The sequence below is a fragment of the Dyadobacter sp. CY323 genome, from assembly GCF_021390245.1.
In the GTDB taxonomy this organism is placed as follows: Bacteria; Bacteroidota; Bacteroidia; order Cytophagales; family Spirosomataceae; genus Dyadobacter.
In genome coordinates this window covers 1-57671 of record NZ_JAJUXH010000015.1, presented here as the reverse complement: position 1 = coordinate 57671, position 57671 = coordinate 1, and the positions used below count along the sequence as shown (strand labels likewise).

Genomic DNA, 57671 nt, shown 5'->3' with positions numbered 1-57671 from the left:
GACCCAGAATACACCGTGGTTATAGGTCAGGTGTGAAAATTTTTAAAACATTAACATTTAAACAAATGCTAAAATATATCAAATGGATCGCAGCAATGATGCTCACAGTCAGCATGCTGGTATCCTGCAAAGAAGATTTTCCCGTGGACGAGGACGGGCTGCTGATTACGACCCGCAGCCAGTGTTATGTAAGTAATTTCGAGCTCCTCGGACCTGATTTACAAACCGTGAGGGTAGAGAATGCAGTGATTGACACGACGGCGCAGACGATCAAGGTAAAGGTTTTTTACGGAACCGATCTGAAAAACCTGTATCCGCAATTCTCGCTCGTGACGGACGCGAAGCTGGACCCGAAGATCATCGGGAAAGAAGACTTTTCCGATCTTTCGAAACCTAAGCAGTACACCGTCGTGTCGGGAAACCGCAAAATCAGGAAAACTTATACGGTTAATCTAACGGTGCAAACACCGTAACCTTTAAACAGCAAGATCATGAAACATACCTATTTGTATTGCTTTCTTGTTTTGATTGGGATGGTTTTCCTTTCTTCCTGTGAAGAGGAGGAATATGCGATCCCGACGTTGAAGCAGGAACTTCAGAATGATGTAATTAAAAGAACACTCGGACCAAATCTGGTCGGAATGAATATTGAGTTTGCCTATGCAATGGCGCTGCCAAAGTCCATGGGAAAGCTGGTTTCTGCGGAAGTGGCGGCAACGATTGATGGCGCGGAGGCTACTTACCTTGAAAACCGGTCGTTTTACACGAATGGAAGTGGTGAAGATGTCGGCATCGAAGTAGGAAGCAAATCGGTGAATAGCGGTGGTAAAACGACCGTCACTTTTACCAAAGATACATCGGCGGCTACGCTGAGGTACTTTTACCGCATTCCGACTACGGCAAAAGGAAAAGAAGTTTCGTTCCAATTTACGGCCAAGGCAAGCAATGGACAATCGGTTTCCTATTCAATGGGACCTTATAAAATTGCTGAAATGGATATGGTACTGGATCTGGACGTAGTCGACAGTACCAAAGCATTCATTTCGATCGAAGATATGGCTGTTTACAGTGCAGCCAATGCTGCTGCGAATGCGTCAAAAATTGATCTCGTGTACTTGTACCGCTCTATTCCGAACATTACCTTTTCGCACGGACTTGTGTCGCCTTCTGCCAAAACTTACCTGCCGGGTGTTATCCTGCCGGCTGGTGCGACCCGCAGTAGCAAGGTTCAAAAAGTATGGAACCTGCGTGATTTCCACCTGGCAAGATTACAGTTTGGGGTATACATTGATGATCTGGATTTTCAGCAGCTCGACATTGCGGCAGCACCTGACTATGCGATCAATATGCGTGCGGAAGCGGGTGTCTGGGTAGAAACACAGGACGGAAAGTACCGTGCCTACGTGTATGTGAACTCCGTTAATAACAATACCAAAAGCGCCAAGATCAGTATCAAGCGCTACCTGATGAAATAGCATTGCTGAACCGTTTGCTGCATTTCCCGCAGGTTGTGTTCGCTGCAACCGGCGGGAAATGCATTTAATCCACTTCCTAATACCCTTACTGATGAAGAAAATTGCATTGGCCACCCAGATGGTGACCGGTTTGGCTTTGTGTTTTTCAATATTTGCATCAAATCCGATCATCGCAGGCTCTACCATTCAGCACTCGAAGAAAACCGATCTTTCAGCACCAGAAACGGAAACTATTCCAGCCGGTCCGGTTCAAACATTTCTGGTAAAAACGGAATTTCTGGAAACTTCAAAAAACAAAATCCGAAAAGGAGATAAGCAGCTCAAAAAGGCATTGCAGGAGTTGGTCGCTCTGGCCGACAAAGCATTGAAGTCAGGGCCTTACTCGGTTACTTACAAAAGCAAAGTGCCTCCGAGCGGCGATAAGCACGATTACATGAGCGTGGGTCCATACTGGTGGCCCGATTCAACCAAGCCGGACGGACTACCCTATATCCGGAAAGATGGTCAGGTAAATCCGGAACGGTTCAGCATCAAAGACGCGGACTACCACGGAAGCCTCTGCCGGGACGTTTTCCAACTTTCTCTTGCCTGGTATTTCACCGGGGAAATCAAATACTCAGATCACGCGGCGAAGCTTTTGAGAACCTGGTTTCTGGATGAACAAACCCGGATGAACCCCAATCTGAACTTCGGGCAGGCAATTCCCGGCCGCACTAATGGCCGCGGGATCGGTATCATCGACACCCGTGCACTGGCTGTGCTGATCGACGGGGTACAGCTGCTAAAAAATTCGAAAAGCCTTTCTGCCGCTGATTATCAGGGAATTCAGGATTGGTACAAAGCATTCCTGACCTGGATGAGAACAAGCCCGATCGGTTTGGACGAAGCCGACGAGTTCAATAACCACGGTACCTGGTATGATGTCCAAACGGTTTCAATGGCGCTTTTTACCGGTCAGCCCGGATTAGCGAAAGAGATTTTGGAACAACAAACCAAAAAGCGGATCAGCAGTCAGCTTGATACGAGTGGCGCCCAGCCGCATGAGCTGGCGCGCACGGTTTCCTGGAATTACTCCACGATGAACCTGCAAGGGTTTTTTCAGCTTGCGGCTTTGGGAGACAATGTCGGTGTAGATCTCTGGAATTACGTGACGCCCGATGGTAAAAGCATTAAGTCGGCATTTAAATGGATGCTGCCTTTTGCCCAAATGAAAAAAGAATGGACCCATCAGCAGATCAAATCTATTCATTACGACGGTTTTTACCGGACGGCCAGATCGGTTTCAAGCAAATATCCTGATCTCGATTTATCGGGAATAAAAGACCAGGACAATGAAGAAAATAGTCTGCTAGTGCTCACCAATGCAAATTTTTAATCATGAAAAAAATCGTCATATTACTTATAACACTGCTGACTTTTCAAGGATTTTCAGTGCAAAGTCAGTCCACACCCGATGTTCTAAAATCTTTAAAAACCCAGCATCCCAGGCTGCTTTTGCTGAAAGGAGAAGAGCAGGAAATTTTATCCCAGATCAAAAAACACCCCGAATGGAATGCGATCCACCAGCAGATCCTGGCTGAATGCGACAAGCTGATTGACACGCCACCCGTGGAGCGGATTAAAATCGGCAAAAGGCTCCTGGACAAATCGCGGGAATGTTTAAGACGGGTTTTTCAATTGTCATATGCCTATCGCACCACCAAAGATGAGAAGTATCTCAGGCGTGCGGAAAAGGAAATGCTGGCGGTGTCTGCTTTCGAAGACTGGAACCCGACGCACTTTCTGGATGTGGCCGAAATGACAATGGCGGTGGCAATTGGCTACGACTGGCTTTACGACGGACTTTCAACTCAGGCAAAAACCACGATCAGTGAAGCTATTCTTAAAAAAGGAATTGAACCTTCATTTGAAAAAAAGCATAGTTCTTTCTTAAATGCCGAGCATAACTGGAACCAGGTTTGCAACGCCGGAATCTCTTTTGGCGCATTGGCTATCGCGGAAAGCCAGCCTGAAATTGCGGCTAATGTAATTTCAAGAGCTGTTGCCACTATTCCAAAAGCCATGATTCCCTCATACGAACCCGACGGAGCCTATCCGGAAGGATTTAGCTACTGGGGTTATGGAACCAGTTTCAATGTGTTGTTTATCAGTGCGATTGAAAAAGCGCTGGGTACAGACTTCGGCCTTTCACAATCGCCCGGTTTTCTGAAAACCGCCGGATTTCTTCAAAACTTACTCGGGCCTACCGGCCTTGCGCACAATTGGGGCGACAGTGGACTGAAAGAGGGACTTAGCCCTGCGATGTTTTGGTATGCTGAAAAGACCGGTGACCCCTCGCTGCTGTGGACGCAGAAAACATTGCTTTCCGATAAGACCGGCAACAATGTGCGCAACCGCATTATACCCGCATTGCTGGTTTGGGGTATTAAAACGGATCTCGGCGCGATTAAGGCGCCGGTAAAAAAGCAATGGGTAGGGCAGGGGCCTTCGCCGGTTGCGCTCATGCGCACTTCCTGGACGGACCCGAATGCGATTTTTGTAGGTCTGAAAACAGGATCGCCTTCCGTAAACCACGCGCACATGGATATCGGCTCTTTCGTGATTGATGCGCAGGGAGAGCGTTGGGCGATGGATTTTGGTATGCAGGATTACAATTCTTTGGAAACAAAAGGAGTGGACCTGTGGAACCGCACGCAGAACTCGCAACGCTGGGAAGTATTTCGTCTGAATAATTTTGCGCACAATACATTGTCTTTTGACGGTCAGCTGATGAATGCGAAAGGTTATGCCAAAATCGACTCGTGGTCGGACAGTAAGTCGGAAATGGTAGCCGTTACTGACCTTTCCGATCTATATAAAGGCCAGATTACTGCTGCGAAACGCGGCATTGCGATCCGGGAGCAAAAGTGGGTTGTGGTCAGGGATGAAGTGAAAACGGGAGATAAGCCGACCAAAATGCGCTGGAACCTGCTCACCGGCGCGACTGTAAAAGTGGTCGACGGGAAAACGGTAGAGCTGTCGCAGAATGGAAAGAAAATGTTGATTGTGTTTGAAACGAAAGCAAACATTGAGATCAAAACCTGGCCTACCACCCCGACCCACGATTACGACGCGCCTAATCCGAACACGCAATTTGTAGGCTTTGAAGCGACCATCCCCGCGAATTCAGCTGAAAGCTTTAATGCGATTTTCTCACCATCTGCGCAACTTCCGAAAGTGAAGCCTATTTCGTCCTGGAAGTAGAACTTGATTGACATTATCCTGAACCTGATGAAAAAAGTCTTAATCCTATGCATTCTTCTGGCGCAGCTCACCTACGCTCAGCAATTGCGTAAACCTGGTGAGAACGTTGCTATACCTGTTGAAGCCGGCCAGGGTAAGCCTGACGCGGATCTTGAAAAAATCAGGAAACGCGTGGTGGAAGATCTGCTTAAACCGACAGTCGATGCAAAGCACATTGAAGAGTTGATTAGCACTCAAAAACAAGATGGTACCTGGCCCGGGATCAATTATACGGACGTTTCACGCACGGGATTTGAGCACAGCGAGCACCTCAACAATATGCTTGAACTGGCACGTGCATTGAAAAAACCAGGCTCCGCCTATTTTGGTAAACCGGAAGTAAAAAAAGTAGTTTCCAATGCGCTCGATTACTGGTTTGCACATGATTTTATTTGTGAAAACTGGTGGTGGAACGAAATGGGAACTCCTCACCTAATGGTCAACATTCTGCTCGTCATGGACGAGGAACTGACCGAGAACCAGAAGAAAGAAGGCGTAAGAATAGCAGGCCGGGCCAATATGGAAGCTTCCGGTGCCCGACCGGGCGGCGACCTGATACAGATTGCGGGAATGCGGGCCAAACAGGCGCTTTTTCAACGTAATCCCGAAGTGTTGACCAAAGTAATGGAGGTAATGGTTTCTGAAATCAAAGTCTCAACCGGCCGGGGCTTGAAGCCGGATCTCAGCTTTCACCACCGGACTGATAATGTGATCTCGACACTGGCTTACGGCACCGGATATGCGAATGCATTTGCGTATTGGGCCGTCAAAACCGAAGGCACGAAATTCAGGCTACCCGACGAGCCGATGAAGCTGCTGGTCGATTACTTCCTGGATGGGATCTCTCAATCGCACATTTACGGAAGATATCCCGATCCCGGGGCTGAAAACCGGGGCATTAGTAGGAAAGGTGCATTGAAACCTGCCGGCCCGGAACTGGCAGAAAACTTGCTGACGGCGACTTCCTACCGAAAAGCGGAGCTGGAAAATATCATCCGGATCAGAAAAGGGGAAGCAAAGGCGAACCTGACTCGCGATTACTATTTCTGGCATTCGCATTATTACACGCATCAGCGCCCGGACTATTATGTTTCGGTACGGATGCACAGCAAGCGGGCCGCCAACATGGAGCAGCCTCACAATGAGGAGGGAATTAAAAACCACCATTACGGCGACGGAAGCAACTTTATTTCGCGGACGGGCAAAGAATACGACGGGATTTTTCCGGCTTGGGACTGGCAAAAAATACCGGGAACAACTGTTTTGCAAAAGCCTGAGCTGCCGCATTGGAAAGAACTTGCCAAACCGGGTATCAACGATTTTACAGGCGGGGTAACCGATCAGCGCTACGGAGCGGCTGCATTCGATTTCGCCAGCGTGCACGATCCTTTGAAGGCAAAGAAAGCATGGTTCTTTTTCGACAAAGAATTTGTAGCACTCGGAGCAGGCATTACTGCGGATTCGGATTATAATGTGGTAACAACACTGAACCAAAGCCTGTTAACCGAGCAGGTGTCGGCCGGGGTGGAAGGCAAGATCCGTACGCTCGAAAAAGGCGGGCATAAGCTGGACAAAGCAAGCTGGGTGCACCATGACAGCACGGCTTATATTTTTACAAAACCGGTGAGTTTGCATGTAAGCAATCAGCAGCAAACAGGCAGCTGGCGGGAAATCAATCACCATTCCTGGGCTACCGACGAGAAGGTCAGCAAGGACGTTTTCAAGGCCTGGCTCGATCACGGTACAAGACCTTCCGATGCAGACTACCAGTACATTGTTGTAGCCGGAATAAAAGCTTCCGAAATCGAAGCCTATCGCCGAAACCTGCCTGTCCGGATCATCGCCAATTCACCCGAAATGCAGGCTGTGCATCACGTGGGTCTGGGTGTGGTTCAAATTGTGTTTTATAAGCCTGGTAAAATTCAGATCGCAAAGGGACTATCCGTTGCGGCAAAAGAAGCTTGTATGGTAATGCTACAAGTAAAAGGGGACAAAGTGACAAAGCTGACCGTTTCCGATCCTACCGGCAACCATTCACAGCTGCAATTGGAAGTAAGCTCCAAACTGAAACCGGTTTCCGATCAGGTTCAAAGTTCGGACGCCGGCGCGGGTCAAACGCTACTAACTTTCAGGATGCCCGTTGGCGGAATGGCGGGACAAAGCGTAAATGCTGTTTTCTAGGCATACAAACAAGGTGAATCTGGAAAGTTGTCGTGCCGGACCGAGTTGAGCTTAAGAGATTTTTAGTTATTTGACCTGCTATTCAATCCAGGGACATTAAAAACCTTTGCGCCGTATTCAGTAAATCCTTTTGTCTTTTTGCATCCATTTTATCAAAGTTTCCCAGTAGCATTCCAATCCTTGGATTTTGCTGGAAAAAGCTGCGGTGCACGTGCATGAAGCGCCAAAAGAGGGCATCCCAGATTTCCTGCCATGGGCCTTTTTCGTAATTACTCATTTTCAGAATGTAATTGCTGCTGGCTATGTACGGTTTGGTGGCCATCAGTCCGCCATCGGCAAACTGGCTCATGGCATATACATTCGGAACCATCACCCAGTCATACGCATCGATAAACAATTCCATAAACCATTGGTACACATCGTCCGGGTCGAACTCGCATAATAACATGAAATTTCCCAAAACCATCAGACGCTCAATGTGATGGCAATATCCACGCTCGAGAACCTTCTTGATAGTGCTGTCCACGGGCTCAATTCCAGTTGTCCCATTGTAAAAGGACTCGGGTATTTTTCTGGTGAAATTCCAGTAGTTTTTTGTCCTCGAAACTGAGCCTTTGGATTCGTAAAAACCCCGCATAAATTCCCGCCAGCCAATGATCTGTCGGATAAAACCCTCAGTAGAATTCAATGGAGTATCTTCTCGTTGAGCATATTCAAGTACCGCATCAAGAATAACCTGAGGGGTGATCAACCCTACGTTCAGCATCGGAGTGAGCATGCCGTGATGTAAAATGCTTTCTTCTTTCACGATCGCATCTTCATAGGGCCCGAATTCCTGAAAACGATTGACGAGGAAATCGTTGAGCCAGTTTTTTGCTGCGGTGTGATCCCCCGGATAAAAGGAATACCTAGTTAGATAGCCGAGATTGTCATTGAAATGCCGCTGAACGTACGCTTTCGCTTCCTCATAAAATTCGTTTGTTTCAGGATAAGCAATGTGCGGAGGCTGTTTTTTGCGGGGATATTTTTTGCGGTTATCGACATCGTAGCTCCATGAGCCACCAACCGGCTCATTTGTATCGTCTATGAGGATTTTGCGTTTTTTCCGCTCCTGAATGTAGAACTCAGTCTGGAAAAACTTCTTCTTTTTTTGCTGAAAAAATGCACCCAATTCTTCCTTACTATTCAAAAATAAAGGATTTTGGTATTCAATGAGTACTATGTTCGCTTTGGCAGCAGCTGAGGCCAGGCGTTGTCCCAGCCAGTTATCAGTGGGGTCAATGTAATGTATGATCTCAACATTTTTTGACTTCAAATCAGCAACCATCTTCCGCACGTCTGAGAGCGGGCTGGCCGATTCTATATAAAATACTTCCACATTTTTGGCTTCCAGAAAAGCGGCGTACCATTTCATTGTGGCCCGGTGAAAAGCGATTTTTTGCTTATGGAATGCAAACTGCTTGAAATACAATGTCTCTTCCAGCAAATAAACCGGAAAACCGTTTTCGGCAATCGGGTTTATTTCAAATAGTTGGTGTGGGAAAATGATGTTAACTGCTTTCATGGGATTTTTATTACTCCATTTGATACGTCCGGAAAATCGGCATTTTTGATGTGAAATTAATCCGGGAAGGTTTTGAATGAATGGGAGGGAAAGGTATAGGTACTATCCATGCAATTCTTAGACCATCCCAGGCGAGCCCCAGCACCCGGAGACTAACAAGCCCTGCGTTCCAGCTTTAATTAACGTGTTGCCCTGCGAATCAACGACCTTTGCCATAAACTTCACGAAATCATACGTACACCATGGCTTTTGCATTGATCACCCCAAAACACATGTTCACCATGAGTTAATAACCTATACTTGTATAATATTGACCGAAATTGTGGAGGGTCATATCAGTGCCAAGCAAAATAATTGATGACGTCAAACATTCATCAGTACCTCTGGCAATAAAATAACATAGTTAACCAAGCATGCGGATGAAGAAATTTTTTTTTGTATTGGCATTAACCATCGGATTGGGGGCCTGTAAAAGTGATTCAGAGCCAGAACCAGAGCAAATCGCGGACATCACCGGTGAGCTAGTTGGCTCGTATATCAATAGTCAGAAGGTAAATTATGATGGTTATCCGATCGAATTTCTTATCAGATGGACTATCTCAAAAATCGATAACAACCACATCCGGATTAACCAATATGCTGCAACTAATTTCGTCAAACCAGAGGGTTATCAAGGGCCATACGATCCGGACAATCCTGTTGAAAGCGTGATTGATCAAATTGAAATTACCGAGGTAGATAAGTTCTTGATTGACCGTAATATCGAATATCATTACAACGGAGTCACCCAGAAAGCCAACATTCTGATAGATGCAAAGCTGGTGGGCGCAAATCTTGATGTTTATTCGAAAGAAATAGCTGACGGAAACAAAAAAGAAGAACAGTTCCTCATGAAAAGGGAATGGAAAGGTATTGGTCGTTTGGAAAAATAGTATCCGATTTCCATTTACACAGATTTTGAGATAGTGACCTTCGTCGTACACTTGTCCAGATAATAAGTCTATTGAGCGTTTATGTCTTTTTCTAATTCACTATTAATTGCTCCGCTAAGGAGCTTTTTACCTTTGCTCGATAAATGAGCGTAATCTGCAAAAAGATCCTTGCAATTATCGTAATCGGTGCAAACCTTGTCAAAGTGGACGAAAATAACACTCTTCATTAAATTCTCGGATTTTAAGGTCTCCACTAGTGCCCTCCTGTATGCTTTTATGTTATCAAGTTTACCTGAATTTGTGAACGTAGCAAACACTTTGTTTCGCTCTCTCGCCAGGTAGTTCATTTGACCAGTGTGTTCAATAATTCCAAATTCGGGTAACTCTACAATAACCGGCTTGATTTTGTAATGTATTAGTGTTTTTATGATCAACGACATGTGATGTGTGTAATAATCGGCTCCTAGCTGGCCAATTGCATCGTTAACCCCGGCAAAGACTATGCAATATTTAGGGTTACGTTCGACAATGAACTTAGTAGAGAACCTATCATTGCTTTCGCTAAATAAGTTTTGATAGATCGCCTTGCTTTTGGCTCCTGACTGACCAGATGAGATTATTGTATTTTTTACCTCACGTGACGCAAGATCCTTTGACAAAAGCAATTTTAATTCATCTCCATCGGCCCAACTGTCCCCGATAATTCCAATTTGAAGTGTACTATTTTCTTTATTGCTGATTCGATAGAAAGATTTTTCTCTAGCATATGAAAATCGGTCTATCAAATAATAGGACATGCCAATAACAGTTATTGACGCCATTCCCAATATAAAAATTTTGTATTTACGTAAGTTCATATTCTTGGTAATTTTGATTGAGGAGAGTAATATTAAGTAAGTGAGGTAATATAGCTACAAGCTAAAGATTGTTAATCATTTTCTTTGATGAATCTGATATAGAAGTACCTTAAAATAGATCCTATTCCGTTTTCCCGAATAAGTCTAAACGCCCGTTGAGGTGAATGACTGTAAAAATGGTCAAAAGTATATCTGTCTGCTTGCCGGTTTACCTGCAAAGAATCCGGATGCACCATAGGAAGGTCCATCTCTTCTGCTTTTACATTGGTCTTGGTGGAATCCTTTAAAAAATAGTGCGTTCCCTGATCGAAAAAACCAAGATTAATAACAAGGTTCTTATTCGGAGTTATGCACAATCCATCCCGTTTCCAAATTGCGAAATAAAAATAGAAATCCCAGACGCTATTTCTTTCATTGCTGGCTTTAACCAACGAATTAATCCAATGTTTTTTTTCTTTAGTAGTGTTAAATATGTTATCAATCTGACCGCTCTCAATGACTTCTCTGCAATCACTGATATCTGGATTGAATGCTTGCCAGCTTCGCCGCCAGGAAGCCCATCCCCATGATGTCGGATACCTAGATAAGTAATAGCTTGCTTCACCACGTTTCTGGCCATTTTGAAAATTATTCCCTCCTATGAATTTTATCTGTTCAGCATCCTTGTACTTTTCTAGGAGTTCCTCGCAATATGGGAAAAATGTAGTATTGGGAAAACAATCATCCTCCAAAACAATTCCTGACTCAACCTGTTCAAAAAACCAGGAAATAGCGGTTGCTACTGCGGGGCCACAACCCATATTTTGTGTTCTGAATAAGGTCTGTACTTCACAATCCCAATCGACTTGATCTATGATCCGTCTCGTTTCTTCACATTTTATAATATCAGTATCTTTTTGCTTACGGGGCCCATCTGCCGCTACATATAAATACTTTGGTCTAACTTTTTTAATTTGGTCGAAGACTTTCTGGGTGACATCGACCCGGTTAAAAATCAGGAAAAGAATAGGAGTTGAAAACATAATGATAAAGAAAGCTTATTATTCAAAAATACTAGAGCGATTTCAAGAGTGTGCAATGTTTGAATCTATCTTCCGGATTACTAAATCGATCGCCTATTTTTCTGGCTGGATTTCCACCCACAATGGTGTACGGTTCAACATCTTTGGTTACAACCGCTCCCGCAGCGACAATAGCACCACTTCCAATAGCGACTCCACCCAAAACTATTGCGCCGTATCCTATCCAGACATCGTCTCCGATCCGGGTGATTATGCCTTTGCCTTTCCAGTTATAGCTGGGTTGTCGAATACTTGATGCCAGTCGGATGGGAGTACCTATCTGCTGATAATGATGATCGTAACGGCCTACAATTCCAACTTTATTGGCAACTATCACATTATCACCAATTATGCAATCTGTTTCAATCTGCGAGTCGCGACCTATATAAAAATTTTCCCCGATAATTAGCACATCCCTGGCCCAAATACGTACTCTTACCCCTGCGTGGAAACCCCTTGCGATTTGATATCGGCGTAGCACAATACATCTTAACGCTAAGTCGCGTAAATATTTTAATAAGTTTATCATAGGTTTTTAATCAACTGCTTTTCGGACTTCTTGCTATTTATAGCGGTAGCCCATGCTGTACTAGGCCGGATAAGAATTAGCAGTTATTTTGGAGATTTTTTGATCCCAGGTTTGATCCAAAGCAAAGGCATGAGCATCCGCGCTCATCTCTGTTAAAAGCCCCGGTTCTCGATATAATCTCAGTATAGCATGGGTCAATGCCTCGATCGCCTGCTCAGGGGTTTCACAAGCACATCTAAAGCCAGTTTTTTCATTGACGATAATTGCCTGGCCATGAAGGTTGAGCGTGACTACGGGCATACCATAGGCCATAGCTTCAACCAATTGCGCAGGACATGAATCTCGTAAGGAGGTAAAGAAAAATGCATCGAATTGCTGATAGAAATGTTTGACTTGGGAGAATGAAACTTTACCTTTTGAGAATACGGCATCTTGCAGACCTCTTTGCACAACAGATTCTTCAAAAAGCTCTCTCTGCTCCCCATCTCCAATCATTGTTAATGTAATTCCAGGATAGTCCCTGAGATTCTCCATTACATCAAGAAGCAACATATGCCCTTTTCTCGGCATAAACCTCCCAACCCATAATAATCTCAAGACATTGGCTTTTCCTAGCTTTGGCTCGAATTTTGGGGGATAAAAACTATGCGGTAACGCTGCGTCCATGGTGCTGAACACTTTTGTGCCATTAGCATTATGTACAAGTTGTGAAGTGTCAGGATTGGAAACCCAGATTGCTGCGGCCTTTCTAATCATTTCTTTACAGGCGGGATTGTACTTCAATAGAAACGCGGATACTTTCACCCGGGTTTCTTCTACTTTCCAACTGTTTCCGAAATATTTTTTGAATGCCACCGGTGAGAACTGTCCTCCACCGGAAGGGCCAAATATAAATGGGACAGGTATTTTATAAAGGAAAGAACCCATTTGAATGCTGCCCCAAGTAACATGGTGGATGACGTCGAAGCTGATTTTTTTATGAAGTGATTTTCCTTTTTTTAATGCAAGTTGCTGCCAAATCATATAATACAAGTACATGCTTGCCTGTGAAAACGAATACATCTTTTCTAGGCCCAAAGGCAGAGTTATGTAATGAAAATGCAGATTTGCCGGTTTCTCGAAGGCTTCAATGTTCTCTCTGCCTTCGCCACGTGTCATGCAGTGAACTTCATAACCTTTCCCCGCTAAGCCAGTTGCCCAGTTCCATCCATACCCTGGTTCCGAACCCTGGCTTGGATCACATGCAAAAGCGGATAATAAAACCTTTTTCATAAGAGAATTTTTATGGGTCTCGGCTAAAATGCCGTTACTTCCAAAGTTTTGGTATGAATAACCGTAGGTGAATGGAACAATAATGTTTTAAAGCAATTAGCAAACCGAAATGTCTTTTCTCATATATGAAGAATTCAACCGGATGACTATATCCAAGCGGTGAATACAGGTTCTTAATTCGATCTATAAAGTTCGTTTCGGGCATACACCATTTCGGAGGTGTTTCATTTTTAGCGCAAGAAGCGACAAAAACGCCTGTTGAATAAGATAGGATACCTTTCTTATGAGCCCTCAGTCCATAGTCATTATCTCCTATGGCGTGTATAAACCGCCAATCCAGGTTCCCAACGGCTAGAAAGACTTCGTAAGGTATCAACACGCAGTTTCCATTGATAATATTACAAGCCTCTATTTCTCCATTTGGATAATTTCCGACATAGCTATTATTTCTGGATGAACCACCACCGTAGGTAAGCTCTCCCTTGTTGGTTGGAGATTCAATACTTCCGCAAATGATAGACTTGTAATTCGTTAGTGATGCTGCCAACAACATTTGCTTGATTGCATCAGGATATAATTCTGTATCATCGTTGAGCCATAAGTACGAGTCGCATTTGTCTGCCGCTGCAACTTTCCATGCCGTATACATTCCTCGATTCCAATAGAGTTCCCCATTTCCGTTAATTACACGAACTTGTGGATAGTTCTTACATACAGCCTCGCCGGTTCCATCCGTTGAACCATCGTCAACGAGATATGTACGCAACGTGAATGAATGATGTAATCCTTGCTGAGAAAACAAATTTTGCAGACAGTGGAGGGTTTGCACTTTTCGATTGTGGCAGGTCATGAGAACTGCAATGTGTATCATTAATCAGCTTTTAAAATTTACGGGTAATATCACTTCTTAACTATCTAAATGTCTCTTTCAATGACTTGTAAATACGATTTTCTTATGGCTTCGCGTGAAAATTTCTTATGCATCACCTTATAGCCCTGGATTTTGAAGTCATCAATCAAAGACGGGTTGTTAAGGAGATCTTGAAGGCGGTCTATGCATTGCGTGGGCGTATCAGTAATATATCCGGTTTGTCCGTCCAAAACTACCTCGGTGGCTCCGAGAGCAAACTTAGTTGTAATTACGGCGAGGCCGGCAGCGGCAGCTTCCCCTACAACCTGGGGATATGAATCAATCCTGGTTGGTAATATCAAGATATCGTGATCTTCAAAAGCCTTTCGATGCTGCTCACTTCCGTATTTCACTCCTGGTAGGAAGTTTACTCCGTTTACGTCTGCCGCTGAATCATTTGTCATCATAGTGAGGGAACATTTATCAAACATTCCTTTTCTTAGTGCTTCTAAAATAATATCACCACCTTTCCTTTTCAAGTCACCACCGGCAAATAGAACGCGAGGCCTAGTGGGTGTGTGTCTTGGAGGGATGTCCAATTTTTCTACTTGGAATGGAGCAAGTACTTTAAAAGTTGAGGATCTATTTACTCCATATACGTTGATAAGATTTTCCCTTACTGCATCAGTTTGGCATAGAATGCGGGGGCATGCAGATAGCAGTTTTCGATGTATAGTAAATATAATATCTTTCTTAAACGGTTCCCTAAGTGTTGAAGGATATAAACCCCTGGTCCAATCGACAATGATTGATGTATTAGAAGGCTTCCAAATGCCATAGGAAAATAAAGCAGGACTTATTCCATGGAATACAATGTTTTTCCCCTGTTTAGTGTAATCAGAAACAATTTTCCTAAGACCTAGCGCAGACTTAAAGCGGTATCCAATACTTTTGGTCAAAGTCGTCATACCTGAATTCGCATCCGTCGCATGCTCCTTTGCAAACCGATAGTTATCCATATCTTCAATGAAAATGGCCTGAAAATTGGATTCTAATGTTCTATTTCCCAAATCAACAGGAAAGGTAATTAATAGTGTATTCTTGTAATTCATATCATTCGATTGTTAGCTTATTTTCGGGAATTGTATCTATCGATGGACTTTGGATCGCATAGATCTCCCGGTATCGTCTATCAAAAATTCCCCAAATCCAATATTTAAAATCTAAATCATCCATGGCCCTGAAGGACTTGGAGAAACACATACCAATCATCACCCACAAAAAAAGATATGAAAGATCAAATTCACTGAAATCCTCGATCCACGCATAAAGCCATCTGAAGGAAACCGAGAGGCCGACTATTTTCATTATCGCACTATTTGATCTATAGATCGCCCAATAAGATGCGCTGAAAAATAACAGAAAATAGAGGCAAACACCTACGACTCCTGTCCAGGTAAAAATATTTAAAATCGATACCTCATTGCTGTATCTTTCCATTTTGCCGGTCTTTAATACATCCAAGGCATAGTCGCCAAACATTTTCGATTCATTTCCCCTGGCCGGTGTTCGCCCAAACCAGACGTAATGATGGTTTATAGCTGAAAAGATAACTTCTTGGTAAATATCTGTACGAGTATCAGCAGCCAAATTTTCGTCAACATAGGCCCCCTGATCGCTTACTCGGGCAGTTATCTCGCCACCCGTGTATTCGGATATCTTGAAGATATTAAAAGACCCACTGACAGCTAGCGAGAAAAAGCAAATAGGAACTACAAAAAAAAGTATTCTGGCTGATTTCCATACTACCATGGGAATGTATCGGTGGAAATAATAGACAAGTCCCAGAATACCTGAAATCCCAAACTTAATAACATTGCTGCGGGCGTTGAGTGCAGAAAAAATCACAAAGACCGTAGCTACACACATTACAATCTTCCATTTTAAGGGAAGGAGCGCAAAAAATAGAAGCATAAAACTTACCGGGACAAGGTATCTTCCAATGGCATCACCTGCAATGAAAAAAGGTAGCATTAAAAAAAAGGCCGGTAACGCATACTTCATCCAAGCTGACACAATATTTTGGACCAGGGAAGGGTTGGCGCTGATATAAATAGAGAAAGGTAGCAACAACACCATACCAACACCCACCAGGTTTTTCCATTCCCAGTAATTTTCTGCAACCCACAAACCACGCGCAATGCAAATGATATTCCACACGAGAAACGCGAGCAAAAAGCGAATGCTTTTTTCATTTGAACTGTCATAATAATTCTTTTTAGCGGCTATGAAAAGGGAAATTATGATTGCGTAAATGCTCCACCAGATTACAGTATTTCCGATGGGAAATTTCATCCACTGGTTTACTGAGGAAATGGTAATAAGCAAAAATGTGTATGGAATCAGTCTTCCAATATCTAGTTTCATTTGACTTGAAAAAGCGGTGTGAATTTAGCAGTTACCTGATCTGTGAGGTTAATTTTTCTGACGAATTTCGCCGGATTTCCAGCCCAGATTTCGTTATCAGGTATGCTTTTGGTTACCATAGACCCTGAGCCAATTACGGAGTTTTTGCCAATTGTAACACCTTTCAGGATGGTAGAATGTGCTCCGATGAATGCATTGTCTTTGATGATAATGGGCTTTTTGATTTTTTGCTTAAAATCCAACGCCGGATTTCTTCGTAGTTCGGGATCCAGTGAGTGAAAATCCGTGTCATAAATGCAAACACCGCCTCCTATTTTGACATAATCACCAATAGTAATACCAATGTGACATATAAGTGCTGTCTGGCTGATTCCTACATGGTCACCGATAATCAAACTCGCTCCTCTATCTACAAAAAAGATACATGGTTGGGCGCAACCTATCGGATTAGACCTGAGAGAATTATTCATGTTAAAACTGGAGCCGATACGAAACTCACCGTCCGACGCCACAGAAATGAAGGGGAGGCCACTCGTTCGGAAGCTTTCGTAGTGAATCCCATTTAAATAAAATAGCACCTGACACACGATCCGACTGCATAGGTCGGATAAAAGCATAGCAACCCTCCGTGTGCCCTTGAAAAAGATTGTGAAGACTCTTTGCATTACCAATTATGATTATTTATGATATCTCAGTTCCGCAGATGGAGTTGAGCTCCGTTTGCATTGCATGAATTTCTTCTGGATTTTTTCTCCACCAAGCTTTTTCGAGCAGCATCTGTACCTTCTCCGGTGAAAATCTGTATTTGATAATTTTTGCCGGAATGCCGGCTACTACTGCGTAAGGCGGAACGTCTCTTGTTACCACTGCGCCTGCCGCAATTACTGAACCATGGCCTACCTCCACACCATCCATTACAATCACATTTGCACCGACCCATACATCACTTCCTATGATGATAGGTTTATACTCCTCAAACAGCAGGTCTTCTTCGATGAGTTGAATTTTAAGCGTATTGTTCTTCCTGTAAAATATCGGTGATGTAGAGAACAAATGCAGTGGGTGGCTTCCTAATCCGATACGCACGTCGGTAGAAATCGAACAGTAGTTACCAATAATAGCGTTTTGGATCATGGCATTAAAACCAACATAAGAATAGGCTCCTATTTGGCTGTGGTTGATAAAAGATCCCCGCAAAACTTGCGCGTTTTTACCAATAATAGTATCTTCAGTAAAACAACACCCGTTGTCAATGAGGGACTGAGGGTATTTTCTTTTATTACTGATGTCCCGCGAACCATCGCAGGCAATCTTCCAAATGCCCCGAATCAAGCCAAAAGGTAACCCGAAAGTTCGCGTAAGTAAATTTGCTAATTTCATAGTTACCAGTAACATGCGTCCTCGACTACAACCGCATTCTTAGGTCTTTCTTTTTGACCAGGACGCACCCAATACTCATTGAAGAGATTGATATACGGCCAAACAATGAATTTTTCCCATCTCTTCCCTTTAATTCCAAACAACAATTGTGTAGCACCGCCGAGATGAATTGCCTTTTTCTGACGTCGTTTTACGTGAGCTGCCAAGGGAAATCCGTAGGCTCCGCAACCGATAATACAGATATCATAGTCCACCGAATCGATTTGTGATTTCATCCATTCCAATGCCTCAAACCAGCTGGAGAATTCGCTTCTCTCGCCCGCGACTGTCTGAACCGCCTTGATGGTTTTTAGATCAAAAAGAGGAAGGAGATCATCATCAAAAAGAACTTCCCGGTTTCTGTATTGTTGCTCAATAGTGTCAGCAAATGGGTGTACAACAAGCACTTTTTTGCCTCTCAAAGCTCTTGTCCACGGATTAGTACAAAAGAAAGGTTCCAGATCTTCCAAGACTACACGTTTTGTATTCCCCATCGATTCGCTGAAATGATCTTCCTCTTTTAGCCAAGAGCCTAAAATGTCCACCTGCGGAATATCTTCGATCATCAGTTCGCAGAATTCCTCAATGCTTTTTGGATCCTTCGGGAAAAAACCTGAAAACTGTTCCATTTGATTTATTGTTGCTGGCTCCCACCACCAAGGTAGTGATGCACCTTTTACATATTGAAGCCAACTTTTTTGGTTCTCCTTAACGCCAAGGAAGTTAATTAAGCACTGCATCTCTGTTGACCCGAAACGGGCAATCATGCAAGGTTCATCTTTTTGCAGCGTGTTGTAAATCAGCTCGTTTGCATATTGTTTATTGGAAAACATATTCCAATTCCTGCCGGAATTCAACTCCCTCTCCGTAACACGGAGATATAATTTTCGAAGGAACTTCAAATGGTAATTTTTCATAAGACATTTGGTAACCAGTGCCGATGGCGAATCATTGATTAGAGATAGTGATTAATTAAGCGTCTGAATTTAGGCCGGTATCCTGACAAAAAATGGTTGACCAGCTGACCAGCATCGTGGCGTTCCTGAGCAGATAATCCAATATTCCAAGCAATCATCAGAAACGAAAGGAGACTTAGTAAGGACACCGCCGAGATGCGGTAAAGTCCAGGATCAAGCACCAAAAGCGGTAAGGCGGCAATAACTAAACAGATGATGGTCGTCAGCGTGCATCGGAAAGCTACATTGTATAGGAACGCATTGACAGGTAATTGAAACAATTGGTTTGAGAAATACAAAATATTGGCTGCCATTGCAACTGAATATAAAATGTATACGTAGTATAGTGCGTATGGCGGATAGCCGTTATCGAAAACAAGATAAGTTACGAGTAAAGGAAATATCGAGATGAATGCGCCTATCAACTGATATTTTTTAATATTCCCAACCGCAGATATCGCTGTCACCAATGTCAGAAAGATTTGTTCCACTAAATTTCTGACTAACAAAAGCTGGCAAAAAATGACAGTGAATTCCGGAACATCTTTCAACCATAATTTCAAAATGAAAGGCATTTCTATGATCATAGGAATGTAAAGAATTATCAGTAGATAATAAGAGATCTTGCTACCGAACATCACCGTCTTTATCATCGCATCTCTGTCACCGGAACCTTCACTTTTCGCAATCGTCGGGTTTAGGGCTCTCAACAGGATATGAGCGAATGTTCCTAACTGCCCACTAACTTGGGTGGCTACACCTTGTGCAGCGTTCGCTACCGTCCCGAAAAATATGTTTAGCAAAATACCCTGTCCGTAGAATGCCATCATGCCGGTTGAATACCCTAACAGCGACCAACCTGCAAAAACAGATAGCTCTTTCATCAATTTACTATCGAAGTGCTTTTTTATAGCCAGTTCGCATTCATCATAAGTCTTTCTGCAGTAATACACCCGTATAAATAACAAGAGTATCGAGAGAATTGCCATCAATGAGCCGTATAAAATCAACTTGTCCCCTTCTGCTTGGAAAATGGCAAAGGCGATTATGAGCTTCAGAGCCGATTCGAAAATGCCCAGTATTGCAAACAGAAACATGTTCTCTCGCGCGTTTATGACGGCATCGTAAGGGACAGAAATTACCGTGAACAGCGTACTTATGATCATAAACTGATAGATCGCCTGAGCTGCGTGTAGTCGGTCCGGAGGAATATTCAACACATAATTCAGGAAGAAATAACCAGATATCTCCAAAAAGAGAAGAAGACAAGATGCAATGATGAAATGAAGCAGGATGCTTACATTGAAAATCTTTTTAATCTTGGCAATGTCACCCTCGCCTTGTGCATAAGACATGAAGCGTTGTGTAGCTTCGGCCATACAAGCATTTAGAAATCCGAGCATTGCAATGAGCCCTCCGACGACATTGAAAAGCCCAAAATCCTCTGTACCCAGCGAACCCAAGATGAGTCTTGTCGAATAAAGAGAAATGAGTACCGTGACTGCCATTCGGACATACAAAATGGCAGTGTTCTTGGCTATTCTTTTTGCGGCTTGCATTAAAAAATTACAATTTAGAGGAGTAACGTCGAGGTGATTAACTGGTTGCTAAGTTATTGAATTACTATGCATTAACCAATTATTTTGTGTATTTTACTATAACGGTTTTCATCTTTTGATATTATTTTCATTTTTTTTGATTTACCACGATTCTCCTATTAAAGAGCTTATGCGACGGCAGTTATAACACGAATTAACAGCTCGGCCTGGCTTGAAAAAAAAAGAATTAGTTGCAACTGTATATAGAATTAATTTATTCGATATTATCTTGGTACATTGTAGTAAAAATTATACACTAACCATAGTATCTATAAATACAATTTAAAATTCACAATGGCAATTTCTCTGTTTAACGCTTGGGTGATAACCTTCGCCGGATTTTTCTATGACTCTAGTCAACCTATAACCATCCCTCCAAATGTAGGTAACCATTTTGTCGAGCAGTCTACGCTGGATGCTCGACAGTGGGGAGTAAAAGGGAATGGCCTAGATGATGATACTGATGCCATTCAGGCGCTTATTGATCAAGCCGAAGACACTGAAATCATTTTTGACGGTGGTGAATATCTTATTAATGGAACAATAATATTAAAATCAGGCTGTAAGGTTATTGGTAAAAATGGTGCAATTGTCAAAGCAGGACCAGCGATGACGGGGACCATGCTAAAATATGGCAGATTCTTCAGTCTTAACAATGTTGATAAATGTAGCATCACTGGGCTGAAATTTTTGTCAAGAAAGGCAGCTTTTCAGTTATCAGGCTGGTCGGACGCATGTATATATGTTTATAACAGCACCAATTCGATAATTGACAATAATAGCTTTGAATTTGATCAGCCATATGGAATTTCTGGTGCCGAAGCGGTTTGGGTTTCTGGGCCAAAATCAAAAAACACAGTCATAAAAAATAATATCGTAAGTGGACTAGGTATTAAGTATGCGGAGAACGGGGCAAGTTTTACTAGCGTGCAGGACAACAAGATCGTTAATGCACACTCCAACGCTCTAACGGCCAATGGCAATTCGGATGTAAGAATTACCGGCTGCCAAATTCTCAATAACTTGGTTGAAAATGCAGGTAGAATTGGAATTGAAGACTGGGGAGATGTAGATGGTACCTTGATTGAAGGAAATACAATTTCCGGAACAGGAAAGGATCCTGACCAGGCACATGAAGGATTTGGAATCTCCGCAGTGGGTATTAATACTACAATTAAGAACAATAAGATTTTTGATGCACGCATATATTATCTGGAAATTGGTGGAAACCATAACGTTGTAGCGGAGAATAATGAAATTTCGGATCCTTCCGGTGAGGGTACTGGCATTATGTTAAATTTCACCGACAAAGTTCCGTTACCACTCACTGAGGGTACTTCAAAGGTATCTGGTAGTTCAATTAGTAATTGCGATCGGGCAATCCAGATCTATGGTTCTTATAAGCCTGTCTGTTCTGTTGTTAATAATACTGTTAAAAATCCAAAATCGAGGGGTATAAGTATCGAAAGTGACGCTCCCTATTTTAATATAGAACTCCATGACAATCAATTTATAGTTGAGAATCAGACTAAGGTATTCAGATCAATCATCAATAACTACTGCAGTTTACCGGCCGGTTCGGTCGATCAAAGGCTTATAGTTCGAAGCAATAAGGTCTATTATGCTCCTTCTGCGAATAGTGGCTCTGGATTCGATCTTACTTTGCTCATTTTGGCGGATGGCGCACAAATTATAGACAATGAAATCATCGGAAACGATGTTAGATCGGGCGGATATCCTATTCATGCGATAGCCAGCAATGGGGGCACAGCAAACAATCTCACGATCGCTCGAAATAAGATTTCGGGTGCTTTGGTCGATTTGAAAGGCTATAAACATACGGTGCTGGACAATAATGAATTTAGTCAGGCTCGAAATTTCGAATAGTTTGTGAATTTAATTTATTCTAGAACCGGCTGGTGAAATTCCTGAACAGGGCATTATGTACGCGGCTTGGTTGTGATGAGCTATGATAGCTGTAACTTCTATCATATTCTGATCCATATCCATAACGCAGGCGCTGTATGCCATTGAAAACCATATGTACATTGACAAGCTGTTTTTGCCTGGTTAAATCGTTGATGTAGTGAAGCTCGCTCTGGTCAGTGTGCCCTTGACGTATCGTATAGAGCGTGAGGTCGGCCAGAGGTGAAAGTATCAGAGCGTCAGGAACCAAGTGGACCGGAGGACTGTCAATAATAATATCGTCAAATCTATTTCTTAGATCGTCGATAAAATCCTTCACAAGAGCGTTTTCCAAAAGATCAGATGGATTTGGAATAAAAGCTCCACTGCTGATAATTTGCAGATCAGATGAAAAATCGGTGGTTTGCAAGGTTTCAGACAAGTCAGCCTGTCCTGTTAGTAAATCCGTAACCCCTAAATGTCCATCAGGTAATCCAAATGCACGAGCAACTTTAGGTTTGCGTAAATCCAATTCAAGAAGTAGGGTTTTTCTGCCAATTGCCGCAAGGGAAATGGCCAGATTGCAGCTAATGAAGCTTTTCCCTTCACCGGGAGAACTTGAGGTCACTAAGGTAACCCGGCCGTTTTTCTTTCCGCCATAGTAGTACGAAAGCTTGGTTCGTAATGCTCTGAATTGCTCACTTGTTTCGTTGGAATCTGTTCTGCCCACCACAATTGGGTTAGATGAAGCACTTTGCGCAATTTCTGAGATGACAGGCGCGTCCAAAACCGACTTTAGATCCTGTAATTCAGTCACCTTAGTTGAAAAGCTGCTTCTAGCATGAACGAATGCACCAGGGACCACTAGACCCATTAAAACAGCTAATGCGTAAACGATTATTGCTCTGGCTTTCTGTACCGGTTCTGCATAGGCGCTGTCGATGATTTGGCTTTTGGACAGCGTTGAAGCATAGTTCATTGATACTTCCTCTTTCTTTTGCAAGAGGTATGTATAAAGGTTTTCCTTAATAGCTTGCTGCCTTTTGATGTTTACAAACTGTTGCTCCTGCACTGGGATTTTTTTGATTGAAGATTCATACTTAGAATTGTATGAAAGAAGTTTTTGCCTGGTATTGAATAGAGTCGCGCGAATGTTGCCAATGTTTTCTTTAATTAAATTCCGTGTTACTATTATCTGGCGATCAATAGGGATAAAGTCGGGATTAGTTTCAGGGGTGGTAGCCAGCAGCCTTTCTCTTTGCATTTGCAACTGGGACAATCGGTCTATCAGATTGTTCAACGCCGGATCTGTAATTCCAAGAGTGACGGGCATCTTTTCAGAACTGGACGCTGTATTCATATATTTTTGAACCCCGTCGACGATGCTCAGCTGGACGTTGACGTCGTTCAACTGTCTATCATTGGATTGCATGTTTTGAAGGCTCACTTTTGAATCTTCGCTCAGATCCGTCAGGCCTCTGCTGCTCTTAAAGCTGGATATTCCTAGTTCGGCATCCGTTAGCTCCCCATGCAGAGAAGCGATTCTCTGTTCTAAAAATAGCAATGTTGTGCTCAGTGATTTGCTCTGCTCGGAATTATTAGCCAATTGATAATTTGAAATCAAACGGTTTAAGATGTCTTTTCCACGCATTGGCACCACGTCGTCGATAGATAGCAGGATGCCTGTCGATAATTTGTTAAGTGGTTCCACCTGAATAACAGACTGATAGTGGTGAGTCAGAGCATCGTTGTTCAAAAGAGAAATCCGAATTTTCGATCCGGTGTATTCCTTAATTTTTTCGTTAGCAGTCAAAGTGTACTGGCTTTTTCCAATGTTGAAACGTTGGTCAAAATACAAGGTTTTAATGGATCCGTCTGTTCCTTCTAAATTGAACGATTTATCGTTGATGATATCAATAATAATGTGCTGCGCTTCGCCGTACGTTTTGTATGAGCCCAGGAGCTTGACCGGCCCTGAATTGTATAAATCCTGGTACTTTAAATGGTCTTTTTTAAAATAAGAAATAGTTAAGTTCAAATCCTTTATTACTTGACCAATCATTTGTTTGGATTTGAGAACTTCGATTTCATTCTCAATAATTTTTGGAGATCTAGTGAGGTCGATTTCATGCAGCGCTGACTGAGCGTTGGGAGCCTTCATGACATCCTGTATTAATAATGTGGCTTTGATCTGATGAATAGGTTGTTGGATCGAAAGGAAAAAGTATGCTGCGCCCAACGATAAAGCAATACATAGCAAGAAGAGCGGCCAACGATAAAGGCACATATTAATCAGGTTGCCGATATTGTTTGATTTTTTTTGCTCGGGAAATGAAATTCGGGCAAATTGAATTTGTGATGAGTCCATTTGGAAATATTACAATAAGATGGAAAGCAAAGTGGCGACGATTGATAGTACCGGCAAAATAAGGGCTGCTGTTCGATATCCCCTGTCAACGGCGGCATATTTTGTCCGATCAGGTTGGACATATATTTCGTCATTGTTTCGCAAATAATAATATGGTGATTCAAACAGCTTTTTTGAGGTGAGGTCAATCGGGATAAAATTTCTTTTGCCGTTTTGCTCTCGGATTAGAATGACGTTGTTTCTCATAGCTGTAATGTTTAAATCGCCCGCTAAACTAAGAGCCTGAGTAATTGTAGTTCGCTCATTAGTAAGCGTATACACGTCCGGACGCTGAACATCACCGAAAACGGAAATCTTGAAGTTAATGATGCGTACATTGGCAACAGGATCTTTATAGTATGTCAATAAGGTCTCATTTAGTTTATCTCTGAGTTGGAATGTCGTCAATCCTTGAACCTTCATCTTACCAATTAGCGGTAAGTAAATTACCCCCTCATCATCTACAAGGTAACCAGTAATAGGATTGACGGGTGAGATATCATAGTTATTTCCATTGACACGATTCAGGTTGTAATTAAAGATCGCTGCTGATTCCGGATTTCTGCTTGTTACATTTATTCCGAGGATGTCCGCAGGCTGGATTGTTAGGGGATTATAGTTCTTCACTTCTTGTTCAATTCGTTGCGTTTGATCGAGGTCTTTGAAGTAAGGGATACGTTTGTATGCTCCACAAGAACTTAAAGTAGAAATAATTACAAATAAAAATAAGATGTTTTTTGTGTTCATAAAGTTCTAAAAATCCTTAGATCATTAATTGAGTATTTGAAACTTAAAATTCAGACAGCCTCTTTCTGCATAAATACGGTCGAAGGAACCACGCCTTTCGATTTAATCTTTTCTTTGGCAATTAAGAAAACAAATACAAACCCGTAATAGATGTACCGTTTCCACATTCTTTTTGGTTCTTTCAAAAGCCTGATAAACCATTCCAATTTAAGATTGATCCAAAATTGACTTGGTCTTTCAATTGTTCCTGCATAGAAGTCAAATACCGCACCGATTGAGCAAACAACATTTGTATCAATCCTTTGCTTAATTACATTGGATAATTTTTCTTGTTTTGGAGCTGTCAACCCAATAAAAACAACAGATGGTTTGACATCATTGACAATATTTACAATCCTTTGAACATCCTGCTCATCGAATACAGCCTTGAACGGTGGAGAATAAAACGATGCTGTAATATTGGGGTATTCTTTTGTCAATCTATTCTTAATTTTATCGAGTGTACTTTCTGTCGACCCAATATATAGGCAGTTGCCATGTTCATTATTAATGCACTCCAATAAATGGTTGTGCATTTCAGCTCCGGCAACTTTTTCAATTCGCTGCCCTGTCAGATATTGGCACGCTAATGCTATCCCTTCACCATCAACCAGAAGAATGTCAGAGCCAATCAACGAATTTCTAAATAATACGTCTTTCTCAGCTAAGCAAAATGAATATTGATTGATTGTGTTTATAGTTACTTTACTTTGAGCGTCGATCGCCAATGATAAAGGATTTCGTGTCAATGAGTAATCCAAAAAATTGATATGATTCGCCATTGTATTTGTATATGTAAGGAGAGTGTTATTAAAAGAGTAATATTTTTTACACTAATCGTCGTTATGTATTGTGTTTATGTATGTCACGTATTGGTTGTTGCGAATTGGACGGGCGAATCCCATTTATTGATTTGTTAGCGGAGTTGATATCGGTAAAAATCCTTTGGGCTCTCTTGTCATTGAATTGTATTTGGCCTCATATCTTGGGTTTTCGTTGAATAAAATTAGTACACCGCGCTTGCCAAATATTATATTTGGGACATAGTACAGGTATTTTGGGGTGTTATTTGGGAATAATGAGGCGTGGCTATTGATGTAAGAATAGCTATTTGAGCAATATTGGTAGTTAGTTTTGATTGAGAAATAAAATAGTTGTCAGTGCGTAGTTTAACTTCTAGTTTAAATATAAAAACTATCTGGCAGGATCCTTAGAGATTAGCTTGGTCCATACTGTAAATTATACGGTAGTAGTTGGAATCTCAAAGTAGTTTTTGAAGTTAGGTTGCCGCACATGAGGGACCCGAGTTGGTGAGGAAGATTGGCTCATGTGTTCATCATCTCAACCCCTTTCTAACCCCATTCGGCCCCTCTTCGAATCTTGTTTTAAATGCGCGGCTGAAATGGGAGGGGTTTTCAAAGCCGCTTTCGAATGCGGCTTCGACGATGGTTTTGTGTTGGTTGCCGATCAGGTGCCTGGCGTGTTACAGTCGTCTTTTGGGCAGCCACTCGCCAGGTATACTTTTGACCATCAATCACATAAAAAGTAATTATGATGTGTCCAAAGATCCGCAAAAGGGGATTTCATCAGACGTGCTTCCATTGGGCAGTTGAAGGCGGTGATCAGTGATTTGCCGCAATTGAACTGCCTGTAATATTGCGCATGCTGCAACACGCGTTCAAGAAAATTGACCATATCTGTTATAAACTTGTTGAAAATCACTTAATTGTCTCACGTTGAGGACGTCTGCCTGTCAGTAGGAATTTACCCAGAAGGTGTGATAAAGACTTGATAGTTAGTAGAAACCTACTTTTGGCAAAGCTGGACATGCATTTCAGATACATGACATTTGTGAAAGAAAAAAACCTTTTTGTGGCGACCCGACAACCGGAATTTTGATATGACCTTTTTAGTCAGATAATTGAACTTGTGGGTCATAGGCATTTATGTGATAACCGCTAACATTGCACTGTGTTAAATGTTCAATATTTTCTTATCAAAAATGACAGGTTATGAATGCAAACAAAGCTTTATGGGAGAAGGGTGATTTTACCAAAATCGCCGAAACGATGCGGGAAAGCGGCTCAGCGCTCGTCGCTCAATTAGGAATTGCCCCAGGACTTGATGTTCTCGATCTAGGGTGTGGCGATGGCACGACCGCCCTTCCTGAGGCGCGGCTTGGCGCCAATGTGCTTGGCGTCGATATTGCAAGTAACCTCGTTGCTGCCGGACAGCGCCGGGTGAAGGCGGAGGGACTTTCCAACTGCACATTTCAGGAAGGCGACGCTACGGACCTGAACGAACTGGAAGATCAATCCTTTGATCTGGTAGTGAGTATTTTCGGGGTTATGTTCGCGCCAAAGCCATTTGATGTTGCCAAAGAGATGGTCAGGGTGACGCGGCCGGGCGGAAGGATCGTAATGGGTAACTGGATTCCCGGTGATCCGACTTTGGTAGCTCAAATTCTAAGGATCAGCTCGGCATACACGCCGGCGCCGCCCGATGGTTTCATTAGCCCGATGTTATGGGGTGTGGAAAACCATGTTACAGAACGGTTTGAAAAAGCCGGCGTGCCAAAGGAGAATATTACATTTCTCAAAGACACGTTTACATTTAATGCTCCCTACCCGCCGGCAGAGTTTGTGAATGCGTTTAAGAACTATTATGGGCCGACAATGAATGCTTTTGAGGCAGCTGATAAAAATGGAAAAGCGGCAGATTTACAGCGCGAACTGGAAGATTTGTTTAATAGTCAAAACAAAAGCTCCGATTCGAATGCAACCGTTCTGGATGCTACATTTTTAAGGGTGACCGTTATTTGCTAATGTGATGAAAATCGTAAGTTTTCTTCTCGTGCTGATTTCGATTTCCAGTTTTGGCCAAAAGGCGGCCGAAATGGAACGGATCATGAAAACGTATCATGACTATAAGATGTTCGACGGCAGCGTGCTGGTTGCTGAGAATGGAAAAGTGATCTACAAAAATGCGTTCGGCCTGGCCAACCGTGAATGGAATATTCCGAATACCACGGACACAAAATTCATGATCGGATCGGTCTCCAAGCCATTGACTTCCATGCTTATGCTTGTTCAGGTACAGAAAGGCCTCATTGATCTGGACAAAACCATTTCCGATTATTTACCCGGATTTTCCAGGAAAAATGGGAGCCGCATTACCATTAGGCAGCTTTTGAGCCATTCGTCCGGCATGCCGAATTATGATATCATCAAGGATTTCTTTCCCAGGATCAGCCGCCAGAATTTTACGCGAGATGAATACATGCGTCTGTATATGGATTCCACGCTGGTTTTTGAGCCGGGTACCAGTTATTATTACAGCAGCTGGGGCTATTTTACTTTGGGGTTTATCATGGAAAAAGTGACCGGCAAGTCCTATGCACAATTGATGAAGGAGGACATTCTCGACAAGCTGGATATGAAAAGTACCGGCTCGTATTTTCATACGCAAATTGTGCCCCAACGTGCCACAGGCTACGATTACAGTCTGGGTGGGTTCACCAGTTCCGATTTTCGTGACCAGTCCAACACCATGGGTACCGGGGATGTCTACTCAACGGTGGAAGATCTTTTTCGACTGCATACGGGCATTACCAACCATACGGTTCTTAATGAAAAGCTGACCAACGAAATGTTCACCCCCGGCATCCGGCCGTGGAGATACGGTTTTGGGTGGTTTAATCAAAATTTTAAATATACCCCGAGCGATAGCGTTTTTACCAACTATCACCTCGGCATGACCGACGGTTTTCTCTCGTTTTTGATCCGGGTACCTTCTACCAACAGTGTAGTGGTGATTCTTTGCAACAGTTCCCCGACCCATTTTTTTGGGATTATCACGAGTCTGATGAAAGCACTTTATAATAAAAAGGTTGTATTGAAAGAGCCCGTGCACAAAGCGATGGAAACGATGATCGCAAAAGAAGGTGCCGCTAAATCTTTGACAGAATACAAAAGGATGAAAAGCGATACGGCAAGATATTACATCGACTGGCTGGCCATGGACCATCTTGGCGGTCAGCTTGTTGCACTTAAAAGATATGAAGATGCCGGATTGCTGCTGGAACATAATGCAGCCGAATTTCCCGAAAAAGACCTTGTTCTTTTAAGCCTGGCAAACCTTTACGCCTTGATCGGGCGAAAGCAGGAAGCAAGGAATTATTATAAAAAGACCCTGTCGGTGAATGCAAAGAATGAAGAAGCAAGAAACAGGTTGAAAGAGCTCGATCAAAAAGACTGACTCTCATATTCCTTAAATTTGTTTAAAAAAGAATGGAAATTAAGGCGCATACCGTGGAGGCTACTCAGGTAGCCGAGGTGATTTCAGAAGATGTGGTGATTAAAACGCCGGAGGATGGTCTGGACTTGCTTGGCAATCTGTATTATCAGGGTTTTGATAGTATCATAATCAATGAGAAAAATGTGTCTCCCGATTTTTTTGATCTCAAAACGGGGATTGCCGGCGAAATTCTTCAGAAGTTTTCTAATTATCGGGTCGGTTTGGCGATCATCGGTGATTTTTCAAAGTATCCGGGTAAAAGTATTAGCGACTTTATTTTCGAAAGTAACAAAGGCAGGCACATTAATTTTGTAGGCAGCTTGCCAGAAGCATTGGCCCGGCTATCGAAAAGATAAAACGTGGTACCGGGAAAACGATCACCTTGCAAACGTCACATTGCCCCTGAATGTGCGGATCCTTTTTAGTATAAACCCTCTTTTTAATTCCAATGCGTGAAAAGCCGTGTCGTCCCATTTAAAATTCAGCGGGATCCATTGTCCGTCAACGGCTTCAGCTGCTTCCAGGGTAAACCACAACCCGGACCTTTTATGGTCTGCTTTGCTGATAGTTTTATCAATTCTTCCTTTCACCCGGGCTCCCGAACGCACTACTACGATGCCATTTACCGTAACGGGCGTGACGGCGTGCAACCAGAAAACCTGCCCGGCCATGTTGTCTTCCGAGGAAATGGTTTGGCTAAATTCGGCTGAAAAACTTTCTCCTTTCAATTCCAGGGTTGTTTTCACTGCTGGTTTTGCAGGCTCGGGCCGGGTGTATTCTTCCTCTTGTTTTTCTGCCGGTATTTCGGCTTTTGATGGGGTGGTTTTAACCGGTTGCGGGCTCACGTATCTTTTCTTGGTCACCGGGGGAACATACGTTTCTGCCGGAATTTCTTCAAGAGGCTTCACCACAGCTTCTTCCGCACTGAAGTTTTGGACCGGGTGAATGATCTCTTGCCGAGGCGTAGTATCATTTTTGATTTGAGGTTTAAGAATGGCCTGCTCAATGGCGGCCGAATCCATCGCTTTTTTCACCGGAGTTCCTGAAAATGACCAAACACTGATGATGCCCGTCGCCAGAAGTAATGCGCCGGCCAGAATGGCGCCTTCCAAAGTCATCGCATTCGTTTTTACCAGATTCCAGAAAGACTGCTTTTCTTGCGGTTGCCCGTGAGACGCCAGCCGGGTAGGGTTAGCCTGCGGTTTGTCAACGTGTCGGTCCGAGAATTGTGTCATCGGGATCGATTTTGGATTAATGGAAAGCATGGCGTCCACCGTGCCGGGAGCGACGATCGCTGCCAATGCACTGCGAAGTTCACCAGCACTCCGGTAGCGCTTTTCAGGGTTTTTCTGGAAAAGTCTTTCCAAGATGTCTTCCACCGATTTGGGTAAAACAGGTATGCGACTTTTAAGTGCGATTGGTTTTTTTGTTAAAATCTGACTGATGAGCGTAATGTCGGTGGAAGATTCAAAAGGCATTTTCCCCGACAATAATTCATACATCAGCACGCCAACGGCATACAAATCCGACTGCACCGAAGGGTTCGCGCCATTGAGCAATTCGGGTGCCATGTATTCGAGCGTACCTACCACGCGGTCGGCGCGGGTGAGGCGGGTGCTGCCTTCCAACCGGGCGATCCCGAAATCCATTAATTTGACTACGCCGTCAGGCGTCAGCATCAGGTTAGCGGCTTTGATGTCGCGGTGAAGAATGCCTTTTGAATGTGCATGAAGCAGCCCATCTAAGGTTTGCATGACGATTTTTAGAGCCGTATCCAGCGACAGTCTGCCGTGTTGTTTCAGGAATTTCTCGACGGTTATGCCGCTTACCAGTTCCATTACGATCAGGTTGTCATTCTGATGTTGGAAAAAGTTGTATAAAGTCGTCACATTCGGATGGTTCAGCTGGGCTGAAAGAATGGCTTCGTTTTGGAAACGGTCCATGAAAGTAGAGTCGCGAACCAGGTGATTATGAAGCATTTTTAGGGCAACGTGGCGTCTGAGTACGGTATCGGTCGCTTTATAGACAGTCCCCATTCCGCCTTCTCCAAGAAGTTCTTCCACACGGTAATTTTGAATTGTACGGCCAAGCATGGTGTTGTTGTTTTCGATGTGATAATGTCTCTATATGTGCGGGCCATTGCCGGTGTTGTCACCGGCAATCTCGCTATTCAGTCACCGGCAATCTCGCTATTCAGTCACCGGCAATCTCGCTATTCAGTCACCGGCAATCTCGCTATTCAGTCGCTGGCGATCTCGCTATTCAGTCGCCGGTGACAACACCGGCGACGGCGTGTTCCGTCGGCCGCAGGCTCTCGAACGTCTCTGGCGAAACCCGTTCAGCGAGCAGCACGGTGATGTTATCGTGGCCGCCGCGTTGTTTGGCAAGATCAATCAGTTGGTAGGCCGCCTCGTTGAGCACTGGAAAAAGCATCAGTTGGGCGATCTCGTCGTTGGTCAGGTAATCGTATAATCCGTCGCTGCAAATCAGCAGCCGGTCGTCATCTTCAAATGAATGCGGCAATGCCGTTACGTCGATCTCCACTTTTCCGTGAGTACCCATCGCGCGGGTCAGTACATTGCGCTCGGGATGTTTTTCAGCTTCTGATGGCGTGATAACACCTTGATCCACCAGGTTTTGTACATAGGTATGATCTTTCGACAACTGGAAAATCTGGCCTTTTTTTAGTAAGTAAGCGCGGCTGTCGCCCACATGTGCCAAAAAGAGTTTGGTATCGACAATGGCCAGTGCCGTGCAGGTTGTTCCCATTCCTTTCTGGTGCGCATTGCGCGTCGCCGACTGCCATATCGACCTGTTTGCTTTTGTAAAGGCCAAAAAGAGACTTTCTTCCGAAGTTTCATCCCGCTCGAAATACGTTTTTGCGATTGTTTCAACGGCCATTTGCGAAGCGACTTCGCCGGCAGCGTGGCCGCCCATTCCATCCGCTACGATAGCCAGAAACCCTTTATTATTCCTGATTTGCCGGGAAGAAGGGCGGATAAACCGGGCCGAATCTTCATTATTGGTCCGCACACAACCCAGGTCAGAAACGACCACCGCCCGCAGGTCAGCCTGTATTTCCGATGTCTGAGAGTCCGCAGCCGATGTTCTGTTAACTGGAATCTCAGTAGTTACCGGGGATTCATCCTGTTTGTCGGAAAGCCATTTTTTCCAAAACATAGCGCTGTTCATTTTTTAATGCGGAACCAATTTTTGACCGGGATCTTTTCGATGAAATCATTTAGATCGTCCAGGTAACCGGTGAATGAAAACGCATTTTCGTTCGATGTACTCTGGAGTTCGCTTAGTAGCTCTTTCGCTGTCAGCCTTTGCGCGGGACTTACCTTTAACAGTTTGCTGATCAGTCTTTTCGTTTTTTTTGAAATATCGGGGAAGATCAAATCCGGCTCCGTGTATCTTCCCCTCTCGATCTTCACCCGTACTTCTGTTTCGTTTCGCCCATCAAATGGCAGGTAGCCCGTCAGCATTTCGTAAAAAAGCACTCCCATAGTCCAGCAATCCGATTGAATGGTTACTTTTCCGCTGAACTGTTCTGGCGCCATATAGTGGGAAGTTCCGATGATATAACCTTCCTGGGTCAGCTTCGGCGTGTAGGCCGATTTGGCGATTCCAAAATCCAGCAGCTTGGCAATGCTTTCTTTGTTAACCTTAATATTTCCGGGTTTTAAATCCCTGTGAATGATGTTCTGTTCGTGGAGGTGGGCTACTGCGAGGGCGATCTGTGTCATGATTTTCAAAACAAATGTCTCCGGTAACCTGGCCTGTCTTTTAATGAGCTTCTCGATTGTGATCCCCTCCACGTATTCCATAATGATGCAGGGATGGTCCTCTTCCATGGCAAATTCATAAAGGGCTGCGATGTGCGGGTGCTCGACGGATGCCTGAATGTATGCCTCATTTCGAAATCTGGCTGTCTGGTCGGTGTGATAGAGCACTTTGACGGCTGCCTGGCGGCGGGTGGTTTGGTGCACGGCCTGATAAACTTCGCCCATTCCACCCGATCCAAGCCAGTTTGTCAACACATATCCTCGTATTGATTTACCTAAATTCATGAGATCAAAGACCTTTTTGTACCGATAGTAATTCAAGACCGTATTTAATGGGGATCGCAAAGGAGATGATACCCTGGTTGGCATTGCCGCCTCCTGCATAATAGATCCCGATCACATTGCCTTTCGCATCGAACATCGGGCCGCCGCTGTTTCCGCCGCCGGTCGCATTCAAATCAAGCTGGTAACTATCTCCAAATCCTGATTCTTTGGCTGAAAACTCCGCTGAACTTTTCACTACCTGCTGGATGTGGCCCGGAGAAGTGACCGGCGATGCAATGCTGAACACTTCAGCATTCGGTTTGAAAGGATCATTGGATTTACGTACGATGCGTTGCTGCGGCGCGCCGCCGGGGTAACCCATTACCACAATGCCTTGTCCGGATTTCACGCTCGCATAATTATCCAGCATGGAAACCGGCGTCAGATCGGTCATATCCACTTTGATCAACGATACGTCGTGGCTTTGGGATGCAGTTACCAAATGCGCTTCATAAGGCTGTGAGGAGTTGGCGAAAACCACTTTGAGATACTTGTTTCTGCCTTCCACCTGCGCAGGCCTTCCGTTTACCAGGGTAGCCTCCGAAGGTACCCAGCCAAAGGTTTCATCGGGAGAAACAATGGGTTCTTTGCTTAAAACCGGCTCGCCGTTTTGCATTCCTTCAACGAGGTAGCCTGGGAAGTTATCCCACGAAAAGCCACTGTAACGTGTTTTCCAGGCTGCACCTACATGCCTGTTTGTCAAGATTTTACCATCACTTGTTGCTACAAAACCAGATCCTGTTCCACTCGATCCAACCGGCAGGCCGGCTCTCGATCTTCTTTTGGTGACCAGATAAGGTTCCATACCTGCGGAAGTTTGAACAAATAAGGGGTGAAAAGTGCCATTTGCGTCCGGGCGGTATTCATGGAAAAGCTCTTCGTTTTCTGATACTTCATAGAGCTCCCAGGAAATGTAGATCTTCACGACTTTGTCGGTGTTGGCAGCAGCGATTTTATCATAAGCTACTGCCTGATTTTCCTGGGAATTTTTAAGGATGGAGTCGATCTGGCGGTCTGTGAGGTTTTTGTTCATGGCTAAAAGACTGTCGGCTCTTTTGCGTTCCGCGCCTGTCAACTGGCTTAGATCGTCCCTGTTTTTTTGCCACATTACAAATCCTACCGTTCCAAAAAGCAGCATCGCGGCAGCAACCGTCGTCCAGAATGTGCGCTGCGATTTTTTGCGTTCGTGGGTGATTACACGTTCGAAAGTCTGTTTGCCGATTCCGGTTTTTACAGGTTCATTGGAAACTTCGGTCGGAACAAATTCGCTGGTCGGTTTCTGGATTTCCACCAGTCTTGTTTGAGGCATCATGTCTTGTGGACGCGGGTCGATATCGAAAATGAAAACCGGCCCATTGTTACCCAGTTGGATTTCGTCACCCGGCGAAAGCGCGTAGCTGCCGCGAACCCGCATTTTATTTACATAAATCCCATTGCGGCTGTTGTTATCGACCAGTTGAAAGCTCAATGGATTGTTTCCGTCTTTTACGATTTTACCGTGTTCGCGGCTTACAACCGTATCAATTTCAGGATCAAACTGAATGTCGCTGTCGGAGGAGCGGCCGAAAGTCAGCTCGCTGTGGGCGTTGAAATCGAATTCTTCAACCTGGTTACTCTTTGCACCTGAAATGTGGCGGATGATAAAGTTTTTTACAGAAGTGCTCATTGGGTTTAATGTTTTAAATTTTTTGGATGATGTTTTTGATTTTTTAGCGAATGATCTGTTTGTCATTCTGATGATACAAAGTTGGGGCAAAACAGAAGGCGAGTAAATTGGGAAAAACGTACATTTTTGGTCAGGAAAACCTGTATTTGGGAGTATAGGTTTTCCTGTATGCGGGGTTGGGGAATCGGGTTAGCTGACAGACTTACCAAGTCTAAAAAGACTTGGCAAGTCTTGCTAACCTAAAACCGTAGCTGCCAATCGCCCGATGTTCAGACTCCGGGCATTGGAATCGATGATATCGCGGTACAATCCGCCTTCCGCGTAAAGCGATTCGTGGGTGCCTTCGGATACCAGCGAGCCTTCACTCATGGTGTAAATGTGGTCTGCGTCCATGATCTGGCTGATGTTGTGAGAAATGATGAGGACCGTCCGGTCTTTTTTAATGGCTTCAATGCTGTCTTTGATCTGCTCGGTCGTGATCGCGTCCAGACTCGCAGTTGGCTCATCGAGAAAAATGATCGGCGGGTTTTTCAGGAACAGTCGGGCAATTGCTATACGTTGCTGCTGGCCGCCCGAAAGTGATTTGGCGTCGGCTTTATAACCCTCGGGCATTAGCAGGATCTGCTCGTGCAGCGACGCTTTTTTGGCAGCTTCCACAATTTCTTCAAAACTGGAATCCAGGCGTCCATAACGGATGTTATCTTCCACCGAGCCTGAAAAAATATGGTTTTTCTGCATCACCAGCCCCACGTGGTCCCTGACCCAATGCGGATCGTAGCTGCTCAAAGGATTTCCATCGAGCAGTACTTCTCCATGCGTTACATTGTAAAAGCCTGAAAGTACATTCATTGCAGAACTTTTACCTGCGCCCGATAAGCCGACTAGTGCGGTGGTTTTTCCGGGCTGCAAAGTCATGTTGATGTTTTTCAATGCATGTTTTCCATTGGGATAAACCAGGTTTACATTGCGCAGCTCGAAGTTGCCTTTGATCGTTTCCGGTTTGAGTTTATTGGATTCCGGGTTTTCGATGTAAGAGTCATTTTCAATCATCTCAAAAAAACCTTCCGCGTAGGTAAGCGCCTCGCTGTATTCATCATAGATCCGGTGCAAATGGCGGATTGGCGCGGAGACATTACTAAAAAGTCCCAGATGGAACATGATCGCGCCGAGTGCGATTTGTTTATTTAAAACAAAATAAACCGTCACGACAAAAACCATGATGATCCCCAGCTGCTCGGCCATGCTTTTCAGACTATCAAACAGGTAATTGGTACGGTGGTGTTTGATCTCACTTTCGGATAAATGTCGCGTTAATGATCTTTGGCGGGTTGCTTCGTACTCTTCTCTGACAAATGATTTTACAACAAAAATCGATTCAAAAAGTCCGAATAACATTCCTGCTTTTTCTTCGCGGAACTGCTGGATGTTGCGGCGGATCTGCGACTGGCGTTTGGATTGCTCGCGGCTGATCAATGCGTATATCGGGATGATCAACGTGGCGCAAATGCCGATCCAGACATTGTTATAATACATCAGGATCAATGCAAAAAAGGCGCTGATAAACATCGGGAAAATGTCGACAAACAGGTTTTTGACGGTCTTGGCCAGGTTTTCAATGCCTTTATCAATGCGTTTTTCCAGTTTTCCGATCTGATTGTGTGGTAGTGCGAAAAAGGACAAATGGTAGGAAACAACCCGGCTGATGGTGTAGTTGTGCAAGTCGGCGCCGAGCTGGAAACGGATGCGGTCACTCAGAAATTTTTGGCCTAACTGAACAAACAACCCCAAAATCTCTTTCCCGAAAAGAATGACCACCAGCCAGCCCACTACCATTCCGATCTGCTTGCCGGAAATGGGCTTCTCGACCATTTTTTCGATGGTATCCACCGTGTATTTCATCACGATCGGCGTTACCTGGGCCAGTGCCGCGCCCATTGTCGTGAGCAAAAGAATTAAAATAAATGTCTGGCGGTACTTGCTTACAAACGGCCAGAGCTTGCGAACGAGGCTGATAAATGACATGGCAGGCTAGATTTTACGGATGAATTCACGGGTGTTCAATGCGGCATCGGACTCGTAATCGTAGAATAGCTCGACCATCGAAGAAACGATATGCGGATCGTCGGTCAGAAATGCATTCAGCTTGGAAGCCCGGCCGCTGGAATTGGAGCCGCTGCCGAGAATGCAGACGCAAAGCGATTTTTGAATGCCCGGTTTGGTCTCGGTAGGCGTGCTGATAAACAGCTGAATCGGAAGGGTTTTATTGACTTTCGTAACCCGGACCCCCAGCTCCTGCATTTCCTGCATGGCCTGCACATGGTTGTTATAAAGCTGACGTAAAAGCGCAGCCTGCACATCACTTTCGTCCTGCCCGGCCGTGGTAGCGACCATAAACCGGTTGTGATGCGGAATGGATTCATTCACAGAAAGTGGCGCATTACTGCCGCTCCGGTAGGTTTCCACTGAAACGTGCTCATTGAAAATTTTACCTAAATATTTCACAAATGCATGGCTGCCTGCTTCATTTTGCTCGTTGAGCGTTACGAATTCCACTTTTGCGTTGCTACCTGTTTTTTGCAGGTAAATGGCGGTTTCTTTCAGTTTGTTTTCCACATCGGCGCTGTCGCGGAGTAATGCCTCGGCTCTTCTGGCATAATCAAACTGGGTGGCGTGGCGAAGTTCGTGCGGTTTCAAATCGGCATGTTTGGCGACCAGATCCATCCGGTAGGGCGAAATCGCTTCTATTTGCGCAGTATTGGATAAAATAAGCAGATGGTTTCCCTGCGTTTTGGATAATTCAATTACTTTATCGATTCCCGACAAAACTTCTTTGGTACCTTCCACCATCTGCACTTTTTCATTCACTTTTCCGCTCACTTCCACCATAATGCCATTCAGCGATTTGGTAGCCTGCACCAGCAAACCGGTCTGCGTTTTGATCTGGTCCATTTCCTGCTGGTTCAGACGTTCTTTCAAACGGTTCATTTTCTCGGTAGTAACCGTCAGGAACAATCCGATAAATAAGCTGATGATCCCGCCGACCAGACCGGCGATATCCAGCTCGCGGATGTAGCGGTCGATGCCCGCATTAAAATACGCATTGGTATCGTTCCACTTGCCATTTACGACATTGAAGTCGGAGAGGTAATGCATGGAATCGTTAAAAACGTAATGCCATTTCAGGGCCAGCGAAATCAGCAAACCAATAAATGGAATGAAGAAAAAGACATTGAAAAGCAATGGGTGCTTTTTAATGATATCAAATAACACAGTGAAAAATCCTTCTTCCTGATTGCTTTCCGGCGCGGATGAAGAGGCAGGTTTTTCAGATTGTCCGTTTCGGGGACGTGTAGGGGCTACCGTTTCTTCGGCCTGAAAAAAGTCGGGTAAATCGATTCGGGAATTCATGTGCCTAATGATTTGAGATTGAAATATTTGAACATGACAAAGTTCATTTTAAAGAAGAGGCTTGTAAATTGCGGGAAACCTACATTTGGGGTATAGGTAAACCTGTATATTTGATGAAATGGCTTTGTGTTTTCATGCTGCTCGCTCTTTGCAGCAACCTTTTTGCTCAAAAGAAAGAATCGGCAATCTCGATTTCCGGGAGTACGAAACCGGACACCAATGCGGTAAACGAGCTCAATCAGAAGGGTTTTGATTACTGGCTGGAAGGCAATGATTCGCTGGCGGTGATTCGCAGCAGTCAGGCGTTAAATCTGGCAAAAAAGCTGGGATTTTTGCAGGGAGAAGCAAAAGCCAGGCTGCATCTGACCCGCATTGAGCTGGACCGGTTTATGGATGTAAAACCTGCACATGCGCATCTGGACACGGTTTTACAAATTGCCAAAAAGCTTTCTGACAAAAGCCTGGAAGCGAAAACATACTTTCGCCGCGCGCAGTTTTATGAAGAAGTGATTGAAAACCAGGCAAAGGTGGGACCATTGCTGGATAAAGCGCTTCAATTGTATAAAGAAGCTGGTGATAAGCTGGGCCAGGCGCTGGTTTATGGTGAAAAAGCACAGATACTTGGTGGAAAGGGCGATTATGCCGATGCGATCAGCTTGCTTTTGACTGCCCGTAAAATCCAGGAAGATTTAAAAGATACCACCGCGCTCCGCTCGACCATCCCGAACCTGGGCGTTTATTATATCGCCATGGGCCTGTATGATGATGCGCTGAAAGTTTTCGCTGAGTCAGAAATCATCGCAAAAAAGCGGAATGACACTGTTTTAAAGGAATTTCTCTACAAGCAGCGTGCCGACATTTATGAGAAAAAGGGCCAGCATCAGCGGGCATTAGGCCAGTTGCAGCTTGCCGTCGATATCCACGGATCATCGGCTGCACCTTACCGGCTCGCGCGTACTTACGCGAAAATGGGCCAGAACTACCTGAAACTGAAAGATTACGTTAAAGGATTGAAATACACGGTTTTGGCCGATAAGCTATATAGTGAGTCTGCGGATGTGAATGAAGTCATGGACCATTATGTCCAGTCAAATTATGGGAAGATTTACCTGGCCCAAAAGCAGTATAAAAAAGTGATTAGTTATGCCGAGGATGGCCTGGTCTGGGCAATGGAGTCGGATCCGCCATTGCTTTTGGAAGCAGCGGAATACAACCGGCAGCTTGCGGAGGCTTACGAAAAATCGGGGAATGCTGCCAAAGCGTTGTATCATTTGAAACAATATAAAACGCAGTCGGATACGCTGCTCAACAAGGAATCGGTGCAGCGGATCACTGCTTCGGCGATGACTTATGAATTTGACAAAAAACAGCAGACGGCTAAGTTGAAGATCGAAACGCTGGAAAACGACCAACTTGTGCAGTCCCGCAATTTTTTGATCGGGCTCGTGATCCTGGGTTTTATCATCACGGGTTTTATAGTTTGGTCAAATCGAAAGTTGAAATCTAAAAATGCCGAGCTTTTAGCCAAAAACCGCGAGATTGAAGAGGCATTATTTAAAGGTCAAAAGATGGAACGGAAACGTGTGGCCTCCGAGCTGCACGATAACTTGAATACCAAACTGGCTGCATTGCGCTGGCGGCTGGAAGCGATGGATACCGGGAAGTATGAGGCATTTGACAGAAAAATCCATCAGGGATCCGTGGAAATGCTGGAAGACATTTACGACGATGTGCGCCTCATTTCACATAGTATGTTGCCAGTCGAGTTGGAAACGGAAGGTCTTTTGGCTGCATTGCAAAAGCTTGTTGATAAGCTCAATATCAATGCGAAAACCGAGTTTCTGCTGAACTTTGAAGGAAGTTACAACCGGCTGCCTGCCTCGATGGAACACCAGCTTTACATTGTCACGCTGGAACTGATCAACAACGTCATCAAGCACGCGCAGGCGTCAAAAGTCTGGATCAGTTTCAGTCAGACAGGCCAGGCCATGGTGTTGACTGTGAGCGACAACGGCGTTGGTATGGGGGACCCGGCACAATCTCAGGGCATGGGACTAAGTAACCTCACAAGCCGCGTAGAATCACTTGGGGGACAAATGACAGTGGAAAGTGCTGCCGGTAAAGGCACAACGACCGTGATCCGGGTGGCAATGGGGGGAGAGTGATGGTCAATCTTCAATGGTCAATCCCCCCTAATGCAACTTTGGCGCTAAATGATTTGCATAAAATGAGTCCTTCTTTCCCAGGTATTGCTGTGCGTCTCCCTGGCCGAAGCGGGCCCGGAGCATTTGGTATGTGTTGGGATAAAGGTCGTACGGTACGGATGTATATGTTTTGAATGAGCCGGGAGCCAGCCGGGTCAGGATTTTGTTTTCCAGCAATGGGTTTCCCAGGCTGCTCAGTCCCAAAAACGGGGAAGTGAAAGCCAGGCATAAGGTCAGGATCAGCGCATACTTCCTGGTTCGGTCCTGCACGCCGAAAGCGTGGATCGCGCGGGCAGAGGCTGATAATACGAGAATGGAAAACATCACTAAAACGGGCATTGTACCCCTGGCAAAGGCATCGTTGGCCACACCGATCCGGTAGATCGCAAATGGAAAATAAAGCAAAAACAGTACGCCGGTAAACCAGTAGGGAAAGGGATCCAGCCATTTTCTTAACAGGAAAAGCAAAGTAAAAAGGATCACGCTTTCAGCCAGAATGCCAGAAGTGTACGCTATACTTATCGCATTCAGTGAATAAAATTCCCACACGAAACCTTTCACAGGCAGCGAATCGGAAGAACTCAGGTAAAGGAAGGTTGGGATAAAAAGCAAACCAGGAAGAAGGATCGTCCAAATGGATTCCTTCGAGAAAACTCCCTGCATTTTCTTTCTTAACTGGATCAGCCCCAGTGCCAGCAGAAAAATAATGGCCGGGAAAATTGCCCAGAGGAATGTTTGGGTAATGGAGAAAAAGCTGTCGTTCGGGCGGTTTTTATAAAAGCAATCATGTAACAGTATCCCGGAAACGATCAGGCACGGAACGATCTGATTAGGTACCCAACGCGATTGATCGAAAAGTGACCAGACCGTTGAAAAATAGGGGAGTTCGTTAAAAGCTCCAAACCAACCGTTTAGAATTGCCAGCGGAAAAAGAAATATTCCACCCACGAACGGAAACAGCACCAGCAAAAATTTGTTTTCTTTCAGCAACGCAAGTACCCACGCAACACCCAGACCGAAGCCCAGCCACGTCCAGCAGAAAAGCGCCAGCACGGAAACATGCCCGATCCATTTGGAAATAAGTGCAGGCACCAGGTAGTAACCGAAATAGTAGCAGGCATACCGCTGTTTTTCCTCAAAGAAAATGGGCCAGCGGTTTTTGAACAGGTCGTAATATTTGGAATAATGGGCCCAGAAATCGGCGCTTTGCGGGAATATGTCGCCTATCCCTGTCAAAAGCGTCCAGACAAAACTAAATGCAGCGACAAAGAAAATTGCTGACTTGCCCAGCACTTTTTCGTGGCTGCTTTCAGGCTTTTTCAGTTCCAGTACATATAAAACGGATAATCCCATAACAATAGGGACGGCAAGCTTCCATTGAAACCAGTTGAGGGCAAAAACGATATTGGGCACCAGTAGATAAGCAATCGAAACTACGCGGAGCGAGCTAAATTTCATCGGAGCGGTGAAGTGAGTGTATGATATGTGGTTGTTGGTAACTCTCTGCAAATCATCTAAATGTAGGTAATGTGTATGAATAAACAAATGCATCGCAGAGATCGGCGTTTGAGCCCGGACGCCAATCCGGCCTTCTCCCGGGAAAACCTGTATCTATGTATAGGAAAACCTGTATTTTGATGCTATCCCATTGTGAATGAGCCGCTTTTGACGTTACTTCAAGCAAAAAAAATGCAGCAGCGATGATGAGATGGTTGAAATACCTTATGAAACGCATTTGTAGTGTACTGCTGCTTTTTCTGCTTTGCGCGGCGCATTCACCCGCGCAAACAAAACGCATTGAAATGCTCCGAAAAAGAATTTATCTGGCTTCAAACGAGAAAGAAAAGCTGCGGGCGATCCTGGACCTGTGCGAGGAACATCAGAGCCTGAACCGCGATACGCTGGACTATTATGCCTATTTTTCCAGAACGCTGGCAGCCAGGATCCATGCCGATGAAAAAAGTAAATCGCTCGCGCAACTTGCGGTTGGCAATGACTATTACCGCTGGGGCTGGATTGACAGTCTGCATTGGGTGGTGGATAAAGAACTTCCTAAAAACCCTGTTTCTGATCCCAAAACGAGGGAAATCTATTTCAAACTGGCGCGGTTGCGGGCCATTGGTTTTGCAGGAAGGTCCAGGTATACGGAGGCATTGTCTACTTTTTACAACCTTACCAGACTTGCTGAAAAGTATAGGGATACCCTGTATCTGGGCATCAGCCTGAACAGCATTGGTTCGGTGTCGCTGCTGCGCGGGGAGCCTGGCGAATCGCTCGACTGGATGAACAAAGCATTGTTTTACGCCGGGAAAAATGCGCGGTATCATGGCGTTCGGGCGGCAGCATATATTAATCTGGCCAATGCATATAACGCGCTCAACAAGAGTGATTCGGCGATTTATTTTATCGAAAAAGGCATTCGGTTGAGCAAGGAACTGGAAAACCTGAATTTCCTTTCCAATGCATTGCGTGTAGAGTCGCAGATTTTTGTCAAAACCGGAAAGCTCGAACGCGCCGAAGTCGCATTAAAGGAAATGTGGGAAACGCGGAAGTTGTCCGGAGATGAAAATCAGTTTACGGACGACGGAATGATGCTGGTCGATTTTTATATGCAGACCAAACAGTACGAAAAGGCAATTGCTTATTGCAAAAGGGCCTTATTGACCGGGAAGGAAGCCGACGCGCTGAATATCCGGTTCAGGGTAAGCTCGATTAACCTCCGGAAAGATTATTATGAGGCTCTGGCAAAGTGTTATAAAATCACCGGGAAAACCGCTTTGTATCAGGAAACGCTGGAAAAGCTGATTGCGGCGAAGGATTCGTTTTACAAAGACAACTCTGCGGAGGCAATGGCCGAAATGCAGGTGAAATATAACTCGGAAAAACAGCTTAATCAGATCAAAGACCTGGAAAACGACAAGTTGCGCGAGGCTGCCGAAAAGCAATCGCTGAAACTCAACTTTCTCATTGTGGCGGCGATGATCGGAATTGGCATGACGGGCTATGTGTTGTTTACAAATCGCCGCCTGAAAAGTCAGAACAAAGCTTTGTTACAGAAAAACCGCGAGATCAGGGAGGCGCATTTCAGGGGGCAGAATGTGGAACGAAAACGGGTCGCCTCCGAACTTCATGATAATCTCAATACCAAACTTGCTGCATTGCGCTGGAGGCTTGAAGCCATGGACGCAACCAAATACCCGGAGGCCGATCAACTGATTTTCGGCGGGTTGATCCAGATGCTTGAAGATGTATATGCGGACGTGAGGCTCATTTCACACAACATGCTCCCCGCCGACCTGGAAGCGCGCGGATTGGCTGCCGCATTAAATGAACTGACGGAAAACCTGAATAATAACCCACGGACGCGCTTTAACCTGGTACTGGATGGCACTACCAAAAGGCTTGATCCGAAGGTGGAGTTTGAACTCTATAACATTACGCTGGAACTGGTCAACAACATCATCAAACACGCCGGGGCAACTCAGGTCTGGCTGAGTCTTTCGCAAAATGAATCGGGTACAGTGCTGACTGTCAGTGATAACGGCGTAGGATTTCAGACCGATGTACAGTCTCCGGGAATTGGCCTGCGCAACATCAGCGCACGCGTGCAGACACTGGGCGGCAAATGGAAACTGGAAAGCAGTCCCGACTCGGGTTCGAAAGTGATCGTGGAAGTTGCGGCCTAAACCAGCTTGTATTTCATCGCGTATTTGATGATCCCGATGGCATTTTTCACATTCAGTTTTCGAAGAATGTTATGGCGGTGGGTTTCTACGGTTCCGATGCTGATAAAAAGCCGCTCGGCGATTTCGGTCGTGGAAAGTTCCTGGGCAATGAGTTTAATGATTTCCAGCTCGCGCGCCGTGACCGCGACGGGCTCAGGAGGCAGCTCGTCGCTTGTCGTACTGGCCATATTGGACGGGCTCAGCAGTTCCTTCATCACCGCCTCACTAAAATATTTCTCTCCTTTGGCGACGGTGGTAATCGCTTTTTCGAGTTCTGCACGGTTCGCTTTTTTCATGACATAACCCGAAATGCCGGCCTGAAATGCATGGCGGATCGTGTCGGCTTCTTCGGAAACGGTTAGCATTAAAATGCGAAGGGTAGGAAATTTTTCACGGATCTTAAGGGTAAGGTCGATGCCTGTTAGGTAAGGCATGTTGTAATCCGTAACCAGCACATCAACTTCCTGATTTTCAAGAAATTCCATGACTTTCCGGCTGTCATTGAGCGTGCCGACAATTTCGACATTGGCGATGGTGGAAATCAAGAGAGAGAGGCTGTCGAGCAGGATCTGATGGTCATCAGTTATGAGTACACGTAATGACATTTGATGAGGGGGATTTGGCGTTATTCAAATGTAAAGCAACATTTTGAAATTGCATACTTTAACTGGAAATTGCAACCGAACGTTAGATCCCTTTTTTATGCTGAAATTAGTACTGCAGGCCGTTTTGCTTTTAGCCTGTGTAGCCACCGCGCCGCGCAAAACCACCTGGACTGCCATCGGAGATTCGATTACGTACCTTAATGATCACAAAGATGAAACCGGCAACCGGGTGACAAAAGGTTATCTGACGCTGATCTCTGAAAAGTACCCGGATGTGGAATACGTAAACCAGGGACATAATGGCTGGACTTCGGTCAATATCGCTGAGAAGATCGAATCGCTGGGATTGGTGAAAACAGATGTGTACACGATTTTTTTGGGAACAAACGACTGGTGGCAGGGAAAGGCGCTCGGAACGATTTCGGATTACGAGAACCAAAATGGCACGTCGACGATCTATGGGGCATTCCGGGTGATTACCAACAAGTTAAAAAGCCTTAATAAAAATGCAAAAGTGATCCTGATCACGCCCATGCAACGGGGTGATTTTGTGTATATCAACAGTTCAAAAAACAATGCGTACGGATCCTACAAGCCTAAAAAGGAGCAGACGCTCGAACAAGTCGCCAATGCGATTGTAGAGATAGGCAAGTATGAAAAATACCCGGTCGTAGACCTGTATCACGAGAGCGGAATGGCGCTTGATAACATGGTGAACTTCAAAAGGCTTAAAGATCCGCAAACCGGCGAATATAAAAATTACACCTATCCCGAATACACCAACATTCCTTTTGATCCCGAAAAAGACGAATACCCGTATCCGGTTGAAGCCGGCAACATGACCTACGACGGTCTGCATCCTTCCGACAAAGGCTATGAGATTATCGCTAACATGTTGATTGAGAAATGGGAAGGACTTAAATGAGAGCTTGTTTGAGACCGGCCAGCAAATTGTACAGCGCGGTATTAATGCCCTCGTTATCGGCTTTTGATAGTTTTAAGTCCGCTTCCAGTTCGCTGCGCCTTTTCTTTGCAGTCTCGGCTTTCAGGATCACTTCTTTTGATTTGATCTGATCGTTTTCTTTGTAAGTCAGCCGTTCCGGACTGTGCACGGCAGATATCCCGTCGAGGTTGGTAATTTTGGCGTAATACTGGTTGTCCTGGCATTCGATTGTCAGATCAAAACGCACGTAGCCATATTTGGCGTGGATCAGGGGTACGTAGCTTGTTACCCGCAATTTCCCCGATGCGGAGTCTTCGAATGCGACTGCGTTTTCATAATTCCCAAAGGTCTTTATTACCCATTCCTGGACTTTTTTATAAACTTCGGCTTTGGCTAAGTTGGGTTTGCCTGAATCAGCATAATAAATGTTTTTTTCCTGGTCCAAAGGCAGCAAGCCTTCCTGGGCAAATGAATAACTGCTCACAAAAAGTAGCAAAAGCGAAATGACGGTGTTTTTCAAAATGGATCCGGATGATTGGTGGGCAAATATAGGGAAAACATTTTCGGTGTGCCGGGGATTGATTTAGGTTGAATTTAGTTTTAATAACCGGATCAAATGGTTACTTTTAAACAACATTAAACGCTGTTGGTTATGAGACACTTGAAAAGCCTTACGCTTGCTTCCGCAGTTTTGCTGCTGGCCTCATTTACATTCTTGCATCATGGCTGGGCTGATTACGACCAGACCAAACCAACGGATTTCACAACCAAAATCGAGGAATCCATTTACGAAAATCCGCATGTGCTGGCCAAAGTCAAGTACAAAAAAGATTTGATCACCGTTTTTCTGGCGCCCACCAGCCGCATGACCGACCGGGGTTTGACTGCCGATATGATCCAAAAAGGCGCATCTGTACGGTTGGTAGCTTATCCCCACAAAACCGAAAAAAATGAAATGCGTGCCGAGCGCATTTTCGTCGATGGCAAGAAATTCGAGTTGCGTTAACGGTGCTGGAATTTTTGGAAACGCTTGAAAAATCGACCTGGGCAGTGGGCATCAGGCAATCACTTTATCTATACCCGGTACTGGAAATCATCCATATACTGGGTATAGTCATGTTAGTGGGGCCGGCATTCCTTTTTGATCTTCGTCTTTTAGGTTATTCGAAAGCACTGCCGGTTTCTGGTCTTTCAAAACACCTGTTACCCTGGTCGCAAAGAGGTTTGATACTCATTATTCCTTCCGGGTTACTGCTTTTCATCACCAATGCCCAGGCGTTGGGGAGCGACGTGACATTCTGGCTCAAAATCGCGTTAATCGGCGTTGCTGGGCTGAATGTGTGGATTTTCCACCGTTTCATTTATAGGTTCTCAAAGGTTTCCGGCGAGCCTGCCGAGCTTTCTTTTTATTCCAGAATTTCCGCGCTCGTTTCGATTTCCGTCTGGATCGCGGTGATTGCCTGCGGACGGTTGCTTGCCTACTGAACCGGATACACATTGAATTCTTACGGTCAGTTCTCTAAAATCTCCCTAAGTTTGACCAAAATTTCAGGAGAACGGTGCATCAGAATTACTACTTTTTAAAACAACTCGCTCCCAGGCTTCATCAGGAGCTATCGGGGAAGGTTTTCGTGGAGGCTTTCAGTCAGGAGAAAGATGAGCTGATCCTGGTTTTTTCAGATACAGAAGACATGGATTCTGTATCGAATCCTTTTTTTATAAAAGCCTCACTCACAGCCCGTTTTTCATGCCTTAGTTTTCCGGACAAATTCGACCGCGCCCGCAAAAACAGTGTAAATCTGTTTACGGATTTTCAAGGGATTGTGGTTGATTCGGTTAAAGTTTTCCAGAATGAGCGAGCGCTGCTTTTTCATTTTTCGGATGGTAAAAAGCTGGTTTTTAAACTATTTGGGAACCGGTCGAACCTGATCTCATTTAGTCCGGATGGGAATGTTCTCCAACTTTTCAACAACAAGCTGGGCGCGGATAAAGCGATTACCCTGCCTTCGTTAAGCCGCGCGATTGACCAGAGTTTTAATGCATATATACTGAATGGTTTACGGCATGAACCTCTTTTTCCGACGTTTGGAAAGCTGGTCAATGCACATTTAAATGCATTATTAGCAGATAAACAAAATCCCGAAGAACGCTGGACAGTCATTCAAAAGCTGCTTGGACAACTGAATTCCTCTGCGTTTTTTGTCACGATGATCGACTCCACGCCAGTCCTGTCACTCTTTGAAACGGGTGACGTTCAGGAACGATTTGCGGATCCCATTGAGGCATTAAACCGGTTTTACATTGCCTACATCCGGCTAAATGGGTTAGAAAAGGAGAAAGGCGACTGGCTGAGGATCCTGCGGAAACGGATCACGCAAACGGACAATTACCTAGAAAATACATTCAATAAACTCGTTGAGCTGGAAAGTGCGACGAAGAATGAGGAGCTGGGGAACATTTTGATGGCCAATCTGCACCAGATCCCCGAACGGGCGGAAAAAGTCGAATTGTATGATTTTTACCGGGACCAGCCGATTTTTATTAAGTTAAAAAAAGACCTTTCCCCGCAGATCAACGCAGAAGGGTACTACCGAAAATCCAAAAATGAAAAGATCGAATTAGCCCGTCTGAATGAAAGTCTGGCGGCCAGGGAATCCGAGCGCGGGCTTTTGAAAAGTCATCTGGAAAGAATCGAATCAATGGAGTCGCTTCGGGAACTGCGGGCTTACGTGAAAGCAAATGGACTGGATCAGGGAAAGGCGGAAGTAACGGTCAATGATTTGTTTAAAAAAGTAGAATTTCAGGGGTATACCATTCTGATCGGACGGAATGCGAAAAACAATGATCTGCTGACCAAGAAATATGCGGGGAAAGAGGACTTGTGGCTTCATGCCAAGGATGTTACCGGCTCGCATGTGGTCATTAAAAACCAGTCCGGGAGAAAGTTTCCTGCCCTGGTGATCGAGCGTGCGGCGGAACTGGCCGCATTCTACTCCAAGCGAAAGAACGACTCACTCTGCCCCGTGATTTTTACCCAGAAAAAGTTTGTCAGAAAGCCGAAAGGATTGCCGGAAGGAGCTGTTGTGATTGATAAAGAGGACGTTGTGATGGTAGTTGCCAAAGGAGAATAGATTCTGATTTATTTCGTTTAAAATGATGTTTTAGAGGTTTTTAGCGAGGGGCGGGCTTTGATAATTCTTTTGATATAGCGATCTTCGTGTGAAAATAGAATCCGGAATTTGTAGTGCAGAATGCTTGAAAATCGTCGCTTTGTAATCATCATTTTTTTTGCTCTTGTAGGTTTAATATACTTATTGCGACTGTTCTACTTGCAGGTACTTGACGAAAGCTATTCCATTGAATCGTCCAGCAATTCTATTAAACGCGTCATAGAGATACCTTTTCGCGGCCAGATCTACGACCGCACGGGAAAGCTCATCGTTTATAATACCCCGGTTTACGATTTACTTGTTACTCCCTATAAGGCCAGGGTAGATGATACGCTTCGTTTCTGTCAGGTTCTGGGCATCGAAAGACGGGATTTTGACAGTCTGATGGCCGCCGCCAGTGCATACAGCCGGATGAAGCCATCCTTGTTTTTGAGGCAATTATCCAAAGAGGATTTTGCTTCCATTCAGGACATTATGGTCGATTACTCGGGATTTGAATTCGCAAAAAGCTCGCTGAGGACCTACACCGCGCCTACGCTCGCCAATACGCTCGGTTACGTGAGCGAGATCACCAGATCGCAGCTTGAAAAACAGGAAGAGCCTTATTACCGCCAGAGTGACTACATTGGTCAGAGTGGTATAGAAAAAATATACGAAAACGAGCTGCGGGGAAAACGCGGGACCAAGTTTGTGATGCAGAATGTGAATGGCGTGTACAAGGGACCGTGGAAGAGTGGCGAGCTCGATACGATGGCCGTCGCGGGTGAAAATCTTTATACCGGCATCGACCTGGAAGTCCAGCAGTATGCTGATAGTCTGATGGTCAACAAGGTAGGCAGCGTAGTGGCTATCGAGCCCAAAACCGGCCGCATCATTTCAATCGTTTCCGCGCCGACTTACGATCCGAATATTCTTGCCAGCAGATACTTTTCTAAAAACTTCGCGGCGCTGGTGCGAAATCCCTATAAACCGCTGTTCAACAGACCGGTTATGGCAAGTTACCGCCCCGGATCTACATTTAAGCTGATCCAGGCGCTGATTGGCTTGCAGGAAGGTGTTATTACGCCGGGAAGTGGTTTTACACATGCAAACTGCCCGATGAACTGCCACAATCACCCGGCTACGGGCTCGGTAGCACTGGGTGTAATGCATTCGTGCAACCCCTATTTCTACAATGTTTTCAGAAGACTCATTTATAAAAACAACATTCAGAATACATTCAAGGCATCGGCGGTCGGGCTGGACAACTGGCATGACCGGATCAGCAAGTTTGGGATCGGGCAGCGTCTCGGCATCGACCTACCCAGCGAATACAAAGGAAATTTACCTAATAAAAAATACTACGACCGTTTTTATGGCGAGTACCGGTGGAAGTTCTCGAATATCTATTCTTTGAGCATCGGAGAAGGAGAGTTGCTGATCACACCATTGAAAATGGCTAATGTCGCTGCCATTATTGCCAACAGAGGTTATTTCTACACACCGCATGTCATTCACGGGATTGGTGACAAAAAAACGGTCAATCCGGATTTTCTCGTCCGGCACGAAACGGGTGTGGATGCGCACAATTTTGAGCCGGTCATAGAGGGAATGATTGGTGCGGTAGAAGGAGGAACGGCCCGCAGGTCCAAAGTGGAAGGCATTACGATTGCCGGGAAAACCGGGACTTCTCAGAATAAAAAAGGTGATGATAGCTCGATCTTTATCGCGTTTGCTCCGGTGGACGATCCTAAAATAGCCATCGCAGTCTTCGTCGAATACGCAGGTGCGGGGGGCTCGGCTGCGGCTCCGATCGCCAACCTTGTGATCGAAAAATACCTTACCCGCAAGATCACCAACAAAGCGCTCGAAGAACGAATGCTGAAAGCGGATTTCATGAGCAAGGTAATCCTGCCCGGCCAGAAGAAACCGGTGCCGGTTGATACAACCAAGAAAAAACCGGTGCCTGTAAAAACGAATATCTTGAACAAACCGGTAGCTGTTAACCCGTAACTTCCATTGGGGTCTCACTAATGCAACATCAACAACATGGCTGAAAATAAACCTATTACCAAGAACATCGACTGGATCGTGGTGCTCATTTATATAGCATGCCTTGGAATCGGGTGGGTCAATATCTATGCGGCCGTTTACAATCCGGAGGTTCAGACCAGCATGTTCGACTCTTCCAACAATGCCGGCAAACAGCTCATGTGGATTGGTACCGCAGCGATTCTCATTGTTTGTATCCTGGTTATAGACTACAAATTTTATGAGACCTTTTCCTTCATTATATATGCCGTTGTCATACTTCTGCTGATCATGGTTTTGTTTGCAGGTTCTAATATCAACGGTTCCAGATCCTGGATTAAAATCGGGGCATTTTCTTTACAACCCGCCGAATTTTCGAAACTGGCCGTCAGTTTAGCTATTTCAAAATACCTGAGTGATCCGGCGATCAGTCTTACAAGAAAATTAAAGGATTATTACCCGATCATGGGAATCATTGCATTGCCTGCATTTTTGATCCTTTTATCCAATGAAACGGGCTCCATGCTGGTGTTTGCCTCATTTGCGATTGTTTTATATCGGGAGGGAATGCCTGGTTTTATTCCCGCGATCGGAATGGTCATGGCTGCATTGCTGATCATTACATTGCTTTTTGTGAAATGGTACATTGCCGCGGCCATTATTGTGATTGCTGGTCTGGTAATCTGGCTCATGCCGGTGATGACCCGGCGCAGGGGAGGACTTTGGGCGACCATCATCGTGGCTTTCGTGATGATCGGTATCGTTTTCGGCGTCGATTTTTTCATGAATAATGTGCTCCAAAAGCACCAGCGCGGGCGGATTATGGTACTGCTTGATCCCGATTCGGATCCGCGCGGCATCGGCTGGAATGTGATCCAATCAAAAATCGCGATCGGCTCGGGCGGCTTTACCGGCAAAGGATTTTTGCAGGGGACTCAAACGAAATTCGATTTTGTGCCCGAACAAAGTACGGATTTTATTTTCTGCACCGTCGGTGAAGAACACGGGTTTGCCGGCACGGCAGTTGTGGTCATCTTGTTTATTTCCCTGATTTCCAGACTGGTCATATTAGCCGAGCGGCAGCGAAGCCGTTTTGCGAGGGTATATGGTTACTGCGTGGCCGGAATTATCTTTTTTCACTTTATGATCAACATCGGCATGACGATCGGACTAATGCCCGTTATCGGAATCCCTCTGCCCTTTTTCAGTTACGGAGGATCTTCGTTATGGTCTTTTTCAATACTTCTTTTTGTATTCCTCAAAATCGACGCGCAGCGTCCCTTTACGCTCTCGCGAGGATAACGATCAGAGTTTGCCGGCTGCCATGATCAATAAAACCCATCCTGCAATGAGCGCAAGGCCACCGATCGGGGCAGTGGCGCCGAATTTTGTGATGCCGGTAAAGCATATGGCGTAAAGTGATCCGGAAAAAATGATTACGCCGATCGCAAACGCATTGCCCGACCAGCCCAGCAGCTTCACGGCATCCTGCCCGGCGCGCTGCATCAGTAAGCCTACCAAAACCATTGCTAATGCGTGATAAAACTGGTATTTCACCGCTGTCTCAAAGGTGTCCGATCTGCCGGAAGCTTCCAGCATCCCTTTTAATGCATGTGCCCCAAACGCGCCGAGTGCCACGGCGAGTGCACCAAGAATACCGCCAGCCTGAATCATGAATTTCATATCGTAATGGAAAATTAAAAATCGTAATGCGGGCCGTTAACTAAAAACAAGCCTCTACTGACGGTAAAGTTAGACGTGGGATGAGGGTCAACCAACTGTTTGGCTCAATTTTATTATCTTGCGCGAATGGAAATTTGGCGGTCGGCATTGAGCGCTATATGTGGAAAAGATTTACAAAATGACGTTAGAACGCTTTATCCAGCTCTGGACACACCGTTATAAAAAATACTCGCACATTTACAAAGCCCGCCTTCTGGGATACCGGGCGCGGTTTCATTTCAAAAGCATCAAGTCCAGGCTAGAGAAGGGGCAAAAGCTGATCGCCATCGTTCGTACCGAGCATTTTGGGGATATTATTGCAGCGGAGCCCATTTCCAGGTATGTGAAATCGATTTATCCGGATTCCTATATCGTATGGTTTGTGAAGCCTGTGTACCACCACCTGGTCGAGTTTAATCCATCTGTAAACGAAGTTTTTGACGAGTTTTGCGCGACTGAGCGGAAGGTGTTGATGGATGGAGGTGTTTTTGACGACGTTTTTGAACTTCAGTTCCGCAACAATAATCATTGCCCGCAATGCGATGTGTACTACGAAAACCCGGTTGCATTGAGCAGGGACATTACGATTTTCAACTATTTCGATTACGGAAACCTGCTGGAAGTCTTTGCGCAAACCGCCGGGCTTATTCCGGTGAATAGTTCTTTCCCGGCGGATGATCAGCTAAAATTGTATTTGCAGGATGCGCACCGCAAAAAAGTGGATTCGATAAACTTGCCGGAGCGGTTTATTGTTTTGCACTGCCGTTCGAATTACCCTCCTAAAGACTGGCCGTCAGACCGTTGGGAGCAGCTGGTTGAGTGGCTGGCGGGACGTTACGATTACCAGATTATTGAAATTGGTCAGAAAAGCGATCTGCATGTGAAGACGTCAGCATACCGGAATCTGTGCGGGCACCTATCCATTCTCGAAACTGCGGAAGTGATCCGGCGTGCTGCTTTTTTTATCGGCCTGGACAGCGGGCCGTCGCACCTGGGCAATGCTACGGGCACTTTTGGGATGATCCTGATGGGTTCTCTTAATAATTTCCCTGATTATAATCCTTATTCGGGCAGGTATGGTACTCAGCAGAATGCGGTTTTTATCCGTCGGCCAGGCGTACCGTGCAGTGACCTTTCTTTTGAATTTGTTCAGGAAAAAGTAGAAAAGGTGTTGAGTAAGGGATTGGAAACAGCTTAAAGACAAACGGTTACCTGGATCCGAAAATGGCGCTTCCTACCCGGACCAATGTGCTGCCTTCTTCCATCGCAATCTGGTAGTCGCCGCTCATGCCCATCGACAGTTCCTCCATTTTGACCCGCTCATTCTTGTATTTTTTGAATGAATCAAACAAAGCTTTCAATGCCCGAAACTCAGACCGGACAATCGCCAGGTCCGGCGTATTGGACGCCATTCCCATTAAACCGGAAATTTGGATGTTTGTAAGGTTTTTCAGCTCCGGAGACGTCACAATTTCGATTGCCTCTTCTTGGGAAAGACCGAATTTGGTCTCTTCGCTGGCAATGTATATTTGTAAAAGGCAGCAAATGACCCGATCGTGTTTTTTTGCCTCTTTATTTATTTCTTTCAATAATTTGAAACTGTCAACAGAATGGACCAGCGCCACATAGGAAGCCATGTATTTGACCTTGTTGCTTTGCAAATGCCCGATCATATGCCATTCGATATCTTTGGGAAGCTGCTCGTATTTGGAAGTCATTTCCTGGACTTTGTTTTCTCCAAAACACCGGGCGCCAGCCTGATATGCTTCCATAAGAATTTCAACGGGCTTGGTTTTGGTCACTGCAACCAATCGTGTTTCCTGTTTTAATCCTTTTTCGATTTTCTCTATATTCTCGGAAATGGAAGACATTGTGTGGTCTAATTTTTTGATAATTAAAGTATTATAAGGAAAATAAAGCTTGTTACACCCGGAAATTAGATGTTTACATATTTCAAAATTGAAAAAAACCTATTTCTTTTACCAACTGAATTAAAAATTTAACCTTCTGTATGGACTACAACCAGGAACAAAAGCAAGACCGAAAGACATTGTTATGGGCCGCTCTGGCAGTGTTATTATTATTAAATCTGGTGCTTGTTTACTTCATATATCATGAAAAGCAGGAGAACCTGGCCAAAGATGAGATCATTACTGCAAAAACAGAGGAGGTTTTATCGATAAAAACAAAACTTGATTCGATTTCTGTTGAGCTGGATATTAAAATTGCTGAAATACAAAAGCTGGGCGGCAGTGTCGATTCGCTGATTACATTGAAGGCGCAGCTGGAAAGGGATAAGTCGGAGTTGAAAAACGCAACCACGTACTCGGCATCAAACTATACTAAAATGATCAGGTCCTACGAAAATGTCTTGTCTGAAAAAGACGGTGAAATAGCCAGATTAAGGCAGGAACTGGGCATTGCAACAAGCAAAAATCAGGAACTTAACCAAAAGGTAACCGGCCTGGAATCCGAAAAGCAGCAACTGGCTGACTCGGTCACCAATTACTCGGTGCAGAACAAGGAGTTGAGTGAGAAGGTCAACATCGCATCTGCATTACGCACGGAGAACCTGACTGTGAATGCAATCAATTCAAAAGGCAAGGAGCGGGAGGGCGGAAAATACAAGTCGAAACGAATCGACAAATTGCGTGTGAATTTCAAGCTGGCCGATAATGCGATCGCCAAGCAGAATGAAAAGGAGATTTACCTGCGCATTCTTGATCCCGATGGAGCTGTGCTTTCCGATATGGCAACCGGCTCAGGTTCGTTTATGTTTGGTGGTAAGGAGTTGATTTACAGCTCTAAACAGTCGGTTTCATTTGATAATACAGGTCAATCGGTCGATATCTTCTACGGTCGTGGCGGCATTCCGCTGAAAGACGGTAAATATGCGATTGAGGTTTACAGTGAAGGATTTAAGATCGGTCAGGGGGATTTTACGGTGAAGTAGGATTTTGCCTGAATAACTTGCAGTTAAGTCACAACAGGGCTTGGAATTTCAGATTTCAAGCCCTATTTTTGCACCCTCATTTTGGTGTTTAGCCATTGTGAGGATTTTTAAACAAATAATAATTAATCAATTACCGTATGTCTAAGCAATATGAAACGGTGTTCATTCTAACTCCCATTTTGTCTGAGGCCCAGGCAAAGGACGCCGTTGAAAAATTCACTGCAATCATCACCTCGAATGGTGCTACGATTGTACATGAAGAAAATTGGGGATTGCGCAAGCTGGCCTACCCCATCCAAAAGAAAAACTCAGGTTTCTATCATGTAGTGGAGTACACTACTACCGAAGGAAACGTGGTTGACGTTTTGGAAACCGAGTTCCGTCGTGACGAGCGCATTTTGCGTTTTATGACTATCGTTCTTGACAAGCATTCGATCGCTTACAACGAGAAGAAACGCAAAGGACTGATAGGAAGAAAGAAAGAAGAACCTAAAACCGAAAACGCATAAGCTATGTCACTAGTAAACGAGCCGGTTGAAAAAAACAATAACCGCAAAAAATACTGCCGTTTTAAGAAAGCGGGCATTAAATACATCGATTACAAGAATCCTGATTTCTTATTGAAGCTTGTAAACGAGCAAGGTAAAATCCTTCCGCGTCGTCTGACTGGAACAAGCCTGAAATATCAGCGCAAAGTATCCCAGGCTATTAAAAGAGCACGTCATTTGGCGCTATTGCCATTTGTTGCCGATCAATTGAAATAATTAAGAAAGAGCTACAACAATGGAAATAATACTAATAACAGATATAGCAGGTGTAGGTTATAAGAACGATATCGTGACCGTGAAGGCGGGTTACGGCCGTAATTATCTTATTCCTCAGGGTTTTGCATTATTGGCTAATCCCACTAACCGCAAAATCGTTACTGAAAACGTACGCCAGGCTGCTCATAAAGCTGAAAAGCTTAAAAAAGATGCAGAAGAAATCGCAGCAGCAATCGGAGATCTTACAATTGATATCAAAACTGTTGTTGGAGAAAGCGGCCGTATCTTCGGACGTGTTACCAATACGCAGGTTGCAGATATCCTTAAAGCAAAAGGTTTCAATATCGATCGCAAGAAAATTACGTTGGATGATGTAAAATCCATCGGAACATATTCTGCAACGATCGATCTTCACAAAGAAGTAAAACACAAAGTGACGCTGAATGTAATCGCAGCGGAAGATTAAGTGTTTAATGTCGCGTCCTAAAATAAGTTGACGGTTTTAGATTGAGTTTAGGCCTTGGGGTGTTTCTCCAAGGCTTTTTTATGTACTGCATTCGGGGTCATCATTTTGAGACTAAGATGAGGCCTG

General features: G+C 44.7%; 51 protein-coding genes and 2 pseudogenes (1 of these 53 running past the window's edge). 25 read left to right on the top strand and 28 right to left on the bottom strand.

The window, feature by feature from the left end:
• The 6 genes from LZG72_RS19960 to LZG72_RS19935 all read left to right on the top strand — a co-directional run.
• Positions 1-25, top strand: partial view of a RagB/SusD family nutrient uptake outer membrane protein gene (locus tag LZG72_RS19960; protein ID WP_233876396.1) — the 3' end only. The gene continues 1814 nt to the left of window position 1, outside the view; only the last 25 of its 1839 coding nucleotides appear in the window; its start codon lies off the left edge, out of view; the stop codon is at positions 23-25.
• A gap of 40 nt (positions 26-65) precedes the next feature.
• Positions 66-473 carry a DUF5018 domain-containing protein gene (locus tag LZG72_RS19955; protein ID WP_233876394.1) on the top strand — a complete coding sequence of 136 codons (408 nt, stop codon included), beginning with the start codon at positions 66-68 and terminating at the stop codon, positions 471-473.
• Positions 474-491: 18 nt separating this feature from the next.
• A complete protein-coding gene (locus tag LZG72_RS19950; RefSeq protein ID WP_233876392.1) occupies positions 492-1475 on the top strand; it encodes a DUF4466 family protein in 984 nt (327 codons plus the stop codon).
• A gap of 91 nt (positions 1476-1566) precedes the next feature.
• Entirely contained in the window at positions 1567-2850 is a 1284-nt protein-coding gene (locus LZG72_RS19945; RefSeq protein ID WP_233876390.1) for an alginate lyase family protein, read from the top strand.
• A gap of 2 nt (positions 2851-2852) precedes the next feature.
• Positions 2853-4718 carry a heparinase II/III family protein gene (locus LZG72_RS19940; protein WP_233876388.1) on the top strand — a complete coding sequence of 622 codons (1866 nt, stop codon included), beginning with the start codon at positions 2853-2855 and terminating at the stop codon, positions 4716-4718.
• A 27-nt stretch (positions 4719-4745) separates the two neighbouring features.
• Positions 4746-6938 carry a polysaccharide lyase family 8 super-sandwich domain-containing protein gene (locus LZG72_RS19935; protein WP_233876386.1) on the top strand — a complete coding sequence of 731 codons (2193 nt, stop codon included), beginning with the start codon at positions 4746-4748 and terminating at the stop codon, positions 6936-6938.
• 82 nt (positions 6939-7020) lie between these two features.
• Here the strand turns inward: LZG72_RS19935 and LZG72_RS19930 are convergent, their stop codons facing one another.
• Positions 7021-8502, bottom strand: a complete 1482-nt coding sequence (locus LZG72_RS19930) for a cryptochrome/photolyase family protein (RefSeq protein ID WP_233876385.1) — start codon at positions 8500-8502, stop codon at positions 7021-7023.
• Between the two features lie 419 nt (positions 8503-8921).
• Between LZG72_RS19930 and LZG72_RS19925 the strand changes: the two genes are divergently transcribed.
• Entirely contained in the window at positions 8922-9434 is a 513-nt protein-coding gene (locus LZG72_RS19925) for a hypothetical protein (protein WP_233876383.1), read from the top strand.
• 68 nt (positions 9435-9502) lie between these two features.
• On the opposite strand, the gene LZG72_RS19920 is transcribed toward LZG72_RS19925, so the two are convergent.
• From LZG72_RS19920 to LZG72_RS19865, 12 genes and pseudogenes are all read right to left on the bottom strand, one after another.
• Positions 9503-10291 (bottom strand): SGNH/GDSL hydrolase family protein, encoded by a 789-nt coding sequence (locus tag LZG72_RS19920; RefSeq protein WP_233876381.1) that lies wholly within the window; start codon positions 10289-10291, stop codon positions 9503-9505.
• 71 nt (positions 10292-10362) lie between these two features.
• On the bottom strand, positions 10363-11313 hold the full coding sequence (locus tag LZG72_RS19915) for a nucleotide-diphospho-sugar transferase (protein ID WP_233876379.1): 951 nt from the start codon (positions 11311-11313) through the stop codon (positions 10363-10365).
• Between the two features lie 76 nt (positions 11314-11389).
• Positions 11390-11560, bottom strand: a pseudogene (locus LZG72_RS29490) (DapH/DapD/GlmU-related protein); the annotation flags it as partial.
• A 114-nt stretch (positions 11561-11674) separates the two neighbouring features.
• Positions 11675-11881, bottom strand: a pseudogene (locus LZG72_RS29485) (acyltransferase); the annotation flags it as partial.
• A gap of 60 nt (positions 11882-11941) precedes the next feature.
• Positions 11942-13153 carry a glycosyltransferase family 4 protein gene (locus LZG72_RS19900; RefSeq protein WP_233876377.1) on the bottom strand — a complete coding sequence of 404 codons (1212 nt, stop codon included), beginning with the start codon at positions 13151-13153 and terminating at the stop codon, positions 11942-11944.
• Between the two features lie 34 nt (positions 13154-13187).
• Positions 13188-14024: a glycosyltransferase family 2 protein gene (locus LZG72_RS19895; RefSeq protein WP_233876375.1), complete on the bottom strand. Its 837-nt coding sequence runs from the start codon at positions 14022-14024 to the stop codon at positions 13188-13190.
• A 44-nt stretch (positions 14025-14068) separates the two neighbouring features.
• On the bottom strand, positions 14069-15115 hold the full coding sequence (locus tag LZG72_RS19890) for a glycosyltransferase family 4 protein (protein WP_233876373.1): 1047 nt from the start codon (positions 15113-15115) through the stop codon (positions 14069-14071).
• A gap of 1 nt (position 15116) precedes the next feature.
• A complete protein-coding gene (locus tag LZG72_RS19885) occupies positions 15117-16430 on the bottom strand; it encodes a hypothetical protein (protein WP_233876371.1) in 1314 nt (437 codons plus the stop codon).
• Positions 16427-16900: an acyltransferase gene (locus LZG72_RS19880; RefSeq protein ID WP_233876369.1), complete on the bottom strand. Its 474-nt coding sequence runs from the start codon at positions 16898-16900 to the stop codon at positions 16427-16429. The genes LZG72_RS19885 and LZG72_RS19880 overlap by 4 nt, the downstream gene beginning before the upstream one ends.
• 211 nt (positions 16901-17111) lie before the next feature.
• Positions 17112-17810, bottom strand: a complete 699-nt coding sequence (locus tag LZG72_RS19875) for a CatB-related O-acetyltransferase (protein WP_233876367.1) — start codon at positions 17808-17810, stop codon at positions 17112-17114.
• A gap of 2 nt (positions 17811-17812) precedes the next feature.
• Entirely contained in the window at positions 17813-18766 is a 954-nt protein-coding gene (locus LZG72_RS19870) for a hypothetical protein (protein WP_233876365.1), read from the bottom strand.
• A gap of 38 nt (positions 18767-18804) precedes the next feature.
• The gene (locus tag LZG72_RS19865) at positions 18805-20364 is read right to left on the bottom strand and encodes a hypothetical protein (protein ID WP_233876363.1); all 1560 of its coding nucleotides are present in this window, start codon (positions 20362-20364) and stop codon (positions 18805-18807) included.
• Positions 20365-20697: 333 nt separating this feature from the next.
• On the opposite strand from LZG72_RS19865, the gene LZG72_RS19860 reads away from it, so the two are divergent.
• Complete coding sequence (locus tag LZG72_RS19860; protein ID WP_233876361.1) at positions 20698-22290, top strand: right-handed parallel beta-helix repeat-containing protein; 1593 nt, start codon at positions 20698-20700, stop codon at positions 22288-22290.
• Between the two features lie 19 nt (positions 22291-22309).
• On the opposite strand, the gene LZG72_RS19855 is transcribed toward LZG72_RS19860, so the two are convergent.
• The 4 genes from LZG72_RS19855 to LZG72_RS29480 all read right to left on the bottom strand — a co-directional run bounded on the left by LZG72_RS19855 (position 22310) and on the right by LZG72_RS29480 (position 26948).
• Positions 22310-24676 (bottom strand): polysaccharide biosynthesis tyrosine autokinase, encoded by a 2367-nt coding sequence (locus tag LZG72_RS19855; RefSeq protein WP_233876359.1) that lies wholly within the window; start codon positions 24674-24676, stop codon positions 22310-22312.
• 9 nt (positions 24677-24685) lie between these two features.
• Entirely contained in the window at positions 24686-25462 is a 777-nt protein-coding gene (locus LZG72_RS19850; RefSeq protein ID WP_233876357.1) for a polysaccharide biosynthesis/export family protein, read from the bottom strand.
• Between the two features lie 50 nt (positions 25463-25512).
• A complete protein-coding gene (locus LZG72_RS19845; RefSeq protein WP_233876355.1) occupies positions 25513-26283 on the bottom strand; it encodes a WecB/TagA/CpsF family glycosyltransferase in 771 nt (256 codons plus the stop codon).
• A gap of 554 nt (positions 26284-26837) precedes the next feature.
• On the bottom strand, positions 26838-26948 hold the full coding sequence (locus tag LZG72_RS29480) for a helix-turn-helix domain-containing protein (protein ID WP_409017725.1): 111 nt from the start codon (positions 26946-26948) through the stop codon (positions 26838-26840).
• Here LZG72_RS29480 and LZG72_RS19840 point away from each other — a divergent pair.
• The 4 genes from LZG72_RS19840 to LZG72_RS19825 all read left to right on the top strand — a co-directional run bounded on the left by LZG72_RS19840 (position 26904) and on the right by LZG72_RS19825 (position 30153).
• On the top strand, positions 26904-27050 hold the full coding sequence (locus tag LZG72_RS19840; protein WP_233876353.1) for a hypothetical protein: 147 nt from the start codon (positions 26904-26906) through the stop codon (positions 27048-27050). The genes LZG72_RS29480 and LZG72_RS19840 overlap by 45 nt on opposite strands.
• Before the next feature lie 463 nt (positions 27051-27513).
• Positions 27514-28326 carry a class I SAM-dependent methyltransferase gene (locus tag LZG72_RS19835; protein WP_233876351.1) on the top strand — a complete coding sequence of 271 codons (813 nt, stop codon included), beginning with the start codon at positions 27514-27516 and terminating at the stop codon, positions 28324-28326.
• A 4-nt stretch (positions 28327-28330) separates the two neighbouring features.
• Positions 28331-29758, top strand: a complete 1428-nt coding sequence (locus LZG72_RS19830; protein ID WP_233876349.1) for a beta-lactamase family protein — start codon at positions 28331-28333, stop codon at positions 29756-29758.
• A 32-nt stretch (positions 29759-29790) separates the two neighbouring features.
• Positions 29791-30153 (top strand): DUF4180 domain-containing protein, encoded by a 363-nt coding sequence (locus LZG72_RS19825; RefSeq protein ID WP_233876347.1) that lies wholly within the window; start codon positions 29791-29793, stop codon positions 30151-30153.
• 21 nt (positions 30154-30174) lie between these two features.
• Here LZG72_RS19825 and LZG72_RS19820 read toward each other — a convergent pair whose 3' ends face one another.
• The 6 genes from LZG72_RS19820 to LZG72_RS19795 form a co-directional block, all read right to left on the bottom strand.
• Positions 30175-31890, bottom strand: coding sequence for a serine/threonine-protein kinase (locus LZG72_RS19820; RefSeq protein ID WP_233876345.1), 1716 nt, complete (start codon positions 31888-31890; stop codon positions 30175-30177).
• 169 nt (positions 31891-32059) lie between these two features.
• Positions 32060-32977, bottom strand: a complete 918-nt coding sequence (locus LZG72_RS19815) for a Stp1/IreP family PP2C-type Ser/Thr phosphatase (RefSeq protein WP_233876343.1) — start codon at positions 32975-32977, stop codon at positions 32060-32062.
• Positions 32978-32985: 8 nt separating this feature from the next.
• Positions 32986-33870, bottom strand: a complete 885-nt coding sequence (locus tag LZG72_RS19810; protein WP_233876341.1) for a serine/threonine-protein kinase — start codon at positions 33868-33870, stop codon at positions 32986-32988.
• 4 nt (positions 33871-33874) lie between these two features.
• Positions 33875-35575, bottom strand: coding sequence for a trypsin-like peptidase domain-containing protein (locus tag LZG72_RS19805; protein ID WP_233876339.1), 1701 nt, complete (start codon positions 35573-35575; stop codon positions 33875-33877).
• Between the two features lie 234 nt (positions 35576-35809).
• Positions 35810-37597, bottom strand: coding sequence for an ABC transporter ATP-binding protein (locus tag LZG72_RS19800; RefSeq protein ID WP_233876337.1), 1788 nt, complete (start codon positions 37595-37597; stop codon positions 35810-35812).
• A 6-nt stretch (positions 37598-37603) separates the two neighbouring features.
• Positions 37604-38983 carry a hypothetical protein gene (locus LZG72_RS19795; RefSeq protein ID WP_233876335.1) on the bottom strand — a complete coding sequence of 460 codons (1380 nt, stop codon included), beginning with the start codon at positions 38981-38983 and terminating at the stop codon, positions 37604-37606.
• Positions 38984-39096: 113 nt separating this feature from the next.
• Between LZG72_RS19795 and LZG72_RS19790 the strand changes: the two genes are divergently transcribed.
• The gene (locus tag LZG72_RS19790) at positions 39097-41148 is read left to right on the top strand and encodes an ATP-binding protein (RefSeq protein WP_233876333.1); all 2052 of its coding nucleotides are present in this window, start codon (positions 39097-39099) and stop codon (positions 41146-41148) included.
• Positions 41149-41175: 27 nt separating this feature from the next.
• On the opposite strand, the gene LZG72_RS19785 is transcribed toward LZG72_RS19790, so the two are convergent.
• Complete coding sequence (locus tag LZG72_RS19785; RefSeq protein WP_233876331.1) at positions 41176-42645, bottom strand: hypothetical protein; 1470 nt, start codon at positions 42643-42645, stop codon at positions 41176-41178.
• A gap of 266 nt (positions 42646-42911) precedes the next feature.
• Here LZG72_RS19785 and LZG72_RS19780 point away from each other — a divergent pair, with 266 nt between their 5' ends.
• A complete protein-coding gene (locus tag LZG72_RS19780; protein WP_233876329.1) occupies positions 42912-44873 on the top strand; it encodes a tetratricopeptide repeat-containing sensor histidine kinase in 1962 nt (653 codons plus the stop codon).
• Here the strand turns inward: LZG72_RS19780 and LZG72_RS19775 are convergent.
• The gene (locus tag LZG72_RS19775) at positions 44870-45517 is read right to left on the bottom strand and encodes a response regulator transcription factor (protein WP_233876327.1); all 648 of its coding nucleotides are present in this window, start codon (positions 45515-45517) and stop codon (positions 44870-44872) included. The genes LZG72_RS19780 and LZG72_RS19775 overlap by 4 nt on opposite strands.
• Positions 45518-45614: 97 nt before the next feature.
• Here LZG72_RS19775 and LZG72_RS19770 point away from each other — a divergent pair, with 97 nt between their 5' ends.
• Positions 45615-46442 carry an SGNH/GDSL hydrolase family protein gene (locus LZG72_RS19770; RefSeq protein WP_233876325.1) on the top strand — a complete coding sequence of 276 codons (828 nt, stop codon included), beginning with the start codon at positions 45615-45617 and terminating at the stop codon, positions 46440-46442.
• On the opposite strand, the gene LZG72_RS19765 is transcribed toward LZG72_RS19770, so the two are convergent.
• Positions 46435-46980 carry a DUF4468 domain-containing protein gene (locus LZG72_RS19765; RefSeq protein WP_233876323.1) on the bottom strand — a complete coding sequence of 182 codons (546 nt, stop codon included), beginning with the start codon at positions 46978-46980 and terminating at the stop codon, positions 46435-46437. The genes LZG72_RS19770 and LZG72_RS19765 overlap by 8 nt on opposite strands.
• A gap of 132 nt (positions 46981-47112) precedes the next feature.
• Between LZG72_RS19765 and LZG72_RS19760 the strand changes: the two genes are divergently transcribed.
• The 5 genes from LZG72_RS19760 (at position 47113) to rodA (ending at position 52942) form a co-directional block, all read left to right on the top strand.
• The gene (locus tag LZG72_RS19760; protein ID WP_233876321.1) at positions 47113-47466 is read left to right on the top strand and encodes a hypothetical protein; all 354 of its coding nucleotides are present in this window, start codon (positions 47113-47115) and stop codon (positions 47464-47466) included.
• Between the two features lie 14 nt (positions 47467-47480).
• Positions 47481-47945: a DUF6644 family protein gene (locus LZG72_RS19755; RefSeq protein ID WP_233876319.1), complete on the top strand. Its 465-nt coding sequence runs from the start codon at positions 47481-47483 to the stop codon at positions 47943-47945.
• Positions 47946-48019: 74 nt separating this feature from the next.
• The gene (locus LZG72_RS19750; protein ID WP_233876317.1) at positions 48020-49591 is read left to right on the top strand and encodes an NFACT RNA binding domain-containing protein; all 1572 of its coding nucleotides are present in this window, start codon (positions 48020-48022) and stop codon (positions 49589-49591) included.
• 120 nt (positions 49592-49711) lie between these two features.
• Positions 49712-51622 (top strand): penicillin-binding transpeptidase domain-containing protein, encoded by a 1911-nt coding sequence (locus LZG72_RS19745; protein ID WP_233876315.1) that lies wholly within the window; start codon positions 49712-49714, stop codon positions 51620-51622.
• Between the two features lie 36 nt (positions 51623-51658).
• Entirely contained in the window at positions 51659-52942 is a 1284-nt protein-coding gene (rodA, locus tag LZG72_RS19740; RefSeq protein ID WP_233876313.1) for a rod shape-determining protein RodA, read from the top strand.
• Between the two features lie 3 nt (positions 52943-52945).
• Here the strand turns inward: rodA and LZG72_RS19735 are convergent, their stop codons facing one another.
• Entirely contained in the window at positions 52946-53323 is a 378-nt protein-coding gene (locus tag LZG72_RS19735) for a DUF423 domain-containing protein (RefSeq protein ID WP_233876312.1), read from the bottom strand.
• Between the two features lie 178 nt (positions 53324-53501).
• On the opposite strand from LZG72_RS19735, the gene LZG72_RS19730 reads away from it, so the two are divergent.
• Positions 53502-54560: a glycosyltransferase family 9 protein gene (locus LZG72_RS19730; RefSeq protein WP_233876310.1), complete on the top strand. Its 1059-nt coding sequence runs from the start codon at positions 53502-53504 to the stop codon at positions 54558-54560.
• 10 nt (positions 54561-54570) lie between these two features.
• On the opposite strand, the gene LZG72_RS19725 is transcribed toward LZG72_RS19730, so the two are convergent.
• Entirely contained in the window at positions 54571-55233 is a 663-nt protein-coding gene (locus tag LZG72_RS19725) for a YggS family pyridoxal phosphate-dependent enzyme (RefSeq protein WP_233876309.1), read from the bottom strand.
• Positions 55234-55373: 140 nt separating this feature from the next.
• Between LZG72_RS19725 and LZG72_RS19720 the strand changes: the two genes are divergently transcribed.
• The 4 genes from LZG72_RS19720 (at position 55374) to rplI (ending at position 57545) form a co-directional block, all read left to right on the top strand.
• Entirely contained in the window at positions 55374-56315 is a 942-nt protein-coding gene (locus tag LZG72_RS19720) for a hypothetical protein (RefSeq protein WP_233876307.1), read from the top strand.
• 137 nt (positions 56316-56452) lie between these two features.
• Positions 56453-56824: a 30S ribosomal protein S6 gene (rpsF, locus tag LZG72_RS19715; protein ID WP_233876305.1), complete on the top strand. Its 372-nt coding sequence runs from the start codon at positions 56453-56455 to the stop codon at positions 56822-56824.
• A gap of 3 nt (positions 56825-56827) precedes the next feature.
• The gene (gene rpsR, locus LZG72_RS19710; RefSeq protein ID WP_026630174.1) at positions 56828-57079 is read left to right on the top strand and encodes a 30S ribosomal protein S18; all 252 of its coding nucleotides are present in this window, start codon (positions 56828-56830) and stop codon (positions 57077-57079) included.
• A 19-nt stretch (positions 57080-57098) separates the two neighbouring features.
• Positions 57099-57545, top strand: coding sequence for a 50S ribosomal protein L9 (rplI, locus tag LZG72_RS19705; RefSeq protein ID WP_233876303.1), 447 nt, complete (start codon positions 57099-57101; stop codon positions 57543-57545).
• Positions 57546-57671 lie beyond the last annotated feature (126 nt).

Bases quoted from the DNA above. Each gene is read 5' to 3' on its own strand.
- LZG72_RS19955 (WP_233876394.1), top strand. From the start codon at position 66: ATGCTAAAATATATCAAATGGATCGCAGCAATGATGCTCACAGTCAGC.
- LZG72_RS19950 (WP_233876392.1), top strand. From the start codon at position 492: ATGAAACATACCTATTTGTATTGCTTTCTTGTTTTGATTGGGATGGTT.
- LZG72_RS19945 (WP_233876390.1), top strand. From the start codon at position 1,567: ATGAAGAAAATTGCATTGGCCACCCAGATGGTGACCGGTTTGGCTTTG.
- LZG72_RS19940 (WP_233876388.1), top strand. From the start codon at position 2,853: ATGAAAAAAATCGTCATATTACTTATAACACTGCTGACTTTTCAAGGA.
- LZG72_RS19935 (WP_233876386.1), top strand. From the start codon at position 4,746: ATGAAAAAAGTCTTAATCCTATGCATTCTTCTGGCGCAGCTCACCTAC.
- LZG72_RS19930 (WP_233876385.1), bottom strand. From the start codon at position 8,502: ATGAAAGCAGTTAACATCATTTTCCCACACCAACTATTTGAAATAAAC.
- LZG72_RS19925 (WP_233876383.1), top strand. From the start codon at position 8,922: ATGAAGAAATTTTTTTTTGTATTGGCATTAACCATCGGATTGGGGGCC.
- LZG72_RS19920 (WP_233876381.1), bottom strand. From the start codon at position 10,291: ATGAACTTACGTAAATACAAAATTTTTATATTGGGAATGGCGTCAATA.
- LZG72_RS19915 (WP_233876379.1), bottom strand. From the start codon at position 11,313: ATGTTTTCAACTCCTATTCTTTTCCTGATTTTTAACCGGGTCGATGTC.
- LZG72_RS19900 (WP_233876377.1), bottom strand. From the start codon at position 13,153: ATGAAAAAGGTTTTATTATCCGCTTTTGCATGTGATCCAAGCCAGGGT.
- LZG72_RS19895 (WP_233876375.1), bottom strand. From the start codon at position 14,024: ATGATACACATTGCAGTTCTCATGACCTGCCACAATCGAAAAGTGCAA.
- LZG72_RS19890 (WP_233876373.1), bottom strand. From the start codon at position 15,115: ATGAATTACAAGAATACACTATTAATTACCTTTCCTGTTGATTTGGGA.
- LZG72_RS19885 (WP_233876371.1), bottom strand. From the start codon at position 16,430: ATGAAACTAGATATTGGAAGACTGATTCCATACACATTTTTGCTTATT.
- LZG72_RS19880 (WP_233876369.1), bottom strand. From the start codon at position 16,900: ATGAATAATTCTCTCAGGTCTAATCCGATAGGTTGCGCCCAACCATGT.
- LZG72_RS19875 (WP_233876367.1), bottom strand. From the start codon at position 17,810: ATGAAATTAGCAAATTTACTTACGCGAACTTTCGGGTTACCTTTTGGC.
- LZG72_RS19870 (WP_233876365.1), bottom strand. From the start codon at position 18,766: ATGAAAAATTACCATTTGAAGTTCCTTCGAAAATTATATCTCCGTGTT.
- LZG72_RS19865 (WP_233876363.1), bottom strand. From the start codon at position 20,364: ATGCAAGCCGCAAAAAGAATAGCCAAGAACACTGCCATTTTGTATGTC.
- LZG72_RS19860 (WP_233876361.1), top strand. From the start codon at position 20,698: ATGGCAATTTCTCTGTTTAACGCTTGGGTGATAACCTTCGCCGGATTT.
- LZG72_RS19855 (WP_233876359.1), bottom strand. From the start codon at position 24,676: ATGGACTCATCACAAATTCAATTTGCCCGAATTTCATTTCCCGAGCAA.
- LZG72_RS19850 (WP_233876357.1), bottom strand. From the start codon at position 25,462: ATGAACACAAAAAACATCTTATTTTTATTTGTAATTATTTCTACTTTA.
- LZG72_RS19845 (WP_233876355.1), bottom strand. From the start codon at position 26,283: ATGGCGAATCATATCAATTTTTTGGATTACTCATTGACACGAAATCCT.
- LZG72_RS19840 (WP_233876353.1), top strand. From the start codon at position 26,904: ATGGGAGGGGTTTTCAAAGCCGCTTTCGAATGCGGCTTCGACGATGGT.
- LZG72_RS19835 (WP_233876351.1), top strand. From the start codon at position 27,514: ATGAATGCAAACAAAGCTTTATGGGAGAAGGGTGATTTTACCAAAATC.
- LZG72_RS19830 (WP_233876349.1), top strand. From the start codon at position 28,331: ATGAAAATCGTAAGTTTTCTTCTCGTGCTGATTTCGATTTCCAGTTTT.
- LZG72_RS19825 (WP_233876347.1), top strand. From the start codon at position 29,791: ATGGAAATTAAGGCGCATACCGTGGAGGCTACTCAGGTAGCCGAGGTG.
- LZG72_RS19820 (WP_233876345.1), bottom strand. From the start codon at position 31,890: ATGCTTGGCCGTACAATTCAAAATTACCGTGTGGAAGAACTTCTTGGA.
- LZG72_RS19815 (WP_233876343.1), bottom strand. From the start codon at position 32,977: ATGTTTTGGAAAAAATGGCTTTCCGACAAACAGGATGAATCCCCGGTA.
- LZG72_RS19810 (WP_233876341.1), bottom strand. From the start codon at position 33,870: ATGAATTTAGGTAAATCAATACGAGGATATGTGTTGACAAACTGGCTT.
- LZG72_RS19805 (WP_233876339.1), bottom strand. From the start codon at position 35,575: ATGAGCACTTCTGTAAAAAACTTTATCATCCGCCACATTTCAGGTGCA.
- LZG72_RS19800 (WP_233876337.1), bottom strand. From the start codon at position 37,597: ATGTCATTTATCAGCCTCGTTCGCAAGCTCTGGCCGTTTGTAAGCAAG.
- LZG72_RS19795 (WP_233876335.1), bottom strand. From the start codon at position 38,983: ATGAATTCCCGAATCGATTTACCCGACTTTTTTCAGGCCGAAGAAACG.
- LZG72_RS19790 (WP_233876333.1), top strand. From the start codon at position 39,097: ATGAAATGGCTTTGTGTTTTCATGCTGCTCGCTCTTTGCAGCAACCTT.
- LZG72_RS19785 (WP_233876331.1), bottom strand. From the start codon at position 42,645: ATGAAATTTAGCTCGCTCCGCGTAGTTTCGATTGCTTATCTACTGGTG.
- LZG72_RS19780 (WP_233876329.1), top strand. From the start codon at position 42,912: ATGAAACGCATTTGTAGTGTACTGCTGCTTTTTCTGCTTTGCGCGGCG.
- LZG72_RS19775 (WP_233876327.1), bottom strand. From the start codon at position 45,517: ATGTCATTACGTGTACTCATAACTGATGACCATCAGATCCTGCTCGAC.
- LZG72_RS19770 (WP_233876325.1), top strand. From the start codon at position 45,615: ATGCTGAAATTAGTACTGCAGGCCGTTTTGCTTTTAGCCTGTGTAGCC.
- LZG72_RS19760 (WP_233876321.1), top strand. From the start codon at position 47,113: ATGAGACACTTGAAAAGCCTTACGCTTGCTTCCGCAGTTTTGCTGCTG.
- LZG72_RS19745 (WP_233876315.1), top strand. From the start codon at position 49,712: ATGCTTGAAAATCGTCGCTTTGTAATCATCATTTTTTTTGCTCTTGTA.
- rodA (WP_233876313.1), top strand. From the start codon at position 51,659: ATGGCTGAAAATAAACCTATTACCAAGAACATCGACTGGATCGTGGTG.
- LZG72_RS19735 (WP_233876312.1), bottom strand. From the start codon at position 53,323: ATGAAATTCATGATTCAGGCTGGCGGTATTCTTGGTGCACTCGCCGTG.
- LZG72_RS19730 (WP_233876310.1), top strand. From the start codon at position 53,502: ATGACGTTAGAACGCTTTATCCAGCTCTGGACACACCGTTATAAAAAA.
- LZG72_RS19725 (WP_233876309.1), bottom strand. From the start codon at position 55,233: ATGTCTTCCATTTCCGAGAATATAGAGAAAATCGAAAAAGGATTAAAA.
- LZG72_RS19720 (WP_233876307.1), top strand. From the start codon at position 55,374: ATGGACTACAACCAGGAACAAAAGCAAGACCGAAAGACATTGTTATGG.
- rpsF (WP_233876305.1), top strand. From the start codon at position 56,453: ATGTCTAAGCAATATGAAACGGTGTTCATTCTAACTCCCATTTTGTCT.
- rpsR (WP_026630174.1), top strand. From the start codon at position 56,828: ATGTCACTAGTAAACGAGCCGGTTGAAAAAAACAATAACCGCAAAAAA.
- rplI (WP_233876303.1), top strand. From the start codon at position 57,099: ATGGAAATAATACTAATAACAGATATAGCAGGTGTAGGTTATAAGAAC.